Annotated in this window: 51 protein-coding genes and 1 other RNA gene (1 of these 52 running past the window's edge); 14 read left to right on the forward strand and 38 right to left on the reverse strand. The window is 43.6% G+C overall.

Annotated elements, in window-relative coordinates; all coding sequences use genetic code 11:
- The coding region (locus tag AACW06_RS06610; protein WP_192074488.1) for a transposase at positions 1-124 on the forward strand (124 nt) is incomplete at its 5' end.
- Between the two features lie 48 nt (positions 125-172).
- Here the strand turns inward: AACW06_RS06610 and lpxC are convergent.
- The 16 genes from lpxC to rsmI form a co-directional block, all read right to left on the reverse strand.
- Positions 173-1,090 carry a UDP-3-O-acyl-N-acetylglucosamine deacetylase gene (gene lpxC, locus AACW06_RS06615; RefSeq protein ID WP_192074489.1) on the reverse strand — a complete coding sequence of 306 codons (918 nt, stop codon included), beginning with the start codon at positions 1,088-1,090 and terminating at the stop codon, positions 173-175.
- Positions 1,091-1,187: 97 nt separating this feature from the next.
- Positions 1,188-2,411 (reverse strand): cell division protein FtsZ, encoded by a 1,224-nt coding sequence (ftsZ, locus tag AACW06_RS06620; protein ID WP_192074490.1) that lies wholly within the window; start codon positions 2,409-2,411, stop codon positions 1,188-1,190.
- 30 nt (positions 2,412-2,441) lie between these two features.
- Entirely contained in the window at positions 2,442-3,704 is a 1,263-nt protein-coding gene (gene ftsA, locus AACW06_RS06625) for a cell division protein FtsA (protein ID WP_053310784.1), read from the reverse strand.
- A complete protein-coding gene (locus tag AACW06_RS06630) occupies positions 3,697-4,479 on the reverse strand; it encodes a cell division protein FtsQ/DivIB (protein WP_443262977.1) in 783 nt (260 codons plus the stop codon). Before AACW06_RS06630 ends, ftsA begins: the two co-directional genes overlap by 8 nt.
- Positions 4,480-4,662: 183 nt before the next feature.
- Entirely contained in the window at positions 4,663-6,123 is a 1,461-nt protein-coding gene (murC, locus tag AACW06_RS06635) for a UDP-N-acetylmuramate--L-alanine ligase (RefSeq protein ID WP_192074491.1), read from the reverse strand.
- Between the two features lie 12 nt (positions 6,124-6,135).
- A complete protein-coding gene (gene murG, locus AACW06_RS06640; protein WP_192074492.1) occupies positions 6,136-7,197 on the reverse strand; it encodes an undecaprenyldiphospho-muramoylpentapeptide beta-N-acetylglucosaminyltransferase in 1,062 nt (353 codons plus the stop codon).
- Positions 7,184-8,368: a cell division protein FtsW gene (gene ftsW, locus AACW06_RS06645; RefSeq protein ID WP_192074554.1), complete on the reverse strand. Its 1,185-nt coding sequence runs from the start codon at positions 8,366-8,368 to the stop codon at positions 7,184-7,186. Before ftsW ends, murG begins: the two co-directional genes overlap by 14 nt.
- 30 nt (positions 8,369-8,398) lie before the next feature.
- Positions 8,399-9,730: a UDP-N-acetylmuramoyl-L-alanine--D-glutamate ligase gene (murD, locus tag AACW06_RS06650; RefSeq protein WP_443262980.1), complete on the reverse strand. Its 1,332-nt coding sequence runs from the start codon at positions 9,728-9,730 to the stop codon at positions 8,399-8,401.
- A gap of 23 nt (positions 9,731-9,753) precedes the next feature.
- Positions 9,754-10,836 (reverse strand): phospho-N-acetylmuramoyl-pentapeptide-transferase, encoded by a 1,083-nt coding sequence (gene mraY / locus AACW06_RS06655; RefSeq protein WP_192074494.1) that lies wholly within the window; start codon positions 10,834-10,836, stop codon positions 9,754-9,756.
- Positions 10,833-12,194 carry a UDP-N-acetylmuramoyl-tripeptide--D-alanyl-D-alanine ligase gene (locus AACW06_RS06660; protein WP_192074495.1) on the reverse strand — a complete coding sequence of 454 codons (1,362 nt, stop codon included), beginning with the start codon at positions 12,192-12,194 and terminating at the stop codon, positions 10,833-10,835. The genes mraY and AACW06_RS06660 overlap by 4 nt, the downstream gene beginning before the upstream one ends.
- Positions 12,191-13,678, reverse strand: coding sequence for a UDP-N-acetylmuramoyl-L-alanyl-D-glutamate--2,6-diaminopimelate ligase (gene murE / locus AACW06_RS06665; RefSeq protein ID WP_192074496.1), 1,488 nt, complete (start codon positions 13,676-13,678; stop codon positions 12,191-12,193). Before murE ends, AACW06_RS06660 begins: the two co-directional genes overlap by 4 nt.
- Positions 13,679-13,693: 15 nt before the next feature.
- Entirely contained in the window at positions 13,694-15,424 is a 1,731-nt protein-coding gene (locus AACW06_RS06670; protein ID WP_192074497.1) for a penicillin-binding transpeptidase domain-containing protein, read from the reverse strand.
- Complete coding sequence (gene ftsL / locus AACW06_RS06675) at positions 15,421-15,738, reverse strand: cell division protein FtsL (RefSeq protein ID WP_053310775.1); 318 nt, start codon at positions 15,736-15,738, stop codon at positions 15,421-15,423. The genes AACW06_RS06670 and ftsL overlap by 4 nt, the downstream gene beginning before the upstream one ends.
- 3 nt (positions 15,739-15,741) lie before the next feature.
- Positions 15,742-16,692, reverse strand: a complete 951-nt coding sequence (rsmH, locus tag AACW06_RS06680) for a 16S rRNA (cytosine(1402)-N(4))-methyltransferase RsmH (RefSeq protein WP_192074498.1) — start codon at positions 16,690-16,692, stop codon at positions 15,742-15,744.
- Positions 16,693-16,943: 251 nt separating this feature from the next.
- An RNA gene (gene rnpB / locus AACW06_RS06685) (RNase P RNA component class A) lies at positions 16,944-17,347 on the reverse strand.
- Positions 17,348-17,454: 107 nt separating this feature from the next.
- Positions 17,455-18,321 carry a 16S rRNA (cytidine(1402)-2'-O)-methyltransferase gene (rsmI, locus tag AACW06_RS06690; RefSeq protein ID WP_053310773.1) on the reverse strand — a complete coding sequence of 289 codons (867 nt, stop codon included), beginning with the start codon at positions 18,319-18,321 and terminating at the stop codon, positions 17,455-17,457.
- Positions 18,322-18,390: 69 nt separating this feature from the next.
- On the opposite strand from rsmI, the gene AACW06_RS06695 reads away from it, so the two are divergent.
- From AACW06_RS06695 to AACW06_RS06710, 4 genes are read left to right on the forward strand one after another with little or no spacing between them, the layout of a single operon-like run.
- On the forward strand, positions 18,391-20,196 hold the full coding sequence (locus AACW06_RS06695) for a penicillin-binding protein activator (protein ID WP_192074555.1): 1,806 nt from the start codon (positions 18,391-18,393) through the stop codon (positions 20,194-20,196).
- The gene (locus tag AACW06_RS06700; RefSeq protein WP_192074499.1) at positions 20,141-20,551 is read left to right on the forward strand and encodes a YraN family protein; all 411 of its coding nucleotides are present in this window, start codon (positions 20,141-20,143) and stop codon (positions 20,549-20,551) included. Before AACW06_RS06695 ends, AACW06_RS06700 begins: the two co-directional genes overlap by 56 nt.
- Positions 20,552-20,554: 3 nt before the next feature.
- On the forward strand, positions 20,555-21,145 hold the full coding sequence (locus tag AACW06_RS06705; protein ID WP_192074500.1) for a phosphoheptose isomerase: 591 nt from the start codon (positions 20,555-20,557) through the stop codon (positions 21,143-21,145).
- Between the two features lie 3 nt (positions 21,146-21,148).
- Complete coding sequence (locus tag AACW06_RS06710) at positions 21,149-21,718, forward strand: BON domain-containing protein (RefSeq protein ID WP_192074501.1); 570 nt, start codon at positions 21,149-21,151, stop codon at positions 21,716-21,718.
- 80 nt (positions 21,719-21,798) lie between these two features.
- Here the strand turns inward: AACW06_RS06710 and sspB are convergent, their stop codons facing one another.
- The 8 genes from sspB to zapE form a co-directional block, all read right to left on the reverse strand.
- Positions 21,799-22,272, reverse strand: a complete 474-nt coding sequence (gene sspB / locus AACW06_RS06715; RefSeq protein ID WP_192074502.1) for a ClpXP protease specificity-enhancing factor — start codon at positions 22,270-22,272, stop codon at positions 21,799-21,801.
- Between the two features lie 9 nt (positions 22,273-22,281).
- Positions 22,282-22,917: a stringent starvation protein SspA gene (gene sspA / locus AACW06_RS06720; protein ID WP_053310768.1), complete on the reverse strand. Its 636-nt coding sequence runs from the start codon at positions 22,915-22,917 to the stop codon at positions 22,282-22,284.
- Positions 22,918-23,016: 99 nt separating this feature from the next.
- A complete protein-coding gene (locus AACW06_RS06725; protein ID WP_192074503.1) occupies positions 23,017-23,754 on the reverse strand; it encodes a cytochrome c1 in 738 nt (245 codons plus the stop codon).
- Positions 23,751-25,016, reverse strand: a complete 1,266-nt coding sequence (locus AACW06_RS06730; protein ID WP_192074504.1) for a cytochrome b — start codon at positions 25,014-25,016, stop codon at positions 23,751-23,753. Before AACW06_RS06730 ends, AACW06_RS06725 begins: the two co-directional genes overlap by 4 nt.
- 2 nt (positions 25,017-25,018) lie before the next feature.
- Positions 25,019-25,612, reverse strand: coding sequence for a ubiquinol-cytochrome c reductase iron-sulfur subunit (gene petA, locus AACW06_RS06735; protein ID WP_053310765.1), 594 nt, complete (start codon positions 25,610-25,612; stop codon positions 25,019-25,021).
- A gap of 333 nt (positions 25,613-25,945) precedes the next feature.
- Complete coding sequence (gene rpsI / locus AACW06_RS06740; RefSeq protein WP_010318040.1) at positions 25,946-26,338, reverse strand: 30S ribosomal protein S9; 393 nt, start codon at positions 26,336-26,338, stop codon at positions 25,946-25,948.
- 15 nt (positions 26,339-26,353) lie between these two features.
- Entirely contained in the window at positions 26,354-26,782 is a 429-nt protein-coding gene (gene rplM, locus AACW06_RS06745) for a 50S ribosomal protein L13 (protein WP_053310764.1), read from the reverse strand.
- A 234-nt stretch (positions 26,783-27,016) separates the two neighbouring features.
- The gene (zapE, locus tag AACW06_RS06750; RefSeq protein ID WP_192074505.1) at positions 27,017-28,120 is read right to left on the reverse strand and encodes a cell division protein ZapE; all 1,104 of its coding nucleotides are present in this window, start codon (positions 28,118-28,120) and stop codon (positions 27,017-27,019) included.
- 144 nt (positions 28,121-28,264) lie between these two features.
- Here zapE and zapG point away from each other — a divergent pair, with 144 nt between their 5' ends.
- The 3 genes from zapG (at position 28,265) to degS (ending at position 31,395) form a co-directional block, all read left to right on the forward strand.
- Positions 28,265-28,708, forward strand: a complete 444-nt coding sequence (gene zapG / locus AACW06_RS06755; protein ID WP_192074506.1) for a Z-ring associated protein ZapG — start codon at positions 28,265-28,267, stop codon at positions 28,706-28,708.
- 116 nt (positions 28,709-28,824) lie between these two features.
- On the forward strand, positions 28,825-30,189 hold the full coding sequence (locus AACW06_RS06760) for a DegQ family serine endoprotease (protein ID WP_192074556.1): 1,365 nt from the start codon (positions 28,825-28,827) through the stop codon (positions 30,187-30,189).
- A gap of 141 nt (positions 30,190-30,330) precedes the next feature.
- The gene (gene degS / locus AACW06_RS06765) at positions 30,331-31,395 is read left to right on the forward strand and encodes an outer membrane-stress sensor serine endopeptidase DegS (protein ID WP_192074507.1); all 1,065 of its coding nucleotides are present in this window, start codon (positions 30,331-30,333) and stop codon (positions 31,393-31,395) included.
- A gap of 91 nt (positions 31,396-31,486) precedes the next feature.
- Here degS and parC read toward each other — a convergent pair whose 3' ends face one another.
- The 6 genes from parC to nudF form a co-directional block, all read right to left on the reverse strand.
- Complete coding sequence (gene parC / locus AACW06_RS06770) at positions 31,487-33,763, reverse strand: DNA topoisomerase IV subunit A (RefSeq protein WP_192074508.1); 2,277 nt, start codon at positions 33,761-33,763, stop codon at positions 31,487-31,489.
- Between the two features lie 3 nt (positions 33,764-33,766).
- Positions 33,767-35,647, reverse strand: coding sequence for a DNA topoisomerase IV subunit B (parE, locus tag AACW06_RS06775; RefSeq protein WP_192074509.1), 1,881 nt, complete (start codon positions 35,645-35,647; stop codon positions 33,767-33,769).
- A 212-nt stretch (positions 35,648-35,859) separates the two neighbouring features.
- A complete protein-coding gene (gene yqiA, locus AACW06_RS06780) occupies positions 35,860-36,444 on the reverse strand; it encodes an esterase YqiA (RefSeq protein ID WP_192074510.1) in 585 nt (194 codons plus the stop codon).
- Between the two features lies 1 nt (position 36,445).
- The gene (gene cpdA / locus AACW06_RS06785; RefSeq protein ID WP_192074511.1) at positions 36,446-37,267 is read right to left on the reverse strand and encodes a 3',5'-cyclic-AMP phosphodiesterase; all 822 of its coding nucleotides are present in this window, start codon (positions 37,265-37,267) and stop codon (positions 36,446-36,448) included.
- Between the two features lie 70 nt (positions 37,268-37,337).
- Positions 37,338-37,787 carry a DUF1249 family protein gene (locus AACW06_RS06790; RefSeq protein ID WP_192074512.1) on the reverse strand — a complete coding sequence of 150 codons (450 nt, stop codon included), beginning with the start codon at positions 37,785-37,787 and terminating at the stop codon, positions 37,338-37,340.
- Positions 37,775-38,404 (reverse strand): ADP-ribose diphosphatase, encoded by a 630-nt coding sequence (gene nudF, locus AACW06_RS06795; protein WP_192074513.1) that lies wholly within the window; start codon positions 38,402-38,404, stop codon positions 37,775-37,777. Before nudF ends, AACW06_RS06790 begins: the two co-directional genes overlap by 13 nt.
- A 235-nt stretch (positions 38,405-38,639) precedes the next feature.
- Here nudF and tolC point away from each other — a divergent pair, with 235 nt between their 5' ends.
- A complete protein-coding gene (gene tolC, locus AACW06_RS06800; protein WP_192074514.1) occupies positions 38,640-39,953 on the forward strand; it encodes an outer membrane channel protein TolC in 1,314 nt (437 codons plus the stop codon).
- Positions 39,954-40,065: 112 nt separating this feature from the next.
- Here tolC and hldE read toward each other — a convergent pair whose 3' ends face one another.
- From hldE to AACW06_RS06815, 3 genes are all read right to left on the reverse strand, one after another.
- Positions 40,066-41,496, reverse strand: a complete 1,431-nt coding sequence (gene hldE / locus AACW06_RS06805; protein ID WP_192074515.1) for a bifunctional D-glycero-beta-D-manno-heptose-7-phosphate kinase/D-glycero-beta-D-manno-heptose 1-phosphate adenylyltransferase HldE — start codon at positions 41,494-41,496, stop codon at positions 40,066-40,068.
- 63 nt (positions 41,497-41,559) lie between these two features.
- Positions 41,560-44,439 (reverse strand): bifunctional [glutamate--ammonia ligase]-adenylyl-L-tyrosine phosphorylase/[glutamate--ammonia-ligase] adenylyltransferase, encoded by a 2,880-nt coding sequence (glnE, locus tag AACW06_RS06810; RefSeq protein ID WP_192074516.1) that lies wholly within the window; start codon positions 44,437-44,439, stop codon positions 41,560-41,562.
- A gap of 161 nt (positions 44,440-44,600) precedes the next feature.
- Positions 44,601-45,857 (reverse strand): methyl-accepting chemotaxis protein, encoded by a 1,257-nt coding sequence (locus tag AACW06_RS06815; protein ID WP_192074517.1) that lies wholly within the window; start codon positions 45,855-45,857, stop codon positions 44,601-44,603.
- An 88-nt stretch (positions 45,858-45,945) separates the two neighbouring features.
- Here AACW06_RS06815 and AACW06_RS06820 point away from each other — a divergent pair, with 88 nt between their 5' ends.
- Complete coding sequence (locus AACW06_RS06820; RefSeq protein WP_192074518.1) at positions 45,946-46,737, forward strand: potassium channel family protein; 792 nt, start codon at positions 45,946-45,948, stop codon at positions 46,735-46,737.
- A gap of 30 nt (positions 46,738-46,767) precedes the next feature.
- Here the strand turns inward: AACW06_RS06820 and AACW06_RS06825 are convergent, their stop codons facing one another.
- Complete coding sequence (locus tag AACW06_RS06825) at positions 46,768-48,291, reverse strand: CYTH and CHAD domain-containing protein (protein ID WP_192074519.1); 1,524 nt, start codon at positions 48,289-48,291, stop codon at positions 46,768-46,770.
- Between the two features lie 204 nt (positions 48,292-48,495).
- Here AACW06_RS06825 and AACW06_RS06830 point away from each other — a divergent pair, with 204 nt between their 5' ends.
- The 3 genes from AACW06_RS06830 to AACW06_RS06840 all read left to right on the forward strand — a co-directional run bounded on the left by AACW06_RS06830 (position 48,496) and on the right by AACW06_RS06840 (position 51,346).
- Positions 48,496-49,176 (forward strand): TIGR00153 family protein, encoded by a 681-nt coding sequence (locus AACW06_RS06830; RefSeq protein ID WP_053310747.1) that lies wholly within the window; start codon positions 48,496-48,498, stop codon positions 49,174-49,176.
- Between the two features lie 142 nt (positions 49,177-49,318).
- Positions 49,319-50,578, forward strand: a complete 1,260-nt coding sequence (locus tag AACW06_RS06835) for an inorganic phosphate transporter (RefSeq protein ID WP_192074520.1) — start codon at positions 49,319-49,321, stop codon at positions 50,576-50,578.
- Between the two features lie 159 nt (positions 50,579-50,737).
- Positions 50,738-51,346: a TIGR04211 family SH3 domain-containing protein gene (locus AACW06_RS06840; protein WP_192074521.1), complete on the forward strand. Its 609-nt coding sequence runs from the start codon at positions 50,738-50,740 to the stop codon at positions 51,344-51,346.
- A 41-nt stretch (positions 51,347-51,387) separates the two neighbouring features.
- On the opposite strand, the gene AACW06_RS06845 is transcribed toward AACW06_RS06840, so the two are convergent.
- Positions 51,388-52,158: a general secretion pathway protein GspB gene (locus AACW06_RS06845; protein WP_192074522.1), complete on the reverse strand. Its 771-nt coding sequence runs from the start codon at positions 52,156-52,158 to the stop codon at positions 51,388-51,390.
- The gene (locus tag AACW06_RS06850; RefSeq protein ID WP_192074523.1) at positions 52,158-53,756 is read right to left on the reverse strand and encodes an ExeA family protein; all 1,599 of its coding nucleotides are present in this window, start codon (positions 53,754-53,756) and stop codon (positions 52,158-52,160) included. Before AACW06_RS06850 ends, AACW06_RS06845 begins: the two co-directional genes overlap by 1 nt.
- A gap of 88 nt (positions 53,757-53,844) precedes the next feature.
- Between AACW06_RS06850 and AACW06_RS06855 the strand changes: the two genes are divergently transcribed.
- Positions 53,845-55,071, forward strand: coding sequence for a multifunctional CCA addition/repair protein (locus AACW06_RS06855; protein WP_192074524.1), 1,227 nt, complete (start codon positions 53,845-53,847; stop codon positions 55,069-55,071).
- A 90-nt stretch (positions 55,072-55,161) separates the two neighbouring features.
- On the opposite strand, the gene eno is transcribed toward AACW06_RS06855, so the two are convergent.
- A complete protein-coding gene (gene eno / locus AACW06_RS06860) occupies positions 55,162-56,463 on the reverse strand; it encodes a phosphopyruvate hydratase (protein WP_053310742.1) in 1,302 nt (433 codons plus the stop codon).
- 79 nt (positions 56,464-56,542) lie between these two features.
- Positions 56,543-57,671, reverse strand: the 3' portion of a protein-coding gene (locus AACW06_RS06865) for a CTP synthase (RefSeq protein WP_053310741.1). The gene runs 512 nt beyond the window's last position; only the last 1,129 of its 1,641 coding nucleotides appear in the window; its start codon lies beyond the right edge, outside the window — the gene reads right to left on this strand; its stop codon occupies positions 56,543-56,545.

Raw genomic sequence — 57,671 nt, forward strand, 5'->3', positions numbered from 1 at the left:
CACCTGCACACTGGAAGGGATGAACAACAAGATAAAGCTAATCAAGCGAATGGGTTATGGGTATCGAGATACAGACTACTTCTTCTTGAAGATAAAAGCGGCTTTCCCCGGAAAGCCGCGATGAACCACAAAAAAGCCAGACATCTGTCTGGCTTTTTATTAATTCGTTCTATTACGCAAGAACCATATTTGGTTCCGCGAAAACTACTGGAGAGCCAACTTCTTCTTCGAAAGTCGCCCATTCCCACGCTTCTTGGTCAGCCAGAACAGCACGCAATAATTGGTTATTGAGCCCATGACCTGATTTATAGGCACGGAATTCACCAATGATTGCATGACCACACATATAAAGGTCACCGATAGCATCAAGTACTTTATGCGTAACAAATTCATTCGCAAAACGAAGACCTTCTTCATTAAGGATTCGGTACTCATCCAATACGATGGCACAATCAAAACTACCACCTAAACAAAGGTTTTGTGATTGCAAATATTCGATATCCCGCATGAAACCAAAAGTACGAGCTCTTGAAATATCTTTCACAAAACCTTGTGAAGAAAAATCAAACACCATACGTTGCTCATCGGAATCAATCGCAGGGTGTTGGAATTCAATTTCAAAATCCATTCTGAAGCCGTTGTGAGGCACTAACTCTGCCCACTTATCTCCGTCTTCAAATCGCACAGGCTTTTTAATACGAATAAAACGCTTCGGTGAACTTAATGTTTCAATACCAGCTTGCTGCAACAAGTACACAAATGGACTTGCACTGCCATCCATGATCGGAATTTCAGGCGCATCAACTTCGATAACAATGTTATCAATACCCATGCCTGCAAGCGCCGCATTTAGGTGCTCAACAGTAGAAATACGGATACCTTGATCATTAACCAATGCTGTACACAGCATAGTGTCACGAACAGATTCAGGGTCAGCAGGGAAATCAACCGGAGGATTTACGTCAGTACGGCGGTAAATAATTCCCGTATTTGCAGCGGCAGGTCGAAGCGTTAATGTGACTTTACGACCAGAGTGAAGGCCCACCCCAGTTGTTTTCACTATTTCTTTCAGAGTACGTTGTCTGATCATCTACTTGCCTCTATGTCAGTGCTACAAAACACGGCCAGTTAAGTACCGACCGCGAATGCTACCATAATTTTGAACAGTGTCAAATTATGTCTAATTTTCAATCAGCCTGACGACGTAAAAATGCTGGGATATCTAGGTACCCACTTTCTTTCTCTGCTTTTGGTGCTGTGCTTTGTCCTGCACCAGAAGAAGATGAAACCGTTGACGACGATGCTGATTGCGGTTTTACCTCAACTTTTTCCTGCAAAGGCTGTGCCGCTTTTTCTTCAACTTTGGCCGCTTGTTGCTGAGCCATTTGTTGCGTCTGAACCGTTGGTGCCACTTTTGCCTTACCGCCAGCCACAAGCGTAATATCTGGTTTTTTCTCAGTACCAATACCAGTTGCGACAACGGTCACGCGAATTTCATCCGCCATATCAGGATCTAATGATGTGCCAATAACAACCGTAGCGTTATCAGAAGCGAATGCTTTAACAGTATTACCCACCGTTTCGAATTCATCTAGGCGCATATCCAAACCAGCAGTAATGTTAACAAGCACACCACGAGCACCAGCAAGGTCAATATCTTCCAAAAGAGGGCTAGAAATTGCCATCTCTGCCGCTTCTTCTGCGCGGTCTTCACCTTTTGCCACTCCGCTACCCATCATGGCATGACCCATTTCAGACATCACGGTGCGAACATCAGCAAAGTCGACGTTAATCATACCAGGGCGAGTAATTAGCTCAGCAATACCTTGGACGGCATTTTTAAGTACGTCGTTCGCGCTAGCAAAAGCTTCAAGTAAGGTGATGCCGCGACCTAATACTTTAAGTAGCTTTTCATTTGGAATGGTAATCAGAGAATCAACATGCTTAGATAACTCTTCAATTCCTTGCTCAGCAAAAGCTAAGCGTTTTTTCCCTTCAAAGCTAAAAGGTTTAGTCACAACAGCAACCGTAAGAATACCAAGTTCTTTTGCTACTTCTGCAATAACAGGAGCAGCACCAGTACCGGTACCACCGCCCATACCAGCTGCGATAAATACCATATCGGCACCAGTCAGAACTTCTTTAATTCTTTCTCGGTCTTCAAGAGCTGCATCACGTCCAACTTGCGGATTCGCACCAGCACCCAAACCTTTAGTGATATCACCACCAATTTGAATGACACTGCTTACGCTTGTTTTACGAAGTGCTTGAGCATCGGTATTGACACTGATGAATTCCACGCCTTCGATGGATTCACGCACCATGTGTTCAACAGCGTTGCCGCCACCACCACCAACTCCAACGACTTTAATTACAGCATCGTCAGACATTTCCATCATCGGTTCAAACATGTGTTATCTCCGTTTTTCCTGCAACTCAGGTTAAAACTCTTTTTGTATCCAGTTACGCAAACGACCAATTAGGCCCGACATTGATTGGCGTTTAGGTTCGCTGTATTCAGTGTCATCATTAATTTGACTATCTTTTGCGTAATGAAGTAAACCAACTGCCGTAGAATGATACGGCTCTTTTACGTAATCTGTGAGGCCACTAACCTCTAGAGGTTTGCCTACTCTAACTTGGTTGCGGAAAACACGTTCCGCACATTCTACCAATCCTTCAATTTGTGCAGCACCACCAGTTAAAACCACACCAGCAGCTAAATGATGTTTTATACCATTTTTACGCAAATTATCTTGGACGGTATCGATAGTTTGGTTAACTAACCCCATTAATTCAGTGTAGCGGGGCTCTATCACTTCCGACAAGGTTTGCCTTTGCAAACTTCTTGACGGTCTGCCACCAACACTCGGGACGTTAACCGTATCGTCCTTGCTCACCAGTTCGCTCAGCGCACAGCCATATTTCACTTTAATTTCTTCAGCATCACTGACTGGCGTGCCAAAAGCAAAAGCAATATCACTGGTTACTGCGTTTCCTGCGTATGAAAACACTTCAGTATGTCGCAAGGCTCCACCTGTCCAGATGGCAATATCCATAGTCCCTGCGCCAATATCGACCACGCAAACACCAAGTTCTCGTTCATCTTCAGTGATCACTGCATTACTTGCCGCTAAACCGGAATAAACAAGTTGCTCAACTTTCAAGCCACAACGTTCTACCGCTTTAATAATATTTCTCGCCATATCATTGTGGCAAGAAATAAGATGTACGCTCACTTCCATGCGTACACCAGATAAACCAAGCGGGTTTTTAATCCCCTCTTGGTAATCAATCGTAAATTCTTGAGGAATCACGTGCAATATTCTTTGCTCTTCCCCAATTTTTATAGACTTTGCCGTATGAATCGCTCGATCCATGTCTTCTTGAGAAACTTCTTCATCAGAAATAGTTCCCATGCCTTTTTCAATACGGCTCGCAATATGTTTCCCTGATAAAGATAAAAACACAGTGCTAATTTGGCATTCGGCCATTAATTCAGCTTGATCAACCGCTCTTTGGACAGATTTAACCACCGATTCAAGATCGTTAACTCCGCCTTTATCCATCCCGCGAGATGGGCTCGTTCCAGCGCCAATAATATTAATTTGACCGTCAGGCAGTATTTCACCGACTAAAGCTGATACGGTTGCAGTGCCTATATCAAGACCAACAATAATGTTGTCATCAGCGGTCTTAGTCATCTGTACTCTCTTGTGCTAACGCTTGTTCAGGGAACCAGCCTACAGCGGCTCCCGTATCATACCTGAGGTCGATATAGCTGACTTGGTCAGCTTTTCTACCTAAATTCTTATACAGAGAAACAAAACGAGCGATACGCTCATCTAATGACTCTTTACCTAGCTCTAAACGAATACCATTATCTAAAATGATTTGCCAAGCTCGGCGTTCATTAAGAACCAGTGAAGATATATTTAACCCTAATGATTGAAATTTAGGGTTCGTTTTATTCCATACATCCAAGACTTCTTGGTTACTTCCTTCGGGGCCATAAAGCTTAACTTTATCGCCTTTAAGTTGACCAATATCACCATTGAATACAGTGCCCTGCTCGTCTAATAAGGAATTACCATTCCAGATCGCCGTTACTTGATATTCAGTTAAAAACACCTTAACGGTATCAGGCCATTGCTTGCGGATTGAGGCATGGGCGACCCAAGGGATTGCCTTAACACTCGACTGCAGCACATCAATATCTTGTGACATAAAAGTACCGATATGATCTAACTTAGCAAGAGCACGCTGAACATCTAGTGAAGATACGTATTGCAACTCACCTTGTAAGACAATTTTTGATAGCGGTAATCGCTGGCCATCCCACATCCAACTTAATGTTGAATAGATAAGAGAACCAATCAACAACACCACCACTAGAAAAAAAACACCGCCCAATGCATGTTGTTTCATTAGTGATGAACGGGATACACGCTGGCTTTCATTGAATATACTGATTAGCAAAGCCTGATGTTCCTGTTTTCAAATCGCAATCTCATGCCCTATCTAGTTAGCAATAGAGGTAAAAAGCACTGACTTTAACCTTCGGATTATACTGAGGTAGCTAAAAGTATCAAACATTGAAAGCAAGAAATCAGGACTTGATACCATCTTAGTCAATATTGATACACCAATAAGCTACATAAATTAAAGTTTCTGCATTTTATTGATATTTAGCTCAAGCGTAGCTAACTGTTTAGCTACTTTGCCAACATCGCCAGCCCCTTGAGTCAATACCAAGTCACCATCTTGCAATACATTAGCGAGAACCGATGGCAAAATTTTGCTGTCAGGTACAAAAATTGGATCAATTTTGCCTCGACTACGGATAGTTCGACATAATGATCGACCATCAGCGCCTGCGATTGGTTTTTCACCTGCAGAGTAAACATCCAACATCAGTAACACATCGACCTGCTCAAGGACGTTGGCGAAATCATCGTATAAATCTCGGGTACGACTATAGCGATGCGGTTGGAAGATCATCACTAAGCGCTTATCTTGCCAACCACTGCGCGCAGCCTTAATGGTAACGTCTACTTCCGTTGGGTGATGGCCATAATCATCGACTAACATCGCGCAACCATTACCGGTTTCAAATTCGCCTAAATGATCAAATCGACGACCAGTACCTTCGGTGTTCGCCATGGCGGTTAAAATCACACCATCACTGATATCATCTTCGGTTGCAACCGCAATAGCTGCCGCCGCATTCAAGGCGTTATGTCGACCTGGTATATTAAGGGTGATATCAAGATTGGCCTTGCCTTTACGCATTACCGTAAACTTACCTTGTTGGCCTTTTTGATGATAGCTTTCAATACGCACATCTGCATCTTCAGAAAAACCGTACGTAATAACTTGACGACTAATTCTAGGGATAAGTTCACGAACGACCGGATCATCGATACACACAATAGCCTGGCCATAAAACGGTAAGTTGTGCAGAAAGTCGATAAAGGTTTGCTTCAGTGTCTCGAAATCACCACCATAAGTGTCCATATGGTCAGCTTCAATGTTGGTAACAATGCTCACCATTGGTTGTAAATGCAAAAATGAAGCATCACTCTCATCAGCCTCAGCAATTAAAATACGGCTAGAGCCTAAACGAGCATTGGTACCTGCACTTTTCACCAGCCCACCATTAACAAATGTTGGATCAAGCCCAGCTTCAGAATAAATTTGAGTCACTAATGCTGTGGTCGTGGTTTTGCCATGCGTCCCCGCCACGGCAATACCATGACGAAAACGCATTAGCTCAGCAAGCATTTCTGCTCGACGTACAATCGGAATACGCAATTCTCGAGCGGCTTTAAGCTCCGGATTTTGCTCATTGATCGCTGTTGAAACCACAACAACGCTCGCCTGTTCAATATTACTCGCTTGGTGGCCGAAAAAAATCGTCGCGCCTTTACTCTCTAACCGTTCAGTCACTGGGTTAGACGTCATGTCAGAACCAGTAATTTGATAACCTTCGTTCAGTAGTACTTCAGCAATACCACTCATTCCAGCACCGCCAATACCAACAAAGTGGATACACTTAACACGGCGCATCTCTGGCACCATAGCGCGGATTTGAGCTAAATCTTGAGTATGTTTAATGGTCATGAAAAGGTCTCGTTATTGGGTAAGTGCAATGATGGCGTCTGCGACGACTTTATCAGCATTAAGTTGTGCAGCTGCACGTGCTTGTATCGCCATAACCAATAATTGGTTGCGATCTAACTCGGCAATTTGAGCAGTAAGACCATCAATAGTTAGTTGAGGCTGCTCGATCATTTTTGCTGCACCACAAACCACTAGGTGATCGGCATTGAGTGCTTGTTGTCTATCTTTATGCATGAATGGAATAAAAATAGCGCCAACACCGGCTGCAGATACTTCAGAAACAGTTAATGCCCCAGAACGACAGACTAGCAGATCAGCCCATTCATAGGCACCAGCAACGTCATCAATAAACTCGGTGACATGAGCATTGTTGACTTGCAGTTCACGATAAACTTGTTCAACGGCTTGTTGATTATTCTTGCCGGCTTGGTGACATATTTGATAGCCATCACCAAGCTTAGCCATTACTTCGGGCATTGAGCGATTCAGTATCTGCGCGCCTTGACTACCACCCATCACTAAAATTCGAATCGGCTCATCTCTATTTAAGAAACGTGTTTCAGGGGCAGGAAGGTTTGCAACATCTTCTCTTACTGGGTTACCGACAACTTCGGCATTAACAAATGCACCAGGAAAGGCTTGAAAAACTCGTTTGGCAATTTTAGACAGCCATTGGTTGGTTAAACCAGCAACCGCATTTTGTTCATGTAGTACAACAGGAACCCCCAGTGACCACGCAGCAACACCGCCAGGGCCACTGACATATCCACCCATCCCAAGTACTGCATCAGGTTGCCATTTTTTGATGTAACTACGTGCCTGAAAAATCGCATTGATGATTTGAAAAGGGGCGGTTAGCAAACGCAGTACACCTTGCCCACGCAACCCTTTCACTTTGATAAAATCAATTTCAATACCATGCTTAGGCACGAGATCCGCTTCCATACGATCAGCCGTACCTAACCAGCGAATTTCCCAACCTTGCTGTTGAAGTTGTTTGGCTACAGCCAGTCCGGGGAATACATGCCCTCCCGTTCCACCAGCCATCACCATTAAACGTTTATTGTTTGTCATTGGATTCTTTATCTATAGAGACTAAATTGTGATCTTTAAGTCGACATTCGTGATCGATTCTAAGCAAGATTGCGACGGCAACCGACATAATAATTAAACTTGAACCACCATAACTGATCAAAGGTAGAGTTAATCCTTTAGTGGGTACCATACCTGCAGCAGCACCGACATTGACTAGAGTTTGGAAGGCAAACCAAATGCCGATACCAAAGGCTAAATAGCCACCAAATTGCTGATCATGCTCAAAAGCTTTCTTACCAATAAGCACCGCTTTTAATACCAAACTGAAAATCAGTAATAGCACCAAAACGACGCCAACAAAGCCAAGCTCTTCAGCCAGTACCGCAAAAACGAAGTCAGTGTGTGCTTCTGGTAGATACTCTAGTTTTTGAATGGAGTTACCAAGCCCCTGACCAAACCATTCTCCACGGCCGAATGCCATCAAAGATTGCGTTAGCTGATAACCACTGCCGAATGGGTCTTCCCATGGGTCCAAAAAAGAGGTGACGCGACGAATACGGTAAGGCTCTGCGGCAATCAACCCGATCACCGCCATAACCCCAGCCACCATTAACGCAATGAATTGCGATAATTTGGCACCAGCAATAAACAACATACCGAATAAGGTCACCAACATGACAACAACGGTACCTAAATCTGGCTGGCCAAGTAACAAAGCGGCTAACGTACCAAACACCATGATTGGTTTCATAAATCCACCAAAAAAGGTCTGCCTTACCTCATCGTGTTTACGAACCAAGTACCCAGACATGAAAATAAACAATGATAACTTGGCGACCTCGGCAGGCTGTAGATTGAATAGCCCAAGTGGTATCCAACGAGATGCTCCGTTAACCGATTTACCCGCGATCAACACCACGATAAGCAGCAAAAAAGAGAGACCCAGCAGGACAGAACTGTATTGCATCCAACGTTTCATCGGTATTTGTAACACAACCGAAGAGGTTAAAAGTGCCAATATGAGGAAAATGGCATGCCGAAACATAAAGTGAAAAGGTTGTTCGGTAAGACGTGAACTAATAGGAAAAGACGCGGACGTAACCATCACAAGGCCCGTTAACATTAAGCCTAAAGCAATCCACACCAACTGACGGTCGAACAAAGCTTCAGGAGAACTGCTCCTGAACCAATGGCGAGTCGTCGTGAACATGGTTGAAAAAGCCAAAATGCAAGTCCTTACTTACGCATAACTCTGAGCAAGAGCAGCAAACGTATCGCCTCTTGCCATGAAGTTTTTGAATTGATCAAAGCTTGCGCATGCTGGAGACAGCATCACCATATCACCATGGCATAGCTGAGGTTTAATCGTGGTCACAATATCTTGCATTGAGTCATAAAACTTTGCCGAAGGATGTAGCGGCATAAACTGTTGCCCATCAACCCCAAAGCAACAAAGTTGAACATTTAACGTTTCTAGTATTGGCGCTAATGGTGAAAAATCTGCGCCTTTCCCAACCCCACCCACGAGTAGGTACAGGCATCCAGAGCAGTCCAAGCCTGACAAAGCGGCAAGCGTACTGGCCACATTCGTTGCTTTAGAGTCATTGACCCATTTAACGCCGTGATTATCAGCGACCACTTGACAGCGATGTGTCAACCCATTGTAAGATTTCAACGCTGCGAGTGCATTAGCATAATCGACACCCGCCAAATCAAGCAAAGCCATAACCGTCAGCACGTTGGCTATATTATGGCGGCCAACTAGACTCAGCTCATTACTGGCTAACACAGGCTGCCCATTGGCAATAAGAAACTCTTTATCATCAATAATCTGAGTGCAATAATCAGCGTTTTGACTAACTGAGAAGCGAACGATATTACCCGAGAAATCTTCAGGCTCAGTGGCACTATCATCTCGATTAACTACTGCTGCTTGCGCATGTTTAAAAATGCGTAGTTTCGCATCACGATACGTCTCCATACCATCATAGCGATCCATATGATCTTCAGTCAGGTTCAGAAATGCAGCGGACACTAGCTTGAGGTTGGATGTGGTCTCTAGTTGAAAGCTCGACAGCTCCAGTACATAAAGGTCTGCCTCTTCTTGTAGCAGATCTAAAGCCGGTACTCCAATATTACCGCCAACAGCAACTTTAACTCCAGCCGCTTTGGCCAGTACTCCAGTCAAGTCAGTCACGGTACTCTTACCATTTGAACCTGTGATAGCAATGACCGGTTTATCTACCTGCCAAGCGAAAAGTTCAATATCGCCAATCACAGGAATATTGGCTGCGATGGCTTGCTGGATCTCTGGGGTCGCCAAGGCAATACCTGGGTTTGCAACAATTAAGTCTGCCTCTAGTAACCATGATAGATTCCAACTGCCGTGATGTAGAGCAACCTCAGAAGTTAGTTGATCTTGGCTTGGTGGATTATCTCGAGTATCGATCACTTTAATTGATAATGAACGGTCTAAATGACGCAGATAATTAACGACAGAGAGCCCGGTCATACCGAGCCCTACTACCACAACATTTTTAATACCTTGCCAACGATCCATATTTCCATCCATTTAACGCTGTCGACGAAGAGTTATTAACGCACTTTAAGTGTCGCTAAACCGACTAAAACCAATACGATAGAGATAATCCAAAAACGCACGATCACTCTAGGTTCTGGCCAACCTTTCAGTTCATAGTGATGGTGGATAGGTGCCATACGGAAAATTCGTTGTCCACGTAATTTGTAAGAACCGACCTGCAAAATCACCGATAATGTTTCCATAACAAAAACACCACCCATGATCACTAGCACAAATTCTTGGCGAACTAATACAGCAATAGTTCCAAGTGCACCACCTAAAGCGAGTGAACCCACGTCCCCCATAAATACTTGTGCAGGATAAGTGTTAAACCACAGAAAGCCTAAACCTGCGCCGACAATCGCGGTGCAAACCACCACAAGCTCTGACGTGTAAGGGATATAAGGAATATGTAAATAATTGGCAAAGTTAACATTACCTGTTGCCCAAGCGATAACCCCAAAACCGGCCGCTACCAATACAGTCGGCATAATAGCCAAACCATCTAAGCCATCGGTTAAGTTTACCGCATTACTGGTTCCAACAATCACAAAGTAAGTAAGCACAATGTAGAGCAAACCCAGCTGTGGCATTACGTCTTTAAAAAAGGGAACCACCAGTTGAGTTGCTGCCGTATCACTACCATGAGCATACAAGACAAAAGCAACCACTAAAGCAATCGCTGACTGCCAAAAATACTTCCAACGCGCGATCAAACCATCGGTATTTTTGCGCACTACTTTACGGTAATCATCAACAAAACCAACGGCACCATATCCAAGCAACACCGCCAATACAGCCCAAACATAAGGGTTGGATAGATCAGTCCACAACAGCACGGTAATGACAATGGAGGCGAGGATCATAACACCGCCCATGGTCGGTGTTCCGCGTTTGCTGAAATGGGATTCTGGGCCGTCATTTCGTACGACCTGACCAATTTGCAACAGTTGCAAACGCTTAATTAAGCGAGGTCCCATCCATAACGACAAACTAAGCGCCGTTAAGATACTGACAATGGCCCGAAACGAGAGATATTCGAACAAACGAAAAAATGAGAAGTATGGCTGGAGCATATCCGCAAGCCAAATAATCATGAGTATTTCTCCTTAAGAGCAGCCGCGACTTTCCCCATACCTGCGCTATTTGCGCCTTTTACTAATAAGATATGAGAGTCTTGATCTGATTGTGATAACTGCTGCTCGATATACGCAATCATGTCCGCATGGTTTTCAAAATGTCTACCATGACACACCTCACTGATCACTTTTGTATCGTGACCATAAGTAAGGACATTTTCAAACTGGAATGGGGCAGCATGTTCACCGACTTGACGGTGAAGTGCAAGGCTTTCCTCGCCTAACTCCGCCATATTACCTAAAATTAACCAACGCTTTGCAGAAAAACTGCCAAGTAGATCAATAGCGGCTTTCATCGCTGGTACGCTAGCGTTATAGCTATCATCAATCAGTTTGATATTCTGTGTTAACTGCGATACATCCACCCGCCCTTGCACTTTGGCTAAATGTGCCAAACCATGCTGTATTTCACTTGACGTAGCCCCTAACTCTAAGGCTAAAGCCGCAGCAGAAAGAGCATTCGATACATTGTGTTGGCCCACAATCCCCAACTGAATATCAATATGACCAACGGGCGTAACCATCTCGAAGCAAGCTTCACTATTTTCATTCAGTCGAATATCTTTCGCCCAGAAGTCCGCTAGCTGATTAGCAACCGAAAAGGTTTTTACCTTTTTATCTGCCAATACAGAATGCCAACATTCATTTCCTTGGCTATCCAAATTAACAATGGCTGTCGCCCCCAGAGCAAGACCTTGGTAGATTTCGCCTTTTGCCTGTTTAACACCATCAATTGAACCAAACCCTTCTAAATGGGCAGCGGCTACATTATTCACCACTGCCGCCAGCGGTTTGACTAATGATGTCGTGTAAGCAATCTCGCCAATATGATTAGCGCCTAACTCAATAACGGCATAATCATCGTCTGGCGTTGAGCGTAATAAGGTTAGTGGCACACCAATATCATTGTTGAAATTACCCACAGTGAAAAGAACTCGCCCTTTGGCTGACATAATGCTAGCCACCATCTCTTTGACGGTGGTTTTGCCACAACTGCCCGTAATTGCAACCGTCGGCGTTTTACAACTGTCATGCACCCAAGCTGCAAGTTGGCCTAATGCTAATTTAGTATCGGTAACCAACAATTGAGGAATGGCTACGTTCAACTCACGCTGCACCAATAAAGCACCAGCACCACCATCAACGGCTTGCGTAGCAAAATCGTGAGCATCAAATTTTTCGCCCACTAAAGCGATAAACAACGCACCTTGGTCAATTTTTCTTGTATCGGTAGAAATCGATGAAATCAGCTTATTTTCGCCAATAAGCTGAGCATCCAATACTGAAGTTAACTGTTGTAGGGATACTTCGATCATGCGTCTATCTCCAGTAAAGTTTGTGCTGATTCTCGATCTGAGTAGTGAATGGTTTCATTGGCCATCACTTGATAATCTTCATGTCCTTTACCTGCTAACAGAATGATATCCTGCTGATTAGCATTCGTAAGAGCAAACCTAACCGCAGCATAGCGGCTGTGTTCAACGTGCGCGCGTTGTGGGTCCTTCAACCCAGCCAGCATGTCTTGCACAATTTGTGCAGGATCTTCGCTACGAGGGTTATCGTCGGTCAAAATAACACGGTCAGCACAACGTTCAGCAATTTCCGCCATCATCGGTCGTTTGCCTTTATCTCTGTCACCACCGCAGCCAAAAATGGCCCAAAGTTGGCCTTGGCAATGCACTCGCAATGCACTCAGTGCTTTTTCTAAGGCATCTGGCGTATGAGCGTAATCAACTACTATTTTAGCTTTTTGAGGTGATTGGAATAATTCCATTCGCCCAATGACCGGAGTCAGCAAAGGAGCGGTATCTATCAGTGCTTGCTTGTCAAAACCTAAACTGAGCAAGGTTGCAAAAGCTAGCAGCACATTACAAGCGTTGAATTCACCAATTAATGGCACTAAGAATTGACCTTGCCCATACAAACCATCAAACGCCAACTCAATACCATTGTCGCTATAATGAATATGCGTTGCCCATAATGCTTTATTAACGCAAGGCGCACCATGCAAAGAAACCGCAATAGCGTCGCTAAGTGTTTCAAGCCATTGAGCCCCAACAGGATCATCAGCATTAATAACCGCCAATTGGCATTGATGTTGAGTAAAAAGAGAAAGCTTCGCTTTAGCGTATTCTTCCATCGTGCCATGGTAATCCAAATGATCGCGGCTAAGGTTTGAAAACACGCCGATGGCAAATTTTAGATCTTTTACTCGACCTTGAGCCAAACCATGAGAAGAGACTTCCAACGCGGTGTAATGTGCCCCTTGCTGAGCCAATTGATAAATTTTCGACTGCACTTCAATGGCATTACCCGTGGTATTGGCCGCTGGTTGTAAGTTATCAAGAAAACCATTACCCGTGGTGCCCATTACCGCTGCTTTATTACCGAGCAAATCAATCCACTGCACGATCAATTGAGTAATGGTGGTTTTTCCATTAGTGCCCGTCACACCAATCAAAGTATTGGTTGAATGAGCAAAAAGACGCCCAGCTAATTGTGATAGATGCTGATTTAAATCAGAAAGGTAAAGAACTGGAACGCTATCAACCACCTCGATCGTCGCATGGTGGTGTTGCGCGCAGGCTTGTGCCAGCACAAGATTCGCACCATTACGGATGGCTTTAGTAATAAACTGACGGCCATCACTAGCATGACCAATAATGGCAACAAAGGTATCACCCGAAGCGATTTTGCGACTATCTAACTCTAAGTGAGTCACTGTCAGCGTTGAAATAGAATGACCATTAAGGTAAATCCAAGGTGAAATGAGATCTTGTAAACACATACTCGGCGTCATTGTGCTTCTCTCTTATTATTTTTGGAATCGGTTTTCATCAGGAGCAACATTGAGAATCTGCAACGCTCCCTTCATTATTTCAGCAAATACAGGGCCAGCGACCGAACCACCGTAATATTGATCACCTTGTGGTTCATTAACCATCACCACTAATGACACCCGTGGGTCACTAACAGGCGCAACACCTGCGGTATAGGCGAAATATTCATCGCCATAGCCACCGGAAATGGCTTTACGAGATGTACCCGTTTTGGCTGCAATCCTGTATCCAGGAACGGCTGCTTGTGTCGCGGTTCCACCGGGTTGAGTTACCATTTCCAGCATCGCTAATACTTTTTTAGCATTGTCGTGATCAATCACTTGGTGAGATAAATCTTGCTGGTTATTTTCAATAATGTGGATCGGTTGATATTTGCCATAATTACCTAACGTGGCGTAAGCATGAGCAAGCTGAATTGGCGTAATGGATAAGCCGTAACCAAACGCTAAGGTCGCGATTTCAAATTTTGACCAACGACGACGGTTCGGAAATATGCCGGCTGTTTCCCCCACTAAATTCAGACCAGAGACTTCACCTAACCCGACTGAATTATACATGCCAAGCAGTGCTTCTAACGGCATATCTAAAGCCAGTTTAGTGACACCCACGTTACTCGACTTTTTCAAAATGGTCGCTAAGTTTGCTTTACCCACCTTTGAAGTGTCGCGAACTCGGCTACCACCAATTTGTAAAATACCGTCACCAGTATCGATGATGGTATTTTCATCCGCGGTTCCGTTTTCTAATGCGGCTAATACCACGAACGGTTTGACGGTTGAGCCTGGCTCAAAAGCATCGGTAATGACGCGGTTACGCATCTTAAAGCTTTGCAAATCAGAACGATTATTCGGGTTGTAAGAAGGCGCATTAACCATCGCCAATACCGCCCCTGTTTTCACATCCAATAGAACCGCAGATGCAGAAGTCGCACGATAATCCGCTACCGCCTGTTTCACTGCGCGAAAAGCAATCGCTTGTAAACGTTGATCGATTGTCAATTCAAGTGGTTTACCTTCTTCACGCTCTTCAAGCGAAATATTTTCTACCACGCGACCATAACGGTCTTTACGAATAACTTGCTTGCCCGCTTCGCCGGTTAACCATTTATCATAACTGCGCTCAACGCCTTCTAAGCCATGCCCGTCAATACCGGTTACACCAATTAAATGCGCACTGACTTCACCTGCAGGATAGTAACGACGTGATTCGGCCTTTAAGCCCACTCCTGCCAGCTTTAATTCTCGAATGTATTTCGCCATTGCAGGACTAACTTGACGCTGTAAATAGATAAAACGACGCGACTGATTACTTTCAATTTTTTTCAGTAATTCATCACGCTTAATACCCAACACATCCGCTAGCGCATACCAACGATCACGCTCAACAAGCCCACCAGCTTTAAAAATAGCAACAGGATCTGCCCATACCGCTTCAACTGGTACGCTGACAGCCAATGGCTCACCATTACGGTCAGAAATAATGCCACGCGCTGATTGTAACGTTTTAGCACGCACCGAACGCATATCCCCTTCGCGGATCAAATTATCAGGTTCAATCACTTGAATGAATGCCACTCGGCCAACAAGCAAGGCAAACGCGCAGAAAACAAAAAATAAAATCAGGTAAAATCGCCATTGGATTAAAATGGGAGAGGCTTGTTTTTCTTGACGTGGCGAAGGTTGAGCCTTGGTTTTACTTTTCTTCATTTGAGCGTAATCACCACTTCTTTATCCGAGTCAGGACGCTTCATCTCTAGATCTTGTTTAGCTAGGCTTTGTACTCGACTATGCTCAGCCAAGGCCGTTTCCTCAATGATCAAATTACGCCACTCGCTATCAAGTCGCTCCCTTTCGACCAGAGCCTGATCTTTTTCTGAAATCGCTTGTCTCGAATGATGAGTGATAAAAACCACTCCCATCGCACTGCTAAAAATCAGAGCAAGCAAAATAAGCGGCACTCGACCAACCGTTAATAGGTCAAGTGCAATCAATTTTGCTAGGTTGGGATTCGACTTAGGCATGAATTACAATTTTTCTGCGACTCGAAGTACAGAACTACGTGAGCGTGGGTTGAGTTCGACTTCTTCTTTTGTCGGCATGATGGCTTTACCCACATTTTTCAAGTTTGCAGAACCCAATGCCTGAATTTGCACCTCAGTCAATGGAAGCCCATGCGGCACTTCTGGGCCCTTGCTCTCTTTACGAATAAAACGCTTCACCATGCGATCTTCTAATGAATGGAAACTGATCACCGATAAACGACCTTGAGGAGCTAAAATTTTGGCCGCGCCTTTTAATGCCGTATCGATTTCTTCCAATTCACTATTGATATAGATACGAAAAGCTTGGAATGAACGAGTCGCAGGGTGTTTTTTCTCTTTAAAGCTTTTTGGTGCGGCATCAGAAATTAACTTAGCCAATTGACCAGTTCGTGTCAGCGGCTCTTTTTCTTCATCTTCACGGTACGCAACAATTGCTTTCGCAATACGACGAGCATGTTTATCTTCACCAAACTCACGAATAACCCACGTAATGTCGTCCAAATCAGCTTGTGCAAGCCATTGAGAGACAGGAATACCTGACGTTGGGTCCATACGCATATCTAATGGGCCATCTTTCATGAAGCTAAAACCACGTTCAGCATCATCCAGTTGTGGTGAGGAAACGCCTAAATCAAGCAATACTCCATCAACTTTACCCACTAAATCATAGCGCTCCGCATATTCTGCAATACCAGAAAATGGCCCGTGAATAATGGTAAAGCGCGGATCATTAATTTTACTAGCTTCAGCAATTGCTTGTGGATCACGGTCAATACTGTATAGACGACCGTTTTCACCCAATTTAGAAAGAATAGTACGACTGTGACCACCGCGTCCAAAAGTACCATCAATGTATACACCATCAGGTTTAATGGCGAGACCATCAATGGATTCGTTAAGTAGTACAGAAATATGTTGGAAAGGTTCAGTCATTGTTGTCTCATCAAGCTAAAGCTGGAATATAGCAATCTACTAACAGGTAAATTCTGCTAACGCGTAATTTTACTCACCGCAAGTTATTTACGAAAACGCATGATATCAGTGTACTGATTTCACGCGCTATCGCTACCACTTGCGCTAGGAATCACGTGATATTGCGCTAAGTTTATTGCTTACGAAATAATTTTCGTCAATAAAAAGCAAAAAACCCATCATAACCACAAGTGTTATGATGGGTCTCGAATAGGTGGAGTTGACGTATAAGCCGGGTTCTGTTCCGCTTGCGCGGCAGTAGCCATTCGTCTAGGCCAGCAATCGCTCACTGGCTCAAGCAACCTACCCGCTTCCTTACGCGAGCAACGCAACGTGGAAGCCTATTTGGTCTTGCTCCGGGTGGAGTTTACCTTGCTACGAACTGTTGCCAGACGCACGGTGCGCTCTTACCGCACCCTTTCACCCTTACCTGTTCCCATTCCGAAGAAATAGGGCCATCGGCGGTCTTCTCTCTGCTGCACTTGTCGTAGGCTTGCGCCCCCCAGGCGTTACCTGGCACCCTGCTCTATGGAGCCCGGACTTTCCTCCCCTCCATCAGTCTCCCCAGCACAAGGCTAAGGGACATCAATGAAGCAGCGACTACCCAGTCAACTCCGAGGGCGGATTGTATAGAGAAAGGTATGCAGTGTCTAGGCTGAAACGATTTAAGCCATTAATTTGAGTTTAAGTGTTCAAATATTCATCATCGACGTGTAATAAACGTTATGACTGAAAATTCTCAAGCCCCCATTTATACAGAGCGTTCTTTTTCAAGTTATAAATTTCAGCCGTCAAAGCTGCTGCTTTCTTTAAAGGCAACTCTTTGCTCAAAATGGTTAGCGTTCTTAGTGCCTCATCGGGCAATTCGTCGTTCGCATTTTCTCGGTGACCATGGATAAGTAGCACCATTTCACCACGTTTACGGTTTTCATCTTCGTTGATCCACGGGATCAATTCCCCTAACGGTAACCCTTGGATCGTTTCAAATGTTTTGGTTAGCTCTCGCGCTATCACCACTTCACGCTCTGGGCCTAAAATATCCAACATATCTTGTAAAGATTCCGTGATTCGATGCGGTGATTCATAGAAAATACAAGTGCGCTCTGCTTTCGCTATCTCTAAAAACTTGTCTTTACGGCCTTTACTTTTCGGTGGTAAGAAACCTTCAAAACTAAAGCGGTCAGAAGGCAAACCAGAAGCGCTCAATGCTGTTATTACCGCACATGCACCGGGCAATGGCACAACTCTAACACCTGCTTGACGACATTGATTGACAAGATGGTATCCTGGGTCACTGATAAGTGGCGTTCCCGCATCCGAAACCAATGCGATGGATTGCCCCGATAATAATTTATCGACTAACACTTGTGCTTTTTGTTGTTCGTTGTGATCATGCAGGGCAAAGGTTTTAGTTGGGATATTGAAGTGAGCGAGAAGTCTGCCTGTATGGCGTGTGTCTTCCGCAGCGATAACATCAACACTTGAAAGTACCTCGATGGCACGCTGGGTAATATCGCCCAAATTACCAATTGGCGTAGGAACAATGTAGAGAGTTGGGATCTCTGCTGGCAAGGTTTTGCTATCTGTCATTTGTTTACCATCACTTCAACGATTAATATAGAGACAATTTTACACGGAATAACGAAAGAACTCATGGCTATGAAGAACCATCCGAGACTCAGTGTACCACGCTTACTCACTCCCGTTGCATTAGCAATGGCTTTGGCGGCTTGTTCGTCTAATCCTTCAGCACCGACTTCTGTGGATATCACTCAAGATCCAATGCAGTCAGTGCAAAGCTACTTGATGCAAGCTGATAGCAGCCAAGGTTCACTGCAAAATGATTTGTTGATCATGGCACTTAAAGCCACCATCAACGAAAATAATAATGAGCAGGCTCAACTTTTAATTAAGCGTATATCAAAGCAGTCGTTGTCCGAAGCGCAGCAAGCAGAATGGCAATTAGCACGAGCACAACTATTCATTAATGATGAACAATTAGAGCAAGCTCTGTCACAACTTAATTTCCAAGCATGGTGGAAACTAACACCAGAGACCTGGGCACAATATCACCAAACACGTGCCGATATTTTTACCGCCCTTGGTCGTCCTTTTGATTCCAGCCGCGAACTGGTCGCTCTCGCAGACTATGTTGATAATGCTCAGCAAGAAGCGATAGCCGATCAGATCTGGCTTAATCTCAATCATTACAACACCAATACCATCACAACACTCACCACCGATGTGAGTGAAAATATCCTAGATGGTTGGTTGCAACTTGCTGTGTATATGAAAACATTGAACGGCAATATTCCGCAATTAAAGAACACGTTAGAACAATGGTTGGCAGAAAATAGTACGCATCCAGCAGTAATTTACACTCCTAAGGCCATTCAAGATATTTTGTCTTTAGAGATCATAAAACCAACCAACACCGCATTATTACTGCCGCTATCGGGTAAGTTTGCTAAGCAAGCACAACTAATCCGAGATGGCTTTATTATGGCGATGATGAATGACAAAGATCGTGATACCAACGCCACATTAACTGTGATTGATACCCATGCTGAAGATGCGGCAGATGTTGATGCTCAACTGATTGAAAAGAATATCGACTTTGTCGTAGGGCCATTGATCAAAGCCAATATCGAAAATCTGCATAAGTTGCAGCAAGCACGTTTAGCATCCATTCCAACACTCGCATTGAATATACCGGATCAAGTGGAAGAAGGCGTAAATACATGTTATCTAGCTCTATCACCAGAACAAGAAGTGGAACAAGCCGCTAAATACCTCTTTAGCCAAGGCTATCAATACCCACTTATTCTGGCGCCTCAAGGTAATTATGGGCAACGCGTAGTCGAGGCATTCAATAGCGAGTGGCGCAAATACAGTAAAAATAAAGTAGCGGTCAATCTATTTGGTGATAAGCGACAACTGCAACGTAATATCAATACCGTTTTTGGGTTGCAAGATAGCCAACAAAACATTGCACAAATGGATGCGCTGGTGGGAATTGACCTAGAAAGTCAACCTCGTAGCCGTCGTGACATTGATTCTGTGTATATCGTTGCTAACAGTGCTGAACTTACTTTAATCAAGCCGTTTATCGAAGTGGCAATTAACCCAGATGCAACGCCACCGAAGTTATTTTCTAATTCCCGTAGTAACAGTGGCAACAAACAATATGAAGATCTAAGTGGTGTCACTTACAGTGACATTCCATTACTGATCCATCCAAATCCTCAGCTAGATAGCCAAATGGATCAATTGTGGCCAAAAAGTTCTAACACCGAGCGACGCCTACAGGCGCTAGGAATGGACGCTTATCAATTAATGGTAGAATTACCGCAAATGAAAGTGGTCGAAGGATATAGCATTCAAGGAAAGACCGGCACACTGAGCATTAATGACCAATGCATTGTGCAAAGAGAAATCAGTTGGGCTGAGCGTAGTGCTCTTTAGCCGTCGAGCATTAGGCCAACACTATGAAACCACAGCAAAGCAATATTTGCAGCGCTGTGGTTTGAGCTTTATAGAACAAAACTTCACGACCAAAACGGGTGAAATTGACCTTATTATGCGCGAAAAAAAGACGATCATATTCGTAGAAGTGAAGTATCGAAAGAACCAGAACCACGGACATGCCGCTGAAATGGTGACCGCAGCAAAAATGACCAAGTTAGTAAAAACAGCAAACTTATGGTTGCTCAAACATGGGCTCTCGCCTTATGACACAGATTTTCGGTTCGATGTGATAGCGATTCATCATAATGATCAGCATATCGAGTGGATTAAAAACGCAATTACTCAAGGATAATCGATGCTAGACAGCATTAAAGATAGTTTTACAGAAAGCATTCAAATTCAAATTGCGGCAGCGGAAGCACTACCGGATGCCATTACCCATGCAGCGCAAGCAATGGTGGCGACACTGCTCAATGGTCATAAAATTTTATGCTGTGGTAACGGAGGCTCTTCTGCAAACGCGCAACTTTTTGCTTCGTGTTTACTCAACCGTTTTGAAACCGAACGTCCAAGTTTACCCGCTATCGCTTTAACGACTGACAATACTACGCTGACCGCTATCGCTAATGACTACCATTACCAAGAAATATTTTCTAAACAGGTTCGCGCATTTGGACAACCTGGTGATATTTTGTTGGCAATATCCACCAGCGGTAACAGCAAAAACATCATCAAGGCGATGGAAGCCGCCGTTACACGAGACATGACTATCATTGCACTAACTGGTAAGGATGGTGGTGAAATGGCAGGACTATTAGGCGAAAATGATGTCGAAATTCGTATTCCATCGCAACGCACAGCTCGCATTCACGAAGTTCATATGGTCACTCTACACTGTTTGTGTGATTTAATTGATCAAGTGCTCTTCCCTGCTCATGAGGAATAGACAATGAAAACATTAAAATTTTCACTCATACTACTACTGAGCTTTGCTGTATCTGGTTGTGCTGGCGTTATTATTGTTGGCGCAGCAACAACAGCAAATATAGTAACCGACCCACGTACCACTCAAGAAATTTGGAATGATAACAATATCGAATTTGAAGTCGCAGGCATTGCCAATAAAGCGCCATTCAAGGGAAAAACTCGCATCACTGCAAGCTCGTATCAAGGTACGGTTATATTGATGGGGCAATCAGAAACATCTGAGTTACTGAGTGATTTTGAGCAGAAAGCGCGTGAAACAAAAGGCGTCAAAGTCATTCACAACCAAGTCCGGATAAAAGCACCTTTATCGCTTGGGGAAATCAGTAACGATAGTTGGATTACCACCAAAGTAAAATCTTCCTTATTGGCAAATTCTGAATTGAACACCATCAAAATTAAAGTAATCACAGAAAATAGAGAAGTATTTTTGCTCGGTTACGTATCGGCAGAACACGCTGAGCTTGCCACAGACATTGCCCGAAATATCTCTGGGGTAAAACAAGTGGTAAAGGCTTTTCAATACAGCGAATAACCCGCCTTTAAAGCAAATATTAGGATGAAAAAAAGCAGCGAAAATCGCTGCTTTTTTGTATTGATAACCTAGAAATTAGCTTACTTAACAACACGAAGACTAGGCTTGCCTCTTGGACGAGAAGCTTCTTCGGTTGTCATTGATTCACCTGAATCAGGAATAACGTCAAACGTTAATTCTTCATCTTCAGAAACCTCTGACATACCAGACTCAATCGCATTTATGTACGCATCTTCTGGTTCAAACATGGTCCCTGCTCCGTTTTCACGAGCATAAATTGCTTGTACCGCATATAAAGGAACAATTACCGAATGTGGTCGTCCACCGAAGCGAGCATTAAAGGTAATCGCATCATTACCCAGCTCAAGATTACCAATCGCTCTTGGTGCTAGATTTAGGATTATTTGTCCGTCTTGTACAAATTCCATAGGAACACGTACACCATCAAGGGTTGCATCAACAACCACATGAGGAGTCAGCTCATTTTCTAGCAACCAATCATAGAATGCGCGTAGCATATACGGTCGGCGAGGGGTCATTTGGGCGATATCCATCAAACTACCTTAACGAACCAAACGCATCTCACGTTCAGCTTCCGTCAAAGAAGCCAAGAATGAATCACGTTCAAATACACGATTCATGTAAATTTTCAGCTCTTTAGAACCAGGACCGATTAACTCAATACCTAATTCAGGTAAACGCCACAATAAAGGTGCAAGATAACAGTCAATTAAGCTGAACTCTTCGCTCATAAAGTACTCATATTCAGCAAATACAGGACCAAGAGTTAGTAGATCATTGCGCAACTTATTACGTGCAGCTTCTGACTCTTCAGCATTGCCTTTAACTACTTTCTCAGCAAGTGAGTACCAGTTTCTCTCGATACGGTAGATCATCAAACGGCTATTACCACGAGCAACCGGGTAAACAGGCATCAATGGTGGATGAGGAAAACGCTCATCTAAATATTCCATGATGATCTTTGAGTCGTAAAGCGCGAGCTCACGATCAACAAGAGTTGGTACTGTCTTATATGGGTTTAGCTCGATAAGCTCAGCAGGTAAATTAGCTTCATCCACTAATTCAACCTCAACACTGACACCTTTTTCCGCTAGAACAATACGAACCTGATGACTATACATATCAGATGCACTCGAAAATAGCGTCATCACAGAACGTTTATTGGCAGCTACAGCCATGGAGCCCTCCAGCACACTTACAGAAATAAAAACAATGGAGGCTAAGCCTCCATTGATGATTCAATAAAAATCAGAAATTAGCGCCGCATAATAGCACAATTAGTGCACATCGCGCCAATATTCTTTCTTAAGCATTACAACGACAATGGTAAATAGAACTAAGAATGCCATTACCCACCAACCAAGTGATTGACGCTCTAACTTAACGGGCTCCGCTGAATAGTCCAAGAAATTAACCAGATCACGAACCGCCTGATCATACTCGCTTTGGCTCAGTTCACCTGTACCATCAGACTGAGTCCCGACAACCACTTCAACTTCTTCACCATCAACTTGGTGCGTCCCGTAGACTGGCTGAGGAATGCCTTGCAGTTCTTCAAGCACATGTGGCATACCCACGCTTGGGAACACAATATTGTTCACACCAAATGGACGGCTAGGATCAGCATAGAAAGAACGAAGATAAGTGTATAACCAATCTGTTCCACGAACTCGAGCAACCAAGGTCAAATCAGGTGGTGCAGCACCAAACCATTTTGCCGCAGATTTGTCAGGTATCGCATTCTCCATCAGTTGGCCAATTTTCGCATTCGGATCAAAGATTAAACTTTCCTTCATCAGATCCGCTGGAATACCAAAATCTGTTGCCACTCGCTCATAACGCTGGTATTGCGTCGAGTGACAACCAAAGCAGTAATTCATAAACAGCTTGGCACCATTTTGCAGCGATGCTTGGTCGGTTAAGTCATTATTTGCTTTATCAAGATGTACGTTAGCTCCTGCAGCCAAAGCTAGAGATGGCAGCATTGCAAACAAAATTACAATCCACTTTTTCATTTAAATGTCACCCTCTCTGGTAATGGTTTCGTTGCTTCATTTTTACTGTAGAAGAACAACAGAACGAAGAACATGAAGTAACCAACGCTGAATATACGTGCAAGCAATGTATAAGTTGTTGTCGCAGGCAACGCACCTAAAACACCTAACGCAATAAAGCAGATAGTGAACTGAATAATGTTGATTAAGTGGATCTTACTACGGTAGCGGTAAGAGCGAACTTTACAACGGTCAAGCCAAGGCAATAGGAAAAGCACAACAATAGAAGCGCCCATGGCAACCACACCAATTAGCTTATCTGGTACTGCACGCAAAATGGCATAGAACGGGGTGAAGTACCATACAGGGGCAATATGTGCCGGTGTTTTTAGCGGGTTAGCAGCCTCAAAGTTTGGCGGCTCAAGGAAATAGCCACCCATTTCTGGGTTAAAGAACAGCACATAGCAGAAAAGGAATAAGAAGCCTGCTACACCAATAAGATCTTTCACCGTGCCGTAAGGATGGAAAGGTACTGAGTCAATGATGTCGTATTTCTTCGTATAGTATTCATGGAATTTAAATTGTGTTTGGTAACCATCGCCCATTTTGCCTTTTGGCAACTTGGTTTCAATACCATCAGGGTTATTTGACCCCACCTCATGAAGAGCAAGAATATGCAAGACAATCAATAGTAGTAGCACGATAGGCAACGCAATAACGTGTAATGCGAAGAAACGGTTCAGCGTTGCACCAGAGATAACATAGTCACCACGGATCCACAATGTTAGGTCATCACCAATAACAGGGATGGCACCAAACAAAGAAATGATAACCTGAGCCCCCCAATACGACATTTGACCCCATGGCAGTAGATACCCCATGAAAGCTTCAGCCATCAGTACAAGGAAAATCAGCATGCCAAAGATCCACAATAATTCACGAGGCTTTTGGTAAGAACCATAAATTAAGCCACGGAACATGTGCAGATAAACCACCACGAAGAATGCAGAAGCACCAGTAGAGTGCATATAACGCAATAACCAACCGTATTCGACATCACGCATGATGTATTCAACAGAAGCAAAAGCACCTTCACCCGATGGCACATAGTTCATGGTCAACCAAACACCAGTAACCAACTGGTTAACTAGCACCAACATAGCTAATGAACCAAACAAATACCAAAAATTGAAGTTTTTCGGCATTGGGTATTCAGAAAGGTGTTTTTTATACGCGTTCATTGCAGGTAAACGCTTTTCTACCCAATCAAGTAAGACTTGCATTATTAGGCCTCCCCTGTTTCGTCAATACCAATGACAATGCGAGTATCGCTGAGGTACATATATTTAGGGATAACGAGGTTTAATGGCGCTGGAACACCTTGAAAAACCCGGCCAGCCATATCAAATTTAGAACCATGACAAGGACAGAAGAAACCTGATTTCACGCCTTGAACTTGTTCACTAAAAGAGTCAGGTAAATAGCTTGGTGAACAACCAAGGTGGGTACAAATACCAACAGCAACAAAATACTCAGGCTTTATTGAGCGGTAAGCATTTTGAGCATAATCTGGTTGTTGTTGCTCTCCCGATTGAGGATCTCGAAGTTGATTTTCAATCTCTTTCAACCCATCAACAACAGATTGAGATCGACGAACAACCCATACCGGCTTGCCACGCCACTCGACACGGACCATTTGTCCTTCTTCAAGCTTTCCGATTTCAACTTCAACAGGGGCACCCGCGGCTTTTGCTCTTGCACTTGGGTTCCAAGATTTAATAAAAGGAACGGCGACAGCAGCTGCACCTAAACCACCAACAACAGCTGTTGTTGCGGTTAAGAAACGTCTGCGGCCGTTATTTAAAGGCGCATTGCTCATCCAAACATTCTCCCATTTGCTCCTTGTGGATTATTGTTATTCCGCTTATAAGAGCATGGCTAACAAAATACGAATCTAGTTGTATTTATTTGATGGCAAATGATAAATAAAACCCTACTTTTTGACAAGATAAAGCTACTTTTTTGTAACATTCGTGAGATAAATCGCACGTGACGTCACAAAAGGGGCATTAAAGATTAATAACTAAATGATGTGATTAGAGAAGTGAGCTTTTGTTTACGCTAAAAAACAAAAAAGCTCGGTATAAATACCGAGCTTTTTGAATCGCAATTCCCAGTAAAACTGGAAGCGTATATCTTCTGATATAAAAGATTAACGCTTAGAGAATTGTGGTTTACGACGTGCTTTACGTAGACCAACTTTCTTACGTTCAACGCAACGAGCGTCGCGAGTAACGTAGCCAGCTGCACGTAGAACAGGACGTAGTGATTCATCGTATTCCATTAGAGCGCGAGTGATACCGTGACGGATAGCACCTGCTTGACCAGAAATACCACCACCTTTAACAGTAATGTATAGATCTAGTTTCTCTGTTAGTTCAACTAGCTCAAGAGGTTGTTTAACAACCATACGAGAAGTTGGACGACCAAAGTAAACATCAAGGCTACGCTTGTTGATTACGATGTTGCCGCTGCCTGGTTTAATAAAAACGCGTGCAGCTGAGCTTTTGCGACGGCCAGTGCCGTAGTATTGATTCTCTGCCATTTTCGAAATCCCCAATTAGATGTCTAGTACTTTTGGTTGTTGAGCAGCATGGTTGTGCTCAGCGCCAGCGTAAACTTTCAGCTTACGGTACATAGCACGGCCTAGAGGACCACGTGGTAGCATACCTTTAACCGCTAGCTCAATCGCCATTTCAGGCTTACGAACAATCAACTTATCAAAAGTGATTGATTTTAAGCCGCCTGGAAATTCAGTGTGACGGTAGTAAGTTTTAGCTGCTGCTTTGTTACCAGTTACAGTAACTTTCTCAGCGTTAACAACGATGATGTAATCACCTGTGTCTACGTGAGGAGTGTATTCAGCTTTATGTTTGCCACGTAGGCGAGATGCAATTTCACTTGCTAGACGGCCAAGGGTTTTACCCTCTGCGTCTACGATATACCAGTCGCGTTTTACAGTTTCTGGTTTAGCAACGAAAGTTTTCATGCTAATAATAACCCGTTAAATAAAATTTACACTAAAAGGAGCATATTGCTCCCACTGTCTAAGAGTCCAGTCATCACCCCTTCGAGCGCTTGGTGCTCTCGGTCTTATGTTTCAAAGAAACTGACCTGCAGTAACGGTGGGTCGCAGGATTATAGAGAAGTCAGTTGAAAAAATCACCCCTTTTTGAACAAAATCACGATTTTTATTTCAACTTAAGTGTAAGTGCAAAATCCGCTACGCAAGGTGCGGTTTAGCTAAATACTCATGGCTTTGCATTTCAATAAGACGTGATTGACAACGTTTAAACTCAAATTCTAGTAATCCACCAAGATAAAGGTTTTTTAAGTCAACCTCTGCGGAAATAATCAACTTCACTTGACGCTCATAAAATTCATCAACCAAGGCAATAAATCGTCTTGTAGCATCATCAATGGTGCTATCCATCTGTTTTACATTCGCTAAAAGCACAGTGTGATAAATTTTCGATAGTTCTATATAGTCATTTTGACTGCGAGCACTTTGACAAAGTTGCTCAAAAGTGGCGTGAAGTACGCCATCACTCGCTTTAACTACGGATAAAACACGGTGGTTTATTTCGATTTGATTAATAACAGCCTTCCCCTCACCAGTCAGCTGTGAATAGTAAGTCTGCAAATTGTTATCCGCTTTAGCATCTAAAGGGAAATGGTAGATCTCAGCTTGTTTTAAAGTCCTCAAGCGATAATCGATACCACTATCTACATTAAGCACTAGACAGTTGGATTCAATTAAATGAATCGCAGGTAAAAAGCGAGCTCGCTGTAATCCATTACGATATAAATCATGCGGAGGAATATTGGACGTGGCGACCAAAACCATCCCTCTTTTAAATAAAGCCTGGAAAAGTGTGCCGAGTATCATTGCGTCGGTGATATCAGAAACAAAAAACTCATCAAAACAGATAATTTCAACTTCAGACTTAAATTTGTCAGCCACTTTATCAAGAGGTTCTTCAACACCGTCTAACAGTTTTAGTTCATCATGAACACGGTGCATGAAACGGTGAAAGTGAACACGCATTTTCTTAGGAGTTGGCAATGACTCAAAAAACGTATCCATCAGATAAGTTTTACCCCTTCCAACACCGCCCCAAAAATACAAACCTTTTGGCGGTATGACTTGAGGTGCTTTACGACCTAACAACTTTTGAAATGCTGAAAATGTCACCACTGGTTGGTTAAGATAATCTTGTAACTGGTGATACAGTAAATCTAAAGCATCGACGGCTTGCGCTTGCGCGTCATCGTGCTGAAAACCAAACTTTTCTATATCTTGTCTGTATTTCTGTTTAGGTGTCATAACCGCCTACTGCATCGAATGAAATTGGTACTGATATTTGGCGTATTTCGCTTTATCGACTAGAAGAGTCATAGTAACATGTCCAAACGACATGTGTAACCAACAGGTAAAAAACATGTTAAATAACAACAATAAGGAGCTGTTATGCCTTGGATATATGCCGTTGTAGGCTTACTGGTAGGGGCGGTGCTAGGAGTGATTATTTCTCGACTCACTACGCCTCAGTATAAGAATCAAAAGTCTCTACAAAAAGAATTAGATAACGCGAAATTTAACCTAGAGCAACAAAAGCAAGAGCTGTCTGATCATTTTGCGCAAACTGCAGAAATGTTAGACACGTTAGGCAAGGATTACACAAAACTGTATCAGCATATGGCGAAAACCTCTGCCGATCTTTTACCCAACATGCCAGAACAAGATAATCCGTTTATCAAAAAAATTGCCCAACATCATGAGTCAGACAAAGTTGATAGCTGTATTTTAGAGCAAGCACCTAAAGATTACGCCAATGGCGCAACGGGGCTTTTTAACACCCCTGAAAAAGAAGTTATTCGATCTGCAGACGTCGTTAAGGTGAATGCTTCTTAATTGTCTATCATGAACTTTATAAAGGTTTTTGAGTCATAATCCTCACGAAGAGTGTTGAAGTTTAATATTTAGTACAAATATTAAACTTCGAAGGCATTAATCCAAAGGAGCTCATGATGAAAAAACCTTTACTCGTCCTAACAGCACTGTCTTTAAGTTTAAGTTCAATCATCACCCCACTGCCAGCTGTTGCTGCACTTCCCTTTTCCGTAGATGGCGAGCAACTCCCTAGCTTGGCACCAATGCTAGAACGTGTGACCCCCGCCGTGGTCAGTATTTCTGTTGAAGGAACGCAGGTATCTCAGCAGCGAATTCCAGAACAGTTCAAATTTTTCTTTGGCCCTGATTTTCCAATCGATCAACTTCAAGAACGACCGTTTAGAGGGTTAGGTTCTGGCGTGGTCACCGATGCCGATAAAGGCTATGTCGTCACTAACTATCACGTAATTAATGGGGCCGATAAAATATTAGTCACTCTTCATGATGGTCGAGAATACGATGCAGAACTGGTTGGTGGCGACAAAATGTCCGATATCGCTTTGCTTAAATTAGAAAAAGCGAAAAACTTAACGCAAATTAAAATTGCAGATTCCGATCAATTACGTGTTGGAGATTTCACTGTCGCTATCGGTAATCCATTTGGTCTAGGACAAACCGTTACCTCCGGTATTGTGTCGGCACTTGGCCGTAGTGGTTTGAATATTGAAAATTTTGAAAACTTTATCCAAACCGACGCAGCAATTAACAGCGGTAATTCCGGTGGCGCTCTGGTCAACCTCAATGGTGAATTGATTGGTATCAATACTGCTATTTTAGGGCCTAATGGCGGCAACGTGGGGATCGGCTTTGCTATCCCATCAAATATGATGAAAAACCTCACAGAACAAATTCTAGAATTTGGTGAAGTAAAACGTGGCATGCTTGGTGTCCAAGGTGGAGAAATTACCTCTGAACTTGCTGATGCTTTAGGTTATGAGTCAAGCAAAGGAGCGTTTGTCAGTCAGGTGATTGAAGGTAGCGCCGCAGACAACGCAGGGCTAAAAGCAGGTGATGTCATTGCTACCCTTAATGGAAAGAAAATTGACACATTCAGTGAATTAAGAGCAAAAGTGGCAACCTTAGGCGCTGGTAAAGAAATCACTTTAGGCGTGATGCGCGACGGTAAATCTGAGACATTTAAAGTCACATTGGGTGAAAACAACACCAAAACCAAAGCTGAACAACTACATGAAGGCTTAACTGGGGCGGAGTTAACCAATACAACAGACAGTGATCCCATCGCTGGAGTGAAAGTCACCAATATAGAAAAAGGATCGGCCGCAGAAGCCTATCAATTACAGAAAGGTGACATCATTATTGGCGTCAATCGTAAGCGAGTAAAAAACCTAGCAGACTTGCGAGCTCTGTTAGAGAAGAAATCAAGTGTGCTTGCACTGAATATCCAACGTGGAGATAGAACAATTTATTTGGTTGTTCGTTAACACATATCATTAGGTACATTTGTTCAGTGGGGCAGCATATTTAATGCTGCCCTTTCCTTATTTAAGCAGGTAGTGCTATTCTTCCCCTTTCAGACTCAGAAAAATATCCTGAGTAAATCATAAGTTTTATTTGGGGAAAGTATGCTTAGTTTTCTAGCCCGTTCCGTTGGAATTGGATTAATTACCGGAGTGATTCTATTACTGGCTATTCCTTCCCTACGCTCAAATGTTCTAACCACACCGAATAATGCCGAACCTGCCGATATCGGTTCACTGCAACTATCCTTCAATCAAGCTGTTCGTCGTGCAGCACCGGCCGTGGTCAATATCTACAATCAGAAATATACAGAAAATGGCTCGAAAAAATTATCAATTCAAGGCTTAGGCTCTGGTGTTATTGTTAGCGAGAAAGGTTATATCATCACCAATTATCACGTGGTGGCGCAGGCCGATCAAATTGTCGCTGCGCTGCAAGACGGTCGAATTGCAGCTGCGCAGTTAGTCGGTAAAGATCGTCGAACAGATATTGCCATTTTACGAATTGAAGGAACAAACTTACCTGTAATTCCGCTTAACTCAAACTATTCAGCTAAGGTTGGTGATATCGTTTTAGCCATCGGTAACCCTTATAACCTAGGGCAAACCACCACTTTTGGCATCATTTCAGCGACTGGACGCTCTTCTATCAGTGCCGATGGTCGACAAGCCTTCATTCAAACGGATGCGGCAATTAATGAAGGGAACTCTGGCGGGGCATTAGTTAATACGCAAGGTGAATTGGTAGGGATTAATACAGCATCGTTCCAACAGGCAACAAATATGGAAACCTATGGGATCTCCTTCGCCATTCCATACAAACTTGCTAATACCATCATGGAAAAAATCATCGCTGATGGACGTGTTATCCGCGGTTATATCGGTGTTGATGGACAAGACATTACACCAGTCACTTCGCGACTGCTTGGCAGTGAACATATTGGCGGCATTGTCGTACTAGGCATAGATCCTAATGGCCCAGCGGCGGAAGCTGGATTTGCAAAGCGTGATATTATTCTAAAAATTGATGGTAAGAAAATTAATGGCCAGCAAAATGTTATGGATATCGTAACCGATCTGCGACCAGGCAGAACCGTAGAAATATTAATTCTTCGCAAGGGTGAGGAAGTCATCTTGCCAGTGACCATTGCCGAAGATTTACGCGAATAAATTTGACAGTCAAAAACAATCACCACCCAAGGCGGTGGTTTAAAGATACAAGCAAAAAAGCCCCGATATTCGGGGCTTTTTGTTGGTTTAATTACTCTTCTTCAGCTAAGGATGTCGCAGGTTCTGCTTCAATTTCAATACTGGTGACGCGCTGTAAACCTCGTGGTAATAAACCACCTCTGCGTCCTCGTTCACCACGGAAGTTATCTAAATCACTCGCTTTCAATCCAAGCTTACGTTTGCCCGCATAAAGTGTAATGGAAACACCTTGTGGTAAAGACATTAAGTGAGAAACAAACTCTTCACGATCTTTCGACTTCGCCGCAGGAATATTGATGATCTTATTCCCTTTACCTTTGCTTAACTGAGGTAAATCTTTGATAGGGAAAAGGAGCATTCGCCCTTGGTTAGTAATCGCTAGAATCTCATCCGCATCAAGGTTACCAATCGCTTGTGGTGGCATGATTTCTGAATTTTCAGGCAAGTTGACCAAAGCTTTACCGCTGCGGTTCTTCGACAGTAATTCACTACCTTTGCATACAAACCCATAACCAGCATCAGAGCCGACTAGCCACAACTGGTCATCTTCACCCATCACAACTTGGCGAATTGACGATCCCTCGGTGATATTTAAGCGCCCAGTAATCGGTTCACCTTGGCTACGTGCAGATGGTAAAGAATGTGACTCCAACGAATAACTTCGCCCATCACTACCTAAGAACACCGCCTGCTGGTTACTCTTACCACAAGCATGAGCAAGGTATTGATCACCCGATTTATAGTTTAAACCTTGGCAATCGACATCATGCCCTTTGGCGTGACGCACCCAGCCTTTTTCTGAAAGCACAACAGTAATCGCTTCACTTGGTACCAGATCACGCTCTGTTAATGCTTTAGCTTCAGCACGCTCAACTAATGGAGAACGACGATCATCACCGTACTTATCAGCATCGGCTTTAATCTCTTTTTTCAATAACGTATTCAGACGACGTTCTGAGCCTAATAGTTGCTCTAGTTTTTCACGCTCTTTTTCGAGCTCGTCTTGCTCAGCTCGAATTTTGAACTCTTCCAACTTAGCAAGATTGCGCAGTTTAATATCCAGAATCGCATCAGCTTGAATTTCTGAAATATTAAAACGACTCATTAAAACAGGTCGTGGGTCATCTTCGGTTCGAATAATTTCGATGACTTCATCGATATTCAAATACGCCGCTAACAAACCTTCTAAAATGTGCAAGCGAGCCATCACTTTATCAAGACGATATTGCAAACGACGACGTACCGTTGTGCGACGAAATTCAATCCATTCCGACAGAACTTGTACTAAGCCTTTCACTTGCGGACGGTTGTCTAAGCCGATCATATTCAAGTTAACGCGAAAGCTTTTCTCTAAATCTGTCGATGCGAATAGATGACTCATTAATAAATCACAATCGACACGATTTGAACGTGGCACAATTACGATACGGGTCGGATTTTCATGATCCGATTCGTCACGTAAATCTTCAACCATCGGCAGCTTTTTCGCACGCATTTGATTGGCAATTTGCTCTAGTAACTTAGCGCCAGATACTTGATGAGGGAGCGCTGTAATGACGATATCAGCACCTTCTTTGTGCCAAACCGCACGCATTTTCACACTACCGCGACCAGAGCGATAAATTTTCTCGAGATCGCCCTTCGGTGAAATGATTTCAGCTTCGGTTGGATAATCTGGACCTTGAACATACTGCATCACATCAGGCAGATCAGCGCTGGGGTGATCAATTAAGTGAATAGTGGCCTCGGCAATTTCACGCACGTTATGTGGCGGAATATCCGTTGCCATACCGACTGCAATACCAGTTACCCCATTGAGCAGAATATGAGGCAGGCGTGCTGGTAGCATTTTGGGCTCTTTCATAGTGCCATCAAAGTTAGGCTGCCAATCCACATTACCTTGACCAAGCTCTCCGAGTAATACCTCAGCAAACTTAGACAATTTCGCTTCGGTATAACGCATTGCCGCGAATGATTTCGGGTCATCTGGAGCCCCCCAGTTCCCTTGACCGTCCACTAATGGGTAACGATAAGAGAAAGGTTGCGCCATCAGTACCATAGCTTCATAACATGCAGAGTCGCCATGTGGGTGGTATTTACCCAACACGTCACCAACAGTACGGGCTGATTTCTTATATTTTGCCGCAGCAGAGAGACCAAGCTCTGACATGGCATAAATAATACGTCGTTGAACCGGTTTTAAACCATCACCAATATACGGTAATGCACGGTCCATAATGACGTACATCGAATAGTTAAGATAAGCGTCTTCGGTAAACTTGCGCAGCGGCAGTTGTTCAACGCCATCATAGGTTATTTCTGTTGACATCTATTACACCTCAGCCATATCACCATAACGTTGCAACCACGCACGGCGATCATCCGCTCGCTTCTTACCCAGCAACATATCCATCATTTCATCAGTTGCGACAGCATCATCAATCGTCAATTGAACCAAACGACGCGTATTCGGATCCATTGTCGTTTCGCGTAGCTGAAGCGGGTTCATCTCACCCAGACCTTTGAATCGTTGCACGTTGATTTTTGCTTTTTTCTTACTTAGACGCTCTAAAATGCCATCTTTTTCAGCATCATCTAAGGCATAAAACACTTCTTTACCACAGTCGATACGATACAAAGGTGGCATAGCCACAAAGATATGCCCCGCTTGTACAAGTGCTTTAAAATGCTTGGTGAATAAGGCGCACAATAATGTCGCGATGTGTAGTCCATCAGAATCCGCATCGGCAAGAATACACACTTTGCCGTAACGTAAACCATCTAGGTCATCGTTATCTGGGTCAATTCCTAACGCCACGGATATGTCGTGAACTTCTTGGGAAGCAAGAACTTGATCAGCAGAGACTTCCCATGTGTTCAATATTTTACCGCGCAACGGCATCACTGCTTGGAATTCACGGTCACGAGCTTGCTTGGCAGAACCTCCTGCCGAGTCTCCTTCGACGAAGAATATTTCGGTGCGGCTAAGATCTTGTACTGAACAATCGGTCAATTTACCAGGCAAAGCAGGCCCTGACGCTATTTTCTTACGTACCACTTTCTTACTGGCGCGCATGCGGCGATGAGCATTTGCAATACAGACTTCAGCCAATTGCTCGGCCAATTGAGGTTTTTCATTTAACCATAAGCTGAAAGAATCTTTAAGCACGCCAGAAACAAATGCAGCGGTTTGACGTGAAGAGAGACGCTCTTTGGTTTGGCCAGCAAACTGTGGGTCTTGCATCTTAACCGACAGCACATAAGAACAGCGGTCAAAGACATCTTCACCCGTTAATTTAACGCCACGTGGCAATAAGTTGCGGAACTCGCAGAATTCGCGCATTGCATCGAGCAAACCTTGACGTAAACCATTAACGTGCGTACCACCTTGAGCGGTTGGGATCAGGTTGACATAGCTTTCGGTGATCATCTCACCGCCTTCTGGTAACCATATTACCGCCCAGTTTGCCGCTTCAGTGTCAGCAACAAACTCACCAGTAAATGGCTCTTCAGGCAATAAGGTGTAACCCTTGACGCCTTCGGCGAGGTAATCTTTTAACCCATCTTCGTAGTACCAACGATATTCGTTGTTGTTCACTTTGTCGCTAAAGGTAATCTCCAGACCTGGACAAAGCACTGCTTTGGCACGCAAGTTGTTGATTAGGCGAGTCACCGAAAAATTGGGGGAATCAAAGTAGCTGGTATCTGGCCAAAAGTGGACACTAGTCCCTTTATTGCGACGGCCACAAGTACCGGTTACGGTCAATTCTTCAACTTTATTGCCATGTTCGAATGCCATTTCATACACTTGTCCATCACGGCGAACGCTGACTTCGACTCGTTTAGACAAGGCGTTCACGACAGATATGCCAACGCCATGCAGACCACCAGAGAACTGGTAGTTTTTATTGGAAAACTTACCACCTGCATGCAATTTACAGAAAATAAGCTCTACGCCTGAAATTTTCTCTTCAGGGTGAATATCAACAGGCATACCACGCCCATCATCAATCACTTCTAATGATTGATCAGCGTGGAGAATAACTTGCACCTTGGAGGCATGTCCGGCTAGCGCTTCATCGACACTGTTATCGATAACTTCTTGGCCCAAATGGTTCGGGCGCGCTGTATCCGTATACATCCCTGGTCGGCGACGTACTGGTTCTAAGCCATTAAGAACCTCAATGGCTCCAGCATTATATTGTTCAGTCATAATACGGAATGCTTTTATAGATAAATGATTCGTTACTTTTTCAGCAGTCTATGAATTGTGTGATTTTGATTAATTAGTGACAACAACGCTGAATCTTTCAACGTTACAAACTGCAAAAGTATAGGTGGAACATAGTCTGGAAGAGGCTTGCTTATGTCAAGTGAGATGAGTAAGTAACAGGTAAAATTATGACTCCTCCCTCAATGAAGCTCTCAGAGTTTGAGGAAATCGATGATTTGTTGTGGGTAGCGCTCAAAATTGACAAAGCTATGATCTCCCCCCAATTCAACAGTCTGTTTCGAACCAACCAGTTTATTAACGGCTTGGTGATAATCTAAAACCTCATCGCCCATTTGCTGTAACAACCACAATGAGTTGACATTGTTAATCGAGACTTCTAGCGCCTTAAGCTCTTCAATGTGCTTCGCTTGCAGCACATAATGTTCTTGAGTATATGGATTAACTTGCTCTCCCAGAAAGTCAGCCAACAGCTCATAGGGCTTAATAGCAGGGTTTATCAGCACAACTCTAAAATCAAATAGATGGTTCAACCAAATAGACAGATACCCACCCAGTGAGCTACCAACTAAAGCTATTTGATAGTGCTCTTGATATTGCTCAACAATATCAAGCAAATACTCTGCTGTTTGTGCAGGAAAACAAGGCAACCTAGGGATGAGTACTTTGATATCGGGACGATGCTCTTTGCAATAATTGAGCATCACTTGGGCTTTATGTGATAACGGTGAACTGTTAAAGCCATGGATATAAAGAAGCATAGGCTGACGTTTTGTCATATTAGTATCCATTGGCATTAAAATCGGGTTGAAACACACCGTTGGCCAAACGCTTTACTTGAGTATGGATTTGGCCATCTGACAGTAGCTCTATTTCTCGCCATCCTGGTGAAGTGCGATCTAAGGCAAAATCATCCGAATTAGGCTTAAATTGAATGCAAGTGGACGGCGTAGCCATGACTCTAACACCGTGGTGCAGTTTATCCATGTTTTGATGAACATGACCACACACAACCGCTTTCACATTGTGATGCTGGGTAACCACATTCCAAAATGCATCACTGTCTTTCAAAGTATGCTGATCAAGCCAAGCACTACCAACCAATAACGGATGATGATGAAGCAAAACTAAAGTATGCCGTTGTGGGTATGCTGATAACTGTTCATCCAGCAGTGCTAGTTGTTGATCGCTCAATCGGCCATGGGGGACGCCCACTACCTGTGAGTCAAGCAAGATCATTTGCCAATGCTTACCGAGTAAAACATGTTCTGGCTGCTGGATTTGCGCTGAAGGAAATACGCTTCCCATATTGGGTTTAAAATCGTGATTGCCAGGCAGCCAAAAACACGTTTTATCTAATGCAGCAATACCATCAGCAAAACGCAGGTATGATTCAGCACTGTGGTCTTGAGAAATATCTCCAGTCGCCACAACTGCATCATAAACCACGTTTTGCGCACATATCTCCGCAACGACAGCATTGAAGCTATCGACGGTATTGACGCTTAGCAAACTGCCATCTTCCGGAGCAAAAAGATGCGTATCGGTGATTTGTAGCAGTTTGATGCTGTCTGTATTGTCTAAAGTGGGCGACACGTTCAAAATCTATTAATCCAAATTGAATGACTAATGGTTTAGTTTTTACGAATATTGTTAGTCTATGCGAATACTATCAGTTCTTAGGAATGCTAATAGGTGTACGGCTGATACCGTGCTTCAAGCAAAAGGTTAGCCAATCTCCCAAGAAACGATTGAGCTGTGCTTTCTCATCTTTTTGAAGCATTTTGCGATTGGGATAATCATAACGCGCTTGCACTTGATTTAACTGCTCACTTGAGCAAACTTCCGACATACGCGCATCGTGGTAAAGCCTGACAGACATTGATGGCAATGGAAACACCGAAACGTCATCACTCTGACAAATCTCCACTAAAGTTGTGTACTTTGTGACCTCTAGCACTTGTAATTGATATGTCATTTTCGCAGCTTGATAGCAGCGCAAATCACCGACGCTCGGCTGCTGGGGCAACAAAGCATTAAGCTTAGCGTAATTGGTTTCGTACACGCGCATTAACTCTGGCAAATCAACGTGATACGTTTTTTTCAATGCTAACTCTGCCATAGTGATTGTAAATGCTGATAATTAAGCTCTAACCATTGCAATGCAATTATTGAGGCACCGTTCTCAATTTGTCCGCTTTTCACCAATTGGTACGCTTCATCACGGCTCATAACATGCACTTTAATGTCTTCACCTTCATAGTCTAACCCATGCACACCTTGCGCTTTAGTCGTATCCACTTCGCCGACAAACACATCTAACCTTTCAGAGCAGCCTCCTGCTGATGGATAATAAGAGGTGATTTTTTCGATTCGGCCAACTTCCACTCCCGCTTCTTCTAGCGACTCTCGGCGCACCACTTGTTCGGCACTTTCATCGGTATCAATAATGCCAGCGACAATCTCTAACTGCCAAGGCTGTGCATGTTCTAGTGCACCGACACGGATCTGCTCAATGATCACCACTTCATCTCGAGTGGGATCATAAGCAAGCATCGCCGCGGCATGGCCTCTTTCGAACATTTCTCTTTCGATAGGTGCACTCCACCCTCCTTCAAACAACTTGTGTTTAAAACGGTATTTCACCATTCGGAAAAAACCTTGGAATAGTGATTCTTTTGAGAGCACTTCCACATCCGCAGGTGAAAAAGTGTTGTGTTGCTTATCAGACTGTTGCATTTGAAACCTCACTCGGTGAATCTCATAGTTTAATCATGGAATTCATCGACTACCAAGAATATTGCTCAACTTTTTATATAAAAATTGTATTTTTATTTAAGTTAAACGCAAAATTTATTGCACAAGTGGACAGTTATATGTAAAAAAGTGCAAAGTTTCGAGTGAATTACCACCAATTTAAGTTAAACTCTTGGTAAATAACCTTCTTACATAATTAAGGCAGGGAATAGGACTAATGAAAAAACTGCTTCCTCTATTCATCAGCGCGGCATTAGGCAGCCTGAGTACTTCAGTATGGGCAGACACTCTGGCTGATATCTATAATCAAGCAAAAGATAATGATCCGCAATTATTGAGTGCAGCAGCTCGTCGTGATGCCGCTTTTGAAGCGATTACTTCTAGCCGCAGTAGCTTGTTACCACAAATCAACTTAACTGCGGGTTACAACATTAACCGTAGTAATATTGATCCTCGGGAAAGTGATAAGTTAACCGCTGGCATTAATTTCTCCCAAGAGCTTTACAATCGTTCTAGCTGGATAACCTTAGATACAGCAGAGAAAAACGCTCGTCAGGCTGACTCAACCTATGCAGCAACACAGCAGAGCCTTATCTTGCGCGTTGCTCAATCTTACTTTGAAGTGCTGCGCGCCCAAGATAACCTTGAGTTTGTCCGTGCTGAAAAAGCCGCTGTCGCTCGCCAGTTAGAACAAACCAAACAACGCTTTGAAGTTGGTCTTTCCGCGATTACTGATGTACATGATGCACAAGCTCAGTACGATGCTGTATTAGCCGACGAAGTTTTAGCTGAAAACGGCTTAGTTAACAACTATGAAGCATTGCGTGAAATAACAGGGCAAGAGCACACCAATTTAAATGTGTTAGACACAGATCGTTTTTCGGCCAGCAAAACAGCGACTTCAATGAATACGCTGTTGGAAGAAGCACAGCAGAAAAACCTCAACCTCTTAACCGCTCGTATTGCTCAAGACGTTGCTAAAGATAACATTTCACTCGCCAGCTCAGGGCATTTACCATCACTGACATTAGATGCTGGCTATAACTATGGTGATGAAAGTAACGACCATAACGCAAGTTCGAATCTTGATGCTTATAATGACTTCAATATTGGTGTGAACTTAGTTGTCCCTTTGTACACCGGTGGCAATATCAGCTCTCAAACCAAGCAAGCTGAATTTGCATACGTTGCAGCAAGCCAAGATCTTGAGAAAACTTACCGTAGCGTTGTCAAAGATGTTCGTGCTTATAACAACAATATCAGTGCATCGATTGGCGCATTACGTGCTTATGAACAATCAGTCATTTCAGCGAAATCAGCATTAGAAGCAACAGAGGCCGGTTTTGACGTAGGTACTCGTACTATCGTTGATGTACTGGACTCAACGCGTCGACTATACGATGCAAACAAAAACTTATCTAACGCTCGCTACGACTATCTACTAAGCGTCCTTCAACTGCGCCAAGCGGTGGGTACTCTTAGTGAACAAGATATCTTAGATATTAACGCTGGCCTAAAAGCCGCTGGTTAATTCAAAACTTAACTAAGTAAGAAAAGCCGCTGATTTTCAGCGGCTTTTTTGTAGTTTACGTGTTTTTATAACGCAGTTGAAAACGGAACTATAACAACAGAACCACTAAAGATTAGCCTCGGCCACCTTTAATCGCTTCAATAATTTCAGTGGTTGAACAACCATCTTCAAAGTTGAGCACTTTAACACTACCACCTGCTGCGATAACTTCTTTACCACCAGCGATATCTTCAGGTTTGTAATCACCACCCTTCACCAATAAATCAGGCAAGACTTCAGCAATTAAACGTTGAGGCGTATCTTCGCTAAATGGTACGACCCAATCAACCGCACCCAACGCAGCCAGTACCGCCATGCGGCGATCTGTTGGATTGACAGGACGACCAGGGCCTTTGAGACGTTTCACTGACTCATCAGTGTTGACTGCAACAATCAAGCGATCACCTAATTGCCCCGCATGGTTAAGATAAGAAACATGACCAGCATGCAAAATATCAAAACAGCCATTAGTCATAACAACCTTTTCACCTTTGGCTTGCGCTTTTTTGACCGCTTCAATCAGTGCTTGCTCACCAATTACGCCGTAGTCGGTGTCTTTACTACCATGAACGGCTTCAGCAAGTTCAATGGTTGATACGGTTGAAGTCCCCAATTTGCCGACAACGACACCAGCTGCAGCATTGGCTAACGCACACGCTTCATCCAGTGGTTTACCTGCAGAAACGGAAGCGGCTAAAACAGAAATAACGGTATCACCAGCCCCTGTTACGTCATACACTTCTTTGGCTAAAGTTGGCAGATGGAAAGGCTTTTGACCACGTCTTAGCAGAGTCATGCCATGTTCACTGCGAGTCACCAACAATGCCTCAAGGTCAAACTCTTCGATCAAAGCGAGGCCTTTATCGACCAATTCTTGATCCGATTTTACTTTACCCACCACATGCTCAAACTCAGCCATGTTAGGAGTCAATAAAGTAGCACCACGATAGCGTTCGAAGTCAGCACCTTTAGGGTCAATGAATACTGGTACCTTAGCAGCACGAGCTTTTTGAATCAGTTGCTGTACGTGCTCTAGCGCGCCTTTTGCATAATCAGACAAAATGACCGCTTTCACGTGCGGTAACGCTTGATCCATGCGAGATAAGATCAACTGTGGATCGGTATTTTCAAATTTGTCTTCAAAGTCTAAACGGATCAATTGTTGACCACGGCTCAATACACGCAGCTTGGTAATAGTTGGGTAATTTGGCAACGCAACAAAATCACATTTCACTTTCAATGCAGTTAGTATTTCGGTCAATACTCTTGCTGGTTCATCTATTCCTGTCAAACCTACGATATGCGCGTGGCCACCAAGCGAAGCAATATTCATTGCCACGTTCGCCGCTCCACCTGGGCGCTCTTCGTTATTCTCTACTTTTACTACAGGAACCGGAGCTTCTGGTGAAATGCGCCCAGTAGGGCCATACCAGTAGCGATCGAGCATTACATCGCCAATAATAAGTACACCTGCATCGCTGTAGTCAGGTAGGATTGGTTTCATTGTGGATCTCCAATTTTCGTTATTATGCTGAGTGTAACACAGCTAATAGAGCGCCTAAAACTCTCAACCTAACCACTGATTCCAAACCTCAGTGACCAGTTTCCTTTCTTCAGTAAACTTACTTTCGTCCACATCGGCATCTAAGTTGAGTAAATTGCGATGATGGATTTGGTTGCGCATCGATGTATAAGCCTTCGTCAGTGCTGCCGCCTGCTGCTCTTCCATTACACCTTGCACCAGTAAAGATTCAAAAATACGCACATTATCCGACCAATAGGTTAATTTTGGCTTGTCATAACTAAAACGTAAAATGAGATATTGAGCTAAAAATTCTATATCGGTAATCCCACCAATGTCTTGCTTAAGCATAAAACGTCCGGTTTTTTTGCCCCCCAAGTGCTCACGCATTTTAAGTCGCATCTCGACAACGTCTTGTTTAAGCTTAGTTTCTTCTCTTGGTAGGGATAAGATTTCATGACGCGTTTGATTAAAAGCGTGTTGTAAGGGTTCGTCGCCATAAATGACTCTCGCCCGCACCAGAGCCTGATGCTCCCATGTCCAAGCATCATTGCGCTGATACTCATCAAATGCCTGAGCAGGGCTCACCAGTAACCCGGAGACTCCCGAAGGGCGTAAACGTGTATCGACCTCATAGAGAATACCTGATGCGGTGCGTATAGAAAAAATATGGATGATGCGCTGTGCTAAGCGTAAGTAAAACTGACGTCCATCGATCTCTTTTTGGCCATTAGTATACGAATCGATAGGGCAGTCGTGCATAAATACGATGTCGAGATCTGAGTTATAACCTAACTCCCATCCCCCCACTTTGCCATAACCAATCACAGCAAACCCTTTTCCATCGCGGTCTTTTAAATGTGTGGGCTGCCCATATTTGGCACTGACTTGCAACCAAGCTTGGTGAATGACCGCTTCTACAATGGCTTCGGCAAGATAGGTTAAGTGGTCACTCACTTTCATGACAGGCAAAGCACCTGTGATATCCGCAGCGGCAATACGTAAAATGCAAATCTGTTTAAACTGGCGCAGCGCTTCCATTTGCTGTTCCATATCATCTTCAGGAATACGTGCTAAAAAATCGCGCAATTCGGTTTTGTAAGCCGAAAGTGAAATGGGATTATACAGATGCTGAGGGTCTATCAGCTCATCTAGCAAAATAGGATAACGACTCAATTGTTCAGAGATCATTGGGCTAGCGGTACACAAACGGACCAGTTGGGTCAGAGCGGCGGGATGTTCATCAAGCAACTCTAGATAAGTCGTTCGCGTGACGATTTTATACATCAAATGCAACACGCGTGATAAACCAAACTCGGCATCTGGATGTTGGAAAATAGCCTGAAAAACCTTAGGCATTAAACGATTGAGTACATCACGTCCTCGAGGGCCTAGCGTTTTTTTCGCTAAATCGTTTTTAAACTGAATCAATACCTTCGCGATATCAAATGACTGAGCGCAAGCAAGATCTTGTTGAAGAATGCTATCAATAACATCTGGCTTATGCGCCATATCCCACAATTCATGGAAATGCTTGGCTATCGTATTCTCTTCTTCCTCTTCATCATCGCCAATCAGGGCTGCAAAAACTTGATGGACATTAGCCATGTGCTGTTGAGTGTGAGTCAGTAATACCTGCCAACTCGCACACTGTATTGCGGTCGCTAAACGAAGTTGATCAATATCATTATCGGGCAAAGTTTGAGTCTGTTTATCAGCCATCGCTTGCAATAAATTTTCTAAACGACGCAAGAAATGGTAAGCCTTGCGTAGATGCTCGACCTCTTCTGGCTGTAACAAGGCTAGTTCTTCAATAGCAGTTAACGTTTCGAGTAATCCACGCTGTCGCAGGCTCGGTTCACGACCTCCACGGATCAATTGGAAAACCTGAGCAATAAATTCAATTTCCCGAATACCACCAGCGCCTAATTTAATATTGTTTTGCAACCCACGGCGACGTACTTCGCTGCTGATCATCGATTTCATACGGCGCAATGATTGGATTGCACTAAAGTCAATGTAGCGTCGAAAAACAAATGGGCGCAGCATTTGGCGCAACTCTTGATACTGCGGGTACATTTCACGCCCCATGACCCGAGCTTTAATCATGGCATAACGTTCCCAGTCACGCCCTTGCTCTTGGTAGTAATCTTCCAGAGCTGCATAGCTCATCACCAGAGGGCCACTCTCACCAAACGGACGCAGGCGCATATCAACTCGGTAACAGAAGCCATCAAAAGTGTGCTGATCCAGTGCTTTAATGATTCTCTGACCTAAACGAGTAAAGAACTGAGCATTGGCGATGCTACGACGCGCACCTTGAGTTTCACCATTTTCTGGGTAAGTAAAAATGAGGTCGATATCTGAAGAAAAGTTAAGCTCACCGCCACCCAATTTCCCCATACCAATAATCAACATTGGCTGAGCCTCCCCATCAGTATTAGTGGGTGTTCCCCATTCTAAGCAACACGCTTGATACTGCCACTGATAGGTTTCAAAGATTAGCGCTTCAGCCAAAGCAGATAAGTGCTCTAAACTCTCTTCTAGCGGCCAAGAGGCGGTAAAATCACGCCATGCAATATAGACCATTTCTCGATTACGGAATTGGCGTAATCTGCGATGAAAACTCATTTCATCGTTACAGGCTGCCAGTTGCTTGGCCAGCTCACTGCGGTAGCCATCAAAACGTGACTTATTTTGGTGTGATAACGATTCTGTTTGTGCCGCATCTTCTAGCATATGAGGTAATTGCTGACACAGCACCTCATCACGCTGCAGTGCTTCTCCAATAAATTGACTCAATCCCAGCACGTAAATTAGTTCAGATTTGAGTAATTTAGGCCACTGCTCAATACAAGGTTGTTGTTCTAGAAGCAGCTGGTAAGCAGCTTGAGCGGAAGAGTTAAGTACAGAAGGCAATCGCATGAGGCATCCTTGTATTTTGACATCAATGCTTAAGCACTAGCATCAGTTAATATTTTGCGACGAATTTTTGTTGAGACGATATTTATACCAAACTTGCTGCAATAAAAAACGCCCAACAACAAGAATTGTGGGCGTTGATTCAAGGTTATTACAATATCGGTTTACACTTTGAAGAGGGTAATTTTACGATCAAGCTCTTCAGCATTGTTTTGCATGATTTCCGAGGTTTCGAGCAATTCACCCACCACAGTTACCGACGCTTCAACCAACTCACGAACATTAGTCAAGTTTTGGTCCATCTCTTGAGCCACACTCGTTTGCTGACCTGCAGCCGTCGCTATTTGAATGTTCATGTCATTAATGCGTCGCACTTGGTTGACAATACCATCTAATTCACTACCGGCATTAGTCACTAGTTCAACCCCTTCAGCAGCTTCTACTACGCTTTTTTCCATCAGATCAACTGCTGAATTTGCGCTACTTTGTAATTGCGAAATCATCTCTTGAATTTCAATGGTTGCCTGTTGAGTACGCTGAGCTAGGTTCCTAACCTCGTCCGCAACAACCGCAAAACCACGCCCAGCTTCACCTGCGCGCGCCGCTTCAATCGCGGCATTCAATGCCAATAAGTTGGTTTGCTCTGAAATACTTTGAATGGTTCCAACCACACTACCAATGGCGACAACACGTTCTTCAACTTGGTTAACCGCTTGTGCTGACGCTGAGATATCTTGCGACAACTCACTCATCTTGGTGATGGTACCTTTAACGAAACGCTGCCCTGTCTGCGCCTGCCCTGATGCTTCTTCGGTTAAAGATGACGCCGTTTGCGCGTGTTCAGCAACCGTTTGTACCGTAGAAGTCATTTCACTCATTGCAGTAGCTAGTTGATCAATTTCGTTAAATTCTTCTTGTGCCGACTCTTTCGTTTCTGACATGCTGATTGTCATTACTTCAGTTAAAGCGGCTAATTCTTGGGAAGACTCAATCTGAACTCTGATCACATCTTGCAGTTGACGACGAGTTTTATCGAGTTCACGAGCCACATCACCGTATTCATCTTTGCACACCATATTAATCGGAGTGGAAAGATCACGGCTTGCCATCAGTTTGATTGAATCACTCAAATATTGAGTTTGACGTAACATAATCTTGGCAGCGGCTAAAAGTAATACGACAAAAATAACGATGATTAACGCCGTTTGCCAGATAACTTGTGTAATATAAGCATCATAATGTTGCTGGGCAATATCGAGGTTCTGGGTTACTGCTAATAATGATTGGTAAAAAGTGTGCGCATCCCAAAGCTGTTTGGCGATAATTAACACTGTACTGAACACCATCAGCAGCACCATTTTAGGAACAAGGCGAATATCGGTAATCACTCGCTCCCATGGTTTAAATGCCATTGTAGCCATTGTCAGTTCTCCATTAAGTCTTAGACATTGAATTATTTATAATTTTGCTCACTCTGAGAAGAGGTGCGCTATTTATTTTGAGCTTCGTATGAAAGAAGATAATACCAAAGATGAAACAAAACCGATGAGTTTATTGTCACTGGTCTTGTCAGTGATGGCACTATTTGTGATCTCAGGCTTATTATTTGTTCCAATTGATCATGATACCCGTCAGGTTCTTATCGGATTGGATTTGTTGATCTGTAGCATTTTCATACTACAACTGACTGTAGATTTGATCCGTTCCATAGATCGAGTGCAATATATGAAATTGCATTGGATCGACTTTGTCGCAAGCATTCCAGTTATTGAACAATTACGCTACGCGCGTATTTTCCATATTTTGCGCGTACTGCTCGTTATCCGTTCAGGAAAAACCATTCTCAAGCAATTAATGGCAAATCGAAGAGAAACTACCTTAGCCTCTATTTTATTATTAATGGTAGTACTGCTGACTATTGGGTCAAGTTTTATGCTTTTCCTTGAAGGTAAAGCACCGGATTCCAATATCCACTCAGGAGGAGATGCACTTTGGTGGGCGTTAGTGACGATTTCAACCGTCGGTTATGGTGATCATTATCCCGTGACAGATGGGGGAAAAGTGTTGGCCGCAACGATCATTATGTCTGGCGTTGGGCTCTTCGGCATGATTTCAGGTTTAATTACTTCATTAATTACCTCACCAGATAAGCATCAAACTCGCCGTTCAGAAAATAAAGAAAAACTGCTGATCCAATTGGTTGATCAACAAAAACAGATCCTAGATCGGATCGCTCAAATTGAAACACAACTGTTAGAACAGAAAACTGAACATGATGAAAACAAAAAAGAGACACCATAGCATCTCTTTTTACAGGATTAAAAGTCTAGATTAACGGTGACTACGCCAATAAGGCTCAGCTTCAATACCAATGTTACGGGTTTGCTCCATCGCATGGATAATTGAGTTTTCTTGACGAACCAACCAACGTTTCAATTGTTCTTGTTCATCATCTTGCAGTTTATCGACCAGACTTTCTAATGGTTTGAGCATCAATAAATCATCAATACCTTGTAATAAATCCGCCCAAGGCAAACGAAAATTCTGACGCTCTTCGGCATCATACAGACTTGCAAACCCAACACCGGTATATAAATTGCGCATTAAACGATATTGCTGATCAATATACTCTTGAGGGTTCAGTTCAACTTTGGGAGGAAATACCTCCATTAACTCAGCCCACGTTCGATCCAATTGCTTCACTGAAAAGGCTCGTATATTACCCGCCATTTTGTCTCTTGCTTTCTCATCAAGAAATGGCTGCCATCCACGGCTAAGAATCCAACGACTAAGATCAAGCAGTAAACCCGTGTAACGCGCCGAATTGAGTAACTTGAGCACATCATCACGGCTTGGCAATGCTCCTTGTTGCTCTTTTAATTCTGCGATTAAAAATTTGCGTGCATCGAGCTTACGTAATGCATGGCCTTTATCCTCAAGCAAGTCAGATAAATAGTCATACGTTTTCAACCAAGATAGCTCTTTCTCTAACCACTTCAATTCTTGACGCAGAATCGCACTAGCTCGACGCGGCACAATCCCGCCATAAACTGTGAGTGTTTGACGTAAAAAACTAATCGCATGTTTAATTTCATGCAAAGCAGGAATCGAATCACGTTCAGTATAAATCTGCTCATGACTGTGCCAATGAGACAAGCCATGCTCTAAAGAATGGATAAAGCAGGATTCAACACTATCACTGCTATCAGTGTTAACCAAAGCCAATGGTTTTACTTTATCACCAAGGTAGGCTGAAAATAGACGATAACCTCTTGCCGCTTTGCTCAAATTACCAAGGCGCATACCACCATGTTCACAAAATTGGCGTGCAAGTGTAAACAGAGCGTCGGTTTGTCCCGACTTGAGCTCAAGCTCCACTTCACAAATCGGTTCTTGCTGATCACCAGCGACAACAAAACCTTGATCGAAAGCAACTTCGACCTGGCTACCATCAGCCATACCGATCAACCACTGTTCACGGGTGAAATTAGTCGAGAATAAGGGGATCAATTCTGATTGAAGCGCTTTAACACTTTTACCCGTTGGCCATATATCTTCGGGATGCAGGGCCAGTTTAGGTTCATCACTATTGTGCTCTGCGTTATATTCTGGTCTTTGGTGTAAGCCCGCTACGACTCGCCCGGCTGTTTTCACGGTTTGAACATACACATCATCAAAACGGCGAATACGAAGCCCTGTATCATGCTGACGTAGCCAATTATCAGGCGTATCAAAGTAAATGTTACCCAACTCTCGACAACTGTGCTGAAGTACTTTGAGTTCAGAAATTTTGTATCGTAAAATTTCCGAAAATTGTGGAGAAACAAAAAACTTCAGTTCTATCTCGGTTTCCATAACTAACCCTTTCAAAGCAGATGGTGAAAGAATATTGCCTAATGCACAGTGGGGCAAGTGACAAATATCACCAGAATGATGATCTAAAACAGTTTAAATGAGAGATTGAATGGGTTAACATGCGCGCCTTTATAGCCATCGCTCAACATTTCACCAAGAATGGTGTATGTTCTTTTAAGGTTATATTTTTTAGGTTGAATAACCATGCCAGTAAATACAATTATGGGGTTATTTGCAAAGTCCCCTATAAAGCCTTTGCAACGCCACGTGGTATGTGTGAATGAATGCTGTTCACATCTAGTCAACTTCTTTGAAGTCGCTTCAAAGGGTGATTGGGAAAAAGCAGCTGAAATTCGTGCTCAAATTTCTCATCTAGAGAAAGAAGCTGACGTACTTAAGCGTGAAATTCGTCTTAAACTGCCTCGCGGTTTATTTATGCCTGTTGATCGTACCGACATGTTGGAACTATTGACTCAGCAAGATAAACTCGCAAACCTTGCCAAAGATATTTCAGGCCGTGTTTACGGTCGTCAATTAATCATCCCAGAGCCTCTTCAAGAAAACTTCATTGCTTACGTAAAACGTTGCTTAGACGCAGCAGGCCAAGCACAGAAAGTGATCAATGAGCTCGATGAGTTATTGGAAACTGGATTTAAAGGTCGTGAAGTTACGTTAGTAGCTGAAATGATCAATCAACTGGATGTGATTGAAGATGACACTGACACGATGCAGGTTCAACTACGCCAACAATTGATGGCGATTGAATCAAAAATGAATCCGATCGACGTCATGTTCTTGTATAAAATTCTTGAGTGGGTGGGTGGCATTGCCGATCAAGCACAGCGTGTAGGCGCTCGTCTTGAAGTTATGCTTTCTCGTTCTTAAATCAATAAGTTAACCAAATAACGAAGAGCACTATTTGATACCATCAATTTAGCGTTGATTATTACTCATCGCTGATGGTTTTTTGCGTCATTAAAACGTAAACAATATTGCTCCGCTTGTTATCAAACAACTAGGTATTACGATGGATATCCTTGCGAACTACGGCACTGTCCTGATTATTGTTGCAGCCGCTTTCGGTTTTCTGATGGCTATTGGTATTGGTGCAAATGACGTTGCGAATGCAATGGGCACCTCTGTAGGCTCGAAAGCACTTACCGTAAAACAAGCCATCCTTATTGCGATGATCTTTGAATTTGCGGGCGCATATCTTGCTGGTGGTGAAGTAACCGACACTATCCGTAAAGGTGTTATCGAAACAACTCTATTTGCACACCAACCTGATGTTCTTGTCTATGGCATGATGTCTGCATTACTTGCCGCAGGCACATGGTTATTATTGGCTTCTTACATGGGCTGGCCTGTTTCTACCACTCACTCAATTATCGGTGCAATCATCGGTTTTGCATGCATATCAGTCGGCACAGAAGCCGTCGATTGGAGCAGTGTACAAGGTATTGTAGGGAGCTGGATTGTGACTCCCGTCATTTCTGGTTTCTTTGCGTACTTGATTTTTGTCAGTGCACAGCGACTGATTTTTGATACTGAAAATCCGTTGATGAATGCGAAACGCTTTGTGCCAATTTATATGTTTATCACTACCATGGTTATCGCTTTAGTAACCATTAAGAAAGGCCTGAAACACGTTGGCTTGCATCTAAGTGGCGGTGAAGCTTGGATGTGGTCAGTCATTGTTTCTGGTTTGGTTATGCTAGGCGGCTACCTATACATTAAAAAGAAATTTGCCAACCGCGAAGAAGACCATGGCTTTGCTGGCGTTGAAAGTATCTTCAGTGTGTTGATGGTCATTACCGCATGTGCGATGGCTTTTGCTCACGGTTCAAACGATGTAGCAAACGCAATTGGTCCACTATCTGCCGTTGTTTCCACTATCGAACATATGGGTGAAATTACGGCCAAAAGTACAATTGCATGGTGGATTCTTCCACTCGGTGGCTTTGGTATTGTGGTCGGCCTAGCAACATTAGGTCACAAAGTAATGGCTACTGTTGGTACCGGAATTACTGAACTTACACCTAGTCGTGGTTTTGCAGCCCAGCTAGCAACCGCATCTACAGTGGTATTAGCTTCAGGTACTGGTCTTCCTATCTCAACCACACAGACACTTGTTGGTGCGGTTTTGGGTGTTGGTTTTGCTCGTGGTATCGCAGCGCTTAACCTAGGGGTTGTACGTAACATTGTTGCTTCTTGGATCGTAACATTACCAGCAGGTGCACTGCTCGCAGTTGTGTTCTTCTATGCAATCCAAGCCGTATTCGGCTAACTAAGCGCGTCAATATATTGTAAATACAATGTCATTATTGACTCAAACGCACAGAAAGGGAGGCTTAGCCTCCCTTCTTTGTTGCACCAACTAACGAAACTTCTTAATATTTGCCGAAAGCATTTTTTGATACCTCATCTGATTGTTAAAGGACTTATCGTGAAAAAACTGATCTGCATGGTTCTATTCACCATGTTGGCTGCGCCAACTTTTGCGCAAGACCGCTATATTGCGGACAAACTCTTTACTTACATGCATTCAGGGCCGAGCAACCAGTTCCGAATTCTTGGCAGCATTGATGCCGGTGACAAAGTAAAATTGCTTGATGTAAACAAAGAGTCAGGTTACAGCCAAATTGCCGATGAGAAAGGTCGCACCGGTTGGGTTGAAAGCCGTTTCGTTACTCACCAAGAAAGCATGGCGATGCGTCTTCCTAAACTGGAAAGTGAGCTTGCAGAAGTCAAAGGTAAATTGGCTAATGCACAAAAAAATGCAGACAGTGAGAAGGCTGGTCTTGTTGATTCACTCGAGGTTCGTAATCAACAAATTGCTGAACTAGAACAAAACTACAGTGACATCAGTAAACAGCTCACAGCGGCTCAAACAGAAACTCGTGAGCTTCGTGCAAAGCTCGATACTCAAAAAGAAGACTTACTGTTTAAATATTTCACTTATGGTGGTGGTGTTGCCGGTTTCGGTCTTTTGCTTGGCTTAATTTTGCCACATATTATTCCACGTCGTAAAAAGCACAATTCTGGCTGGGCTTAATCAATTCGATATAAAAATGGTCACTCTTCAGTGACCATTTTTTATCCCTGCCAATCATACAATGCGGGAATTTCAATTCGTTGGTTGCTAAATAGTATGACGGTTGATTGAGGCTCTATCGCAACCAAATTAACATCACTAGTCACCACATCCCCTTCGACCCTCTCGACGCCATTAATCTTGACCCAGCGTTTATCTGCACGGCTAGAATAAACATGTGTCTGAAAGTTCAATGCAGGCAAACGCCCGGCAAACTCATCAGCATGCTCTGTTAATAACACATTTTCACCCGAATACTTTTGCTGCCCCTTGTCTTGTAAGGCAAGCTCGACTCTTTGCACCAACAGGGGGGATAACTGACTGAGATCCACATCCCCAAGACCAAATTCGGATTTTTCACTACTAGAGACTGTAGCCGAACCGTTCTGTGAAACTATGGTTAGATCGGTAGCCTTCTGCTCGCTCTGATTAGAAAGCAGAAAGCTATCCGACGGTTGTGAAGTCAAACGAGGAATCGCTTTTAGCTCGGCAAAGTCAGGATAGTCTAATAACTGGTAGGGCGCACTTTCGGTCACTACACTGGGACCATTTTGAATAAGTTGATCGATTTCATGTAATCGAGCCTGATAACTTTGATACAGCAAGTAGCCAAGACAAGCGAGCGTCGGCATACACAATAGCAGCAAGTTTTTTAGCGACATTAATTTATGTGGTCGAATCGCCATTTTCGGAGAAGTCGAGGTAAACACTACAGGTGCATTTTGCTGATGACTGATTTCTGATTGTTCCAATGCTTTAAGAACTTGCGACATTATATTTTCTCCTCTGTCATCATTAACGCCGGCGCATCTTGCTGAGTCATTAGCTCAAGCTGCCTTAAAGTACGGCTACCAGCAATGCCATCGACATCCATATTCTGCCAACGTTGGAAAAGTTCTACCTTACGCTTTAATGAACTATTAAACTGAACTGACTCAGAAACTGGCTCACCCAACACCTGAGATAATTTTTGATTCAGTATTTGCACATCTATCCCCTGCATACCTAGCTTCAGCGTGCGAGTTAATTGACGCTGCCAAATATAGCGATATTCTCCAGACCACAAATCGAGAAGCTGCGCTCTATCTATTTGAACTCTCTTATCCGCTAAAATGAGCTGCACTTGGTCAGCCACCAGACCGTACAATACCGCATAGCCAGTTGTCTGACCGATATTCAACGTCAGTACAACCGGTAGGCCAATTTTTTCAATATCATCAAGGTTGCCTAGCTCTCGTTGACAATGGAAAAGGCTCTCGATTTCGTTACTGCAAAAGCTATCAACTAAAGCAGCTTGGTATCCCCAAACCTTGTACAAATCACTAACCGCGTCCTCTAGCTGGCTTGAAGCCCGTACATCACTTTCTAACTGAGGACTAGTGACCTGCATAGTGATCGGCTTGGGTAATGCAGGCAATGGAATCTGTTGAGCGATAACACGATCAATTAAATGTGGGCTAAACCAGACGGCTGCGATAGCAATTAACGCTCCAGTAGCAATAACGGTTAAGTTTAGGTAGGGTTTCTTGGTCGCAATGCTTTGAGGAGCTTGGTAAACCGATGACTGAAATTTCATAATATCTTGGCAAGCAGAACGGACGATATCGAAAGAGATTTCACGCACTCCCTGCTGGTAAGCCAACTTTAAGCACGCATCACAGACTAAATTGATAAGCCTAGGAATACCGTGAGTTTGCGCGGCAATCCATTTACTACTCTTGAGATTAAACAGCTCCGGATTACCACCGGCTAATTTCAGGCGAAAATGAATATAGTGCGCGGTTTCTTCTTCATTTAATGGCAGTAAGTGGTAACGCCCAGTGATACGTTGTGCCAACTGGCGTAGTTGCGGTAATTGCAGTTTTTGCTGCAATTCAGGCTGTCCAATCAGCAACACTTTGAGTAATTTTCGACTGTCTGTCTCAAGGTTAGTCAATAGCCGTAATTGCTCGAGCACATCCGCCGCGAGATGCTGTGCTTCATCAATCACAAGCAGTGTATTCACACCTTGTGCATGGTTGTTTAGCAGAAATTGATAAATAGCCTGGCTTAACTGTTTTAAACTCGCAGGCTGCTGATATTGAATCGCAAACTCATCACATATCGCTTCGAGCAACTCAATATCTGAAAATGTCGGATTTAAAATAAACCCAGCCCGCGTCTTGTCATCTAGAGCCGCCAACATGGCGCGAGCCACCGTCGTTTTTCCCGTGCCCACTTCACCAGTTAATAACGCAAAGCCTCCACCTTCACCCAGCCCTGCCTGTAAATGCTGTATCGCTTCACGATGACGCTGACTCAAAAACAGGTAACGAGAGCTCGGTACAATTGAAAACGGGTGCTCATTGAAAGCAAAATATTCCTTATACATTATCTCGTCTCTATCATTTCAGTGTTAGGAAAAGTACCATTGCTAACATCAATCGCCAATGGCATTTCTGTATATTCGAGGTAATCCGGTGCAAGTATACTTAGTTGGGGGCGCGGTGCGCGATCAGTTACTCAATATTAATGTCTATGACCAAGATTGGGTCGTGGTTGGCGCCAGCCCAGAGCAAATGTTGGAGGCTGGCTTCACTCCCGTTGGTAAAGATTTTCCTGTATTTCTGCATCCCAAAACTAAACAGGAACATGCCCTGGCACGAACAGAGCGTAAAACCGGCTCTGGATATACTGGTTTTGCCTGCTATTACGCACCAGATGTTAGCCTCGAAGAAGATCTTATGAGGCGTGATTTGACCATCAATGCCATGGCGCAAGATCCACATGGGCATATTATCGACCCTTATGGTGGGCAGCGCGATCTTCAATTACGTATTTTGCGCCATGTATCCGACGCGTTTGTTGAAGATCCTTTGAGGGTTTTACGCGTTGCTCGTTTTGCAGCCAAGTTGAACCATTTGGGTTTTACCATCGCCGATGAAACCAAGCAATTGATACAAACCATTGCGCTATCTGGGGAACTGGCACATTTAACTCCAGAGCGCGTCTGGCAAGAATGGCACAAGTCTCTCTCCACACACAATCCCGAAATCTTTCTTTCTGTTTTGCATGAATGTGGGGCATTAAAGGTGATTCTACCAGAGTTAGATCGTCTATTTGGTGTCCCACAGCCGGAAAAATGGCACCCTGAAATTGATAGTGGTATTCACACGCTGTTAGTGGCCGCACAAGCGGCTAGGCTCTCGTCTTCTCTTACAATCCGTTTCGCAGCCCAAGTCCACGACTTAGGTAAAGGTGTTACGCCAGAAAGTGAATGGCCAAGCCATAAAATGCACTGCCATACTGGGGTGAAAATAATTAAAAAACTGTGCGAACGCATACGTATTCCAAATGAATTCAAAGAATTAGCACTATTAGTGTGTGAGCAGCACTCAAATATACACAGAGCGGCCGAGCTGAAAGCAAGCACCAAGCTCAAAATACTCGATAAACTCGATGTATGGCGTAAACCAGAGCGTTTGAACGAGGTGTTACTTTGTTGCCAAGCCGATCACACAGGGCGATTAGGGTGCGAGAATACCCCCTATCCTCAAAAAGCAATCTTTGAGGTGGCATATCAAGCGGCTCAATCAATCGCGGTGAAAGATATCGTTGCCAGCGGGTTACAAGGAAAAGCGATCAGAGAAGAGATGGAAAAAAGACGTATCGCCGCTATTGCAGCTTTGAATGCAAGCAAAGCTTAGTGTAAACGAAATAGCCCAGCATAAAAAAACGCCCTGCAATGCAGGGCGTTCTCTAAAGTAGTAAAGCTAAGTTAATTTCCACAAGGGGAATTAAGCTTGACCTTTCACTTCTTTAAGGCCGTTGAAAGGAGCGCGCTCACCTAGAGCTTCCTCGATACGGATTAGTTGGTTGTACTTAGCAACACGGTCAGAACGGCTCATAGAACCAGTCTTGATTTGACCTGCAGCTGTACCTACCGCTAGGTCAGCGATAGTTGCATCTTCAGTTTCGCCAGAACGGTGAGAGATTACTGCTGTGTAACCTGCGTCTTTAGCCATCTTGATTGCAGCTAGAGTCTCAGTTAGAGAACCGATTTGGTTGAACTTGATAAGGATAGAGTTAGCTACGCCTTTCTCGATACCTTGAGCAAGAATCTTAGTGTTAGTAACGAATAGATCGTCACCTACTAGTTGAAGTTTGTCACCTAGTAGTTCAGTTTGGTGCTTGAAGCCATCCCAATCTGATTCGTCAAGACCGTCTTCGATAGATACGATTGGGTATTGGTTAGCTAGGTCAGCTAGGTAGTGGTTGAACTCTTCAGAAGTGAAGATTTTACCTTCGCCTTTCATGTTGTAGTTGCCAGCTTCTTTGTCGTAGAACTCAGATGCAGCACAGTCCATCGCTAGAGTAACGTCTTTACCTAGTACGTAACCTGCAGATTCTACCGCTTCTTTGATTGCAGCTAGTGCAGCAGCGTTAGATTCTAGGTTAGGAGCGAAGCCACCTTCATCACCAACTGCAGTGCTTAGGCCTTTAGCTTTAAGAACTTTAGCTAGGTTGTGGAATACTTCTGCACCGATACGTAGAGCTTCTTTAAGAGTCTTAGCGCCAACTGGTTGGATCATGAACTCTTGAATATCTACGTTGTTGTCTGCGTGCTCACCACCGTTGATGATGTTCATCATTGGTAGAGGCATAGAAAACTGACCAGCAGTACCGTTTAGCTCAGCGATGTGCTCATATAGAGGCATGCCTTTAGCTGCAGCAGCTGCTTTAGCGTTTGCTAGAGAAACAGCAAGAATTGCGTTAGCACCGAAGTTAGATTTGTTCTCAGTACCATCTAGGTCGATCATCACTTGGTCGATAGCCGCTTGATCTTTAGCATCTTTACCAACTAGAGCGTCAGCGATTGGACCGTTTACAGCAGCAATAGCTTTAAGAACACCTTTACCTAGGAAACGGGATTTGTCACCGTCACGTAGCTCAAGAGCTTCGCGAGAACCTGTAGATGCGCCAGATGGAGCAGCAGCCATACCTACGAAACCGCCTTCTAGGTGAACTTCAGCTTCTACTGTTGGGTTACCACGTGAGTCGATGATTTCGCGACCTAGAACTTTAACGATCTTAGACATTAATGTTTCCTCTCGTTGAATTTAAATGTCAAAACTATAAAGGGCAGCAGCACAACAATTGCAACTGCCCGTATCCTTGTTACTTCTCTGATTCACCGCGTTGGAACTCACCTGCTGCTTTAATAAAGCCTGCAAATAGTGGGTGACCATCACGAGGGGTTGATGTGAATTCTGGGTGGAACTGAGCTGCTACAAACCATGGGTGAGCAGGGTTCTCTATCACTTCAACTAATTTCTTGTCAGCAGACAGACCTGATACTTTTAGGCCAGCTTTCTCGATCTGCGGACGAAGATTATTGTTGACTTCATAACGGTGACGGTGGCGTTCATGAATTGTCGCACTCCCGTAAAGCTCGTACGCTTTGGTGCCTTTTTCTAAGTGGCAAAGCTGCGAACCTAAACGCATAGTACCACCAAGATCAGATTTTTCAGTACGTTCTTCTACGTTACCTTCACCATCTACCCATTCAGTAATTAAGCCTACCACAGGGTATTTTGTTTCTTTGTTAAATTCTGTTGAATGTGCACCTTTTAGGCCCGCAACATTACGCGCGAATTCAATGAGCGCTACTTGCATGCCAAGACAAATACCTAAGTAAGGTACTTTATTTTCACGAGCATACTGTGCGGCAAGGATTTTACCTTCAATACCACGGTCACCGAAACCGCCAGGAACCAAAATAGCGTCCAAGTCAGCGAGCACTTCAGTACCTTTCGTCTCAACATCTTGTGAATCAATATATTTAATTTTAACGCTTAGACGATTCTTCAGGCCGGCATGTTTCAATGCTTCGTTAACTGATTTATAGGCATCTGGTAATTCAATGTACTTACCAACCATACCGATAACGACTTCAGCAGTAGGGTTCGCTTCTTCGTAAATCACCTGTTCCCATTCAGCAAGGTTCGCTTCTGGCGCGTTAATACCAAAACGGTTACAAACAATATCATCAAGACCTTGAGCTTTGATCAACTGAGGGATTTTGTAGATTGAATCCACATCCTTCATTGAGATAACTGCTTTTTCTGGCACGTTACAGAACAGGGCAATTTTCTTACGCTCGTTCGCTGGGATCATACGATCGCTACGGCAAACCAGAATATCAGGTTGAATACCAATAGAAAGCAGTTCTTTCACTGAGTGTTGTGTTGGCTTAGTTTTCACTTCACCAGCAGCAGCAAGATAAGGCACTAAAGTAAGGTGCATG

Source organism: Vibrio sp. S12_S33 (assembly GCF_963889785.1).
In the GTDB taxonomy this organism is placed as follows: Bacteria; Pseudomonadota; Gammaproteobacteria; order Enterobacterales; family Vibrionaceae; genus Vibrio; species Vibrio aestuarianus.

Bases quoted from the DNA above. Each gene is read 5' to 3' on its own strand.
- zapG (WP_192074506.1), top strand. From the start codon at position 28,265: ATGCCTTGGATATATGCCGTTGTAGGCTTACTGGTAGGGGCGGTGCTA.
- AACW06_RS06830 (WP_053310747.1), top strand. From the start codon at position 48,496: ATGCCAGTAAATACAATTATGGGGTTATTTGCAAAGTCCCCTATAAAG.
- AACW06_RS06660 (WP_192074495.1), bottom strand. From the start codon at position 12,194: ATGATCGAAGTATCCCTACAACAGTTAACTTCAGTATTGGATGCTCAG.
- degS (WP_192074507.1), top strand. From the start codon at position 30,331: ATGCTTAGTTTTCTAGCCCGTTCCGTTGGAATTGGATTAATTACCGGA.
- rpsI (WP_010318040.1), bottom strand. From the start codon at position 26,338: ATGGCAGAGAATCAATACTACGGCACTGGCCGTCGCAAAAGCTCAGCT.
- AACW06_RS06820 (WP_192074518.1), top strand. From the start codon at position 45,946: ATGAAAGAAGATAATACCAAAGATGAAACAAAACCGATGAGTTTATTG.
- AACW06_RS06790 (WP_192074512.1), bottom strand. From the start codon at position 37,787: ATGGCAGAGTTAGCATTGAAAAAAACGTATCACGTTGATTTGCCAGAG.
- murE (WP_192074496.1), bottom strand. From the start codon at position 13,678: ATGACGCCGAGTATGTGTTTACAAGATCTCATTTCACCTTGGATTTAC.
- sspB (WP_192074502.1), bottom strand. From the start codon at position 22,272: ATGGATATCGCCCAAATGACCCCTCGCCGACCGTATATGCTACGCGCA.
- murC (WP_192074491.1), bottom strand. From the start codon at position 6,123: ATGACCATTAAACATACTCAAGATTTAGCTCAAATCCGCGCTATGGTG.
- hldE (WP_192074515.1), bottom strand. From the start codon at position 41,496: ATGAAACCAATCCTACCTGACTACAGCGATGCAGGTGTACTTATTATT.
- AACW06_RS06730 (WP_192074504.1), bottom strand. From the start codon at position 25,016: ATGCAAGTCTTACTTGATTGGGTAGAAAAGCGTTTACCTGCAATGAAC.
- sspA (WP_053310768.1), bottom strand. From the start codon at position 22,917: ATGGCTGTAGCTGCCAATAAACGTTCTGTGATGACGCTATTTTCGAGT.
- AACW06_RS06760 (WP_192074556.1), top strand. From the start codon at position 28,825: ATGAAAAAACCTTTACTCGTCCTAACAGCACTGTCTTTAAGTTTAAGT.
- ftsW (WP_192074554.1), bottom strand. From the start codon at position 8,368: ATGTTCACGACGACTCGCCATTGGTTCAGGAGCAGTTCTCCTGAAGCT.
- AACW06_RS06710 (WP_192074501.1), top strand. From the start codon at position 21,149: ATGAAAACATTAAAATTTTCACTCATACTACTACTGAGCTTTGCTGTA.
- ftsZ (WP_192074490.1), bottom strand. From the start codon at position 2,411: ATGTTTGAACCGATGATGGAAATGTCTGACGATGCTGTAATTAAAGTC.
- rsmI (WP_053310773.1), bottom strand. From the start codon at position 18,321: ATGACAGATAGCAAAACCTTGCCAGCAGAGATCCCAACTCTCTACATT.
- lpxC (WP_192074489.1), bottom strand. From the start codon at position 1,090: ATGATCAGACAACGTACTCTGAAAGAAATAGTGAAAACAACTGGGGTG.
- mraY (WP_192074494.1), bottom strand. From the start codon at position 10,836: ATGATTATTTGGCTTGCGGATATGCTCCAGCCATACTTCTCATTTTTT.
- AACW06_RS06845 (WP_192074522.1), bottom strand. From the start codon at position 52,158: ATGTCGCAAGTTCTTAAAGCATTGGAACAATCAGAAATCAGTCATCAG.
- AACW06_RS06815 (WP_192074517.1), bottom strand. From the start codon at position 45,857: ATGGCTACAATGGCATTTAAACCATGGGAGCGAGTGATTACCGATATT.
- ftsL (WP_053310775.1), bottom strand. From the start codon at position 15,738: ATGCCTAAGTCGAATCCCAACCTAGCAAAATTGATTGCACTTGACCTA.
- yqiA (WP_192074510.1), bottom strand. From the start codon at position 36,444: ATGACAAAACGTCAGCCTATGCTTCTTTATATCCATGGCTTTAACAGT.
- AACW06_RS06705 (WP_192074500.1), top strand. From the start codon at position 20,555: ATGCTAGACAGCATTAAAGATAGTTTTACAGAAAGCATTCAAATTCAA.
- ftsA (WP_053310784.1), bottom strand. From the start codon at position 3,704: ATGACTAAGACCGCTGATGACAACATTATTGTTGGTCTTGATATAGGC.
- parE (WP_192074509.1), bottom strand. From the start codon at position 35,647: ATGACTGAACAATATAATGCTGGAGCCATTGAGGTTCTTAATGGCTTA.
- glnE (WP_192074516.1), bottom strand. From the start codon at position 44,439: ATGCGATTGCCTTCTGTACTTAACTCTTCCGCTCAAGCTGCTTACCAG.
- AACW06_RS06670 (WP_192074497.1), bottom strand. From the start codon at position 15,424: ATGAAGAAAAGTAAAACCAAGGCTCAACCTTCGCCACGTCAAGAAAAA.
- AACW06_RS06835 (WP_192074520.1), top strand. From the start codon at position 49,319: ATGGATATCCTTGCGAACTACGGCACTGTCCTGATTATTGTTGCAGCC.
- tolC (WP_192074514.1), top strand. From the start codon at position 38,640: ATGAAAAAACTGCTTCCTCTATTCATCAGCGCGGCATTAGGCAGCCTG.
- parC (WP_192074508.1), bottom strand. From the start codon at position 33,763: ATGTCAACAGAAATAACCTATGATGGCGTTGAACAACTGCCGCTGCGC.
- AACW06_RS06850 (WP_192074523.1), bottom strand. From the start codon at position 53,756: ATGTATAAGGAATATTTTGCTTTCAATGAGCACCCGTTTTCAATTGTA.
- rplM (WP_053310764.1), bottom strand. From the start codon at position 26,782: ATGAAAACTTTCGTTGCTAAACCAGAAACTGTAAAACGCGACTGGTAT.
- zapE (WP_192074505.1), bottom strand. From the start codon at position 28,120: ATGACACCTAAACAGAAATACAGACAAGATATAGAAAAGTTTGGTTTT.
- AACW06_RS06695 (WP_192074555.1), top strand. From the start codon at position 18,391: ATGAAGAACCATCCGAGACTCAGTGTACCACGCTTACTCACTCCCGTT.
- nudF (WP_192074513.1), bottom strand. From the start codon at position 38,404: ATGCAACAGTCTGATAAGCAACACAACACTTTTTCACCTGCGGATGTG.
- murG (WP_192074492.1), bottom strand. From the start codon at position 7,197: ATGACAAACAATAAACGTTTAATGGTGATGGCTGGTGGAACGGGAGGG.
- eno (WP_053310742.1), bottom strand. From the start codon at position 56,463: ATGTCTAAGATCGTTAAAGTTCTAGGTCGCGAAATCATCGACTCACGT.
- petA (WP_053310765.1), bottom strand. From the start codon at position 25,612: ATGAGCAATGCGCCTTTAAATAACGGCCGCAGACGTTTCTTAACCGCA.
- murD (WP_443262980.1), bottom strand. From the start codon at position 9,730: ATGGATGGAAATATGGATCGTTGGCAAGGTATTAAAAATGTTGTGGTA.
- AACW06_RS06725 (WP_192074503.1), bottom strand. From the start codon at position 23,754: ATGAAAAAGTGGATTGTAATTTTGTTTGCAATGCTGCCATCTCTAGCT.
- AACW06_RS06700 (WP_192074499.1), top strand. From the start codon at position 20,141: ATGACCAATGCATTGTGCAAAGAGAAATCAGTTGGGCTGAGCGTAGTG.
- rsmH (WP_192074498.1), bottom strand. From the start codon at position 16,692: ATGACTGAACCTTTCCAACATATTTCTGTACTACTTAACGAATCCATT.
- AACW06_RS06825 (WP_192074519.1), bottom strand. From the start codon at position 48,291: ATGGAAACCGAGATAGAACTGAAGTTTTTTGTTTCTCCACAATTTTCG.